The organism is Micromonospora noduli (assembly GCF_003264365.1).
In the GTDB taxonomy this organism is placed as follows: Bacteria; Actinomycetota; Actinomycetes; order Mycobacteriales; family Micromonosporaceae; genus Micromonospora; species Micromonospora noduli.
Map to the genome: position 1 here is coordinate 57,672 of NZ_PYAK01000023.1, position 43,898 is coordinate 101,569.

At 72.3% G+C, this 43,898-nt stretch carries 40 protein-coding genes (1 of these 40 only partly in view); 14 read left to right on the plus strand and 26 right to left on the minus strand.

The window, feature by feature from the left end:
- Positions 1 to 427 carry the 3' end of a DUF4034 domain-containing protein gene (locus tag GUI43_RS18660; protein WP_112590025.1) on the plus strand. It extends 533 nt beyond the left edge of the window, so only the last 427 of its 960 coding nucleotides appear in the window; its start codon lies off the left edge, out of view; the stop codon is at positions 425 to 427.
- 203 nt (positions 428 to 630) lie between these two features.
- Here the strand turns inward: GUI43_RS18660 and GUI43_RS18665 are convergent, their stop codons facing one another.
- From GUI43_RS18665 to GUI43_RS18705, 9 genes are all read right to left on the minus strand, one after another.
- Entirely contained in the window at positions 631 to 1,809 is a 1,179-nt protein-coding gene (locus GUI43_RS18665; protein ID WP_112699376.1) for a purine-cytosine permease family protein, read from the minus strand.
- Entirely contained in the window at positions 1,802 to 2,605 is an 804-nt protein-coding gene (locus tag GUI43_RS18670; RefSeq protein ID WP_112699377.1) for a sugar phosphate isomerase/epimerase family protein, read from the minus strand. Before GUI43_RS18670 ends, GUI43_RS18665 begins: the two co-directional genes overlap by 8 nt.
- Positions 2,602 to 3,753, minus strand: coding sequence for a dihydrodipicolinate synthase family protein (locus GUI43_RS18675; protein ID WP_112699378.1), 1,152 nt, complete (start codon positions 3,751 to 3,753; stop codon positions 2,602 to 2,604). Before GUI43_RS18675 ends, GUI43_RS18670 begins: the two co-directional genes overlap by 4 nt.
- Positions 3,750 to 4,901: a Gfo/Idh/MocA family protein gene (locus GUI43_RS18680; protein ID WP_112699379.1), complete on the minus strand. Its 1,152-nt coding sequence runs from the start codon at positions 4,899 to 4,901 to the stop codon at positions 3,750 to 3,752. Before GUI43_RS18680 ends, GUI43_RS18675 begins: the two co-directional genes overlap by 4 nt.
- A gap of 38 nt (positions 4,902 to 4,939) precedes the next feature.
- Complete coding sequence (locus GUI43_RS18685) at positions 4,940 to 5,695, minus strand: ABC transporter ATP-binding protein (RefSeq protein ID WP_373861114.1); 756 nt, start codon at positions 5,693 to 5,695, stop codon at positions 4,940 to 4,942.
- Positions 5,696 to 5,738: 43 nt separating this feature from the next.
- A complete protein-coding gene (locus GUI43_RS18690) occupies positions 5,739 to 6,743 on the minus strand; it encodes an ABC transporter substrate-binding protein (RefSeq protein WP_112699405.1) in 1,005 nt (334 codons plus the stop codon).
- A gap of 23 nt (positions 6,744 to 6,766) precedes the next feature.
- Positions 6,767 to 7,738: an ABC transporter permease gene (locus GUI43_RS18695; protein ID WP_211326723.1), complete on the minus strand. Its 972-nt coding sequence runs from the start codon at positions 7,736 to 7,738 to the stop codon at positions 6,767 to 6,769.
- Between the two features lie 167 nt (positions 7,739 to 7,905).
- A complete protein-coding gene (locus GUI43_RS18700) occupies positions 7,906 to 8,622 on the minus strand; it encodes a cupin domain-containing protein (RefSeq protein WP_112602450.1) in 717 nt (238 codons plus the stop codon).
- Positions 8,615 to 8,959 (minus strand): cupin domain-containing protein, encoded by a 345-nt coding sequence (locus tag GUI43_RS18705; protein ID WP_112602449.1) that lies wholly within the window; start codon positions 8,957 to 8,959, stop codon positions 8,615 to 8,617. Before GUI43_RS18705 ends, GUI43_RS18700 begins: the two co-directional genes overlap by 8 nt.
- Before the next feature lie 93 nt (positions 8,960 to 9,052).
- Between GUI43_RS18705 and GUI43_RS18710 the strand changes: the two genes are divergently transcribed.
- Together GUI43_RS18710 and GUI43_RS18715 are read left to right on the plus strand one after the other, a co-directional pair.
- On the plus strand, positions 9,053 to 10,126 hold the full coding sequence (locus tag GUI43_RS18710; RefSeq protein WP_112699380.1) for a LacI family DNA-binding transcriptional regulator: 1,074 nt from the start codon (positions 9,053 to 9,055) through the stop codon (positions 10,124 to 10,126).
- A complete protein-coding gene (locus GUI43_RS18715; protein WP_112699381.1) occupies positions 10,123 to 11,142 on the plus strand; it encodes a phosphotransferase family protein in 1,020 nt (339 codons plus the stop codon). The genes GUI43_RS18710 and GUI43_RS18715 overlap by 4 nt, the downstream gene beginning before the upstream one ends.
- Before the next feature lie 52 nt (positions 11,143 to 11,194).
- Here GUI43_RS18715 and GUI43_RS18720 read toward each other — a convergent pair whose 3' ends face one another.
- Positions 11,195 to 11,857 carry a fasciclin domain-containing protein gene (locus tag GUI43_RS18720; RefSeq protein WP_112602446.1) on the minus strand — a complete coding sequence of 221 codons (663 nt, stop codon included), beginning with the start codon at positions 11,855 to 11,857 and terminating at the stop codon, positions 11,195 to 11,197.
- A gap of 134 nt (positions 11,858 to 11,991) precedes the next feature.
- Between GUI43_RS18720 and GUI43_RS18725 the strand changes: the two genes are divergently transcribed.
- Positions 11,992 to 12,477, plus strand: coding sequence for a GNAT family N-acetyltransferase (locus GUI43_RS18725; RefSeq protein WP_112699382.1), 486 nt, complete (start codon positions 11,992 to 11,994; stop codon positions 12,475 to 12,477).
- A 243-nt stretch (positions 12,478 to 12,720) separates the two neighbouring features.
- Here GUI43_RS18725 and GUI43_RS18735 read toward each other — a convergent pair whose 3' ends face one another.
- Positions 12,721 to 14,001 (minus strand): MFS transporter, encoded by a 1,281-nt coding sequence (locus GUI43_RS18735; RefSeq protein ID WP_112699383.1) that lies wholly within the window; start codon positions 13,999 to 14,001, stop codon positions 12,721 to 12,723.
- A gap of 125 nt (positions 14,002 to 14,126) precedes the next feature.
- Between GUI43_RS18735 and GUI43_RS18740 the strand changes: the two genes are divergently transcribed.
- Together GUI43_RS18740 and GUI43_RS18745 are read left to right on the plus strand one after the other, a co-directional pair.
- Positions 14,127 to 15,329, plus strand: coding sequence for an NAD(P)/FAD-dependent oxidoreductase (locus GUI43_RS18740; protein WP_112699384.1), 1,203 nt, complete (start codon positions 14,127 to 14,129; stop codon positions 15,327 to 15,329).
- Complete coding sequence (locus tag GUI43_RS18745; protein WP_211326724.1) at positions 15,326 to 16,243, plus strand: RNA polymerase sigma-70 factor; 918 nt, start codon at positions 15,326 to 15,328, stop codon at positions 16,241 to 16,243. The genes GUI43_RS18740 and GUI43_RS18745 overlap by 4 nt, the downstream gene beginning before the upstream one ends.
- A gap of 16 nt (positions 16,244 to 16,259) precedes the next feature.
- Here the strand turns inward: GUI43_RS18745 and GUI43_RS18750 are convergent, their stop codons facing one another.
- Positions 16,260 to 17,165 (minus strand): LysR family transcriptional regulator, encoded by a 906-nt coding sequence (locus GUI43_RS18750; protein ID WP_112699408.1) that lies wholly within the window; start codon positions 17,163 to 17,165, stop codon positions 16,260 to 16,262.
- A gap of 152 nt (positions 17,166 to 17,317) precedes the next feature.
- Between GUI43_RS18750 and GUI43_RS18755 the strand changes: the two genes are divergently transcribed.
- On the plus strand, positions 17,318 to 18,256 hold the full coding sequence (locus tag GUI43_RS18755; RefSeq protein WP_112699385.1) for an SDR family NAD(P)-dependent oxidoreductase: 939 nt from the start codon (positions 17,318 to 17,320) through the stop codon (positions 18,254 to 18,256).
- A gap of 56 nt (positions 18,257 to 18,312) precedes the next feature.
- On the opposite strand, the gene GUI43_RS18760 is transcribed toward GUI43_RS18755, so the two are convergent.
- Positions 18,313 to 18,873, minus strand: coding sequence for an NADPH-dependent FMN reductase (locus GUI43_RS18760; RefSeq protein WP_112699386.1), 561 nt, complete (start codon positions 18,871 to 18,873; stop codon positions 18,313 to 18,315).
- A 138-nt stretch (positions 18,874 to 19,011) separates the two neighbouring features.
- On the opposite strand from GUI43_RS18760, the gene GUI43_RS18765 reads away from it, so the two are divergent.
- The gene (locus GUI43_RS18765) at positions 19,012 to 19,485 is read left to right on the plus strand and encodes a MarR family winged helix-turn-helix transcriptional regulator (protein ID WP_112699387.1); all 474 of its coding nucleotides are present in this window, start codon (positions 19,012 to 19,014) and stop codon (positions 19,483 to 19,485) included.
- Positions 19,486 to 19,523: 38 nt separating this feature from the next.
- Here GUI43_RS18765 and GUI43_RS18770 read toward each other — a convergent pair whose 3' ends face one another.
- The 7 genes from GUI43_RS18770 to GUI43_RS18800 form a co-directional block, all read right to left on the minus strand.
- Complete coding sequence (locus GUI43_RS18770; RefSeq protein WP_112699388.1) at positions 19,524 to 20,024, minus strand: anthrone oxygenase family protein; 501 nt, start codon at positions 20,022 to 20,024, stop codon at positions 19,524 to 19,526.
- Between the two features lie 48 nt (positions 20,025 to 20,072).
- Positions 20,073 to 21,878: an IucA/IucC family protein gene (locus tag GUI43_RS18775; protein ID WP_112699409.1), complete on the minus strand. Its 1,806-nt coding sequence runs from the start codon at positions 21,876 to 21,878 to the stop codon at positions 20,073 to 20,075.
- A gap of 38 nt (positions 21,879 to 21,916) precedes the next feature.
- A complete protein-coding gene (locus tag GUI43_RS18780) occupies positions 21,917 to 22,525 on the minus strand; it encodes a GNAT family N-acetyltransferase (RefSeq protein WP_112699389.1) in 609 nt (202 codons plus the stop codon).
- Positions 22,522 to 23,799, minus strand: a complete 1,278-nt coding sequence (locus GUI43_RS18785) for a lysine N(6)-hydroxylase/L-ornithine N(5)-oxygenase family protein (protein ID WP_112590275.1) — start codon at positions 23,797 to 23,799, stop codon at positions 22,522 to 22,524. Before GUI43_RS18785 ends, GUI43_RS18780 begins: the two co-directional genes overlap by 4 nt.
- A gap of 62 nt (positions 23,800 to 23,861) precedes the next feature.
- Positions 23,862 to 25,400, minus strand: a complete 1,539-nt coding sequence (locus GUI43_RS18790; protein WP_112699390.1) for a pyridoxal phosphate-dependent decarboxylase family protein — start codon at positions 25,398 to 25,400, stop codon at positions 23,862 to 23,864.
- 98 nt (positions 25,401 to 25,498) lie between these two features.
- Positions 25,499 to 26,359, minus strand: coding sequence for a siderophore-interacting protein (locus tag GUI43_RS18795; RefSeq protein ID WP_112602437.1), 861 nt, complete (start codon positions 26,357 to 26,359; stop codon positions 25,499 to 25,501).
- A 4-nt stretch (positions 26,360 to 26,363) separates the two neighbouring features.
- Complete coding sequence (locus tag GUI43_RS18800; protein WP_112602436.1) at positions 26,364 to 27,395, minus strand: ABC transporter substrate-binding protein; 1,032 nt, start codon at positions 27,393 to 27,395, stop codon at positions 26,364 to 26,366.
- Positions 27,396 to 27,468: 73 nt separating this feature from the next.
- On the opposite strand from GUI43_RS18800, the gene GUI43_RS18805 reads away from it, so the two are divergent.
- From GUI43_RS18805 to GUI43_RS18820, 4 genes are read left to right on the plus strand one after another with little or no spacing between them, the layout of a single operon-like run.
- Positions 27,469 to 28,581: a FecCD family ABC transporter permease gene (locus tag GUI43_RS18805; protein ID WP_373861113.1), complete on the plus strand. Its 1,113-nt coding sequence runs from the start codon at positions 27,469 to 27,471 to the stop codon at positions 28,579 to 28,581.
- Positions 28,578 to 29,606, plus strand: coding sequence for a FecCD family ABC transporter permease (locus GUI43_RS18810; protein ID WP_112699391.1), 1,029 nt, complete (start codon positions 28,578 to 28,580; stop codon positions 29,604 to 29,606). Before GUI43_RS18805 ends, GUI43_RS18810 begins: the two co-directional genes overlap by 4 nt.
- Before the next feature lie 29 nt (positions 29,607 to 29,635).
- Positions 29,636 to 30,460, plus strand: a complete 825-nt coding sequence (locus GUI43_RS18815; RefSeq protein WP_112699392.1) for an ABC transporter ATP-binding protein — start codon at positions 29,636 to 29,638, stop codon at positions 30,458 to 30,460.
- Entirely contained in the window at positions 30,457 to 32,514 is a 2,058-nt protein-coding gene (locus tag GUI43_RS18820) for a penicillin acylase family protein (protein WP_112699393.1), read from the plus strand. Before GUI43_RS18815 ends, GUI43_RS18820 begins: the two co-directional genes overlap by 4 nt.
- A gap of 60 nt (positions 32,515 to 32,574) precedes the next feature.
- On the opposite strand, the gene GUI43_RS18825 is transcribed toward GUI43_RS18820, so the two are convergent.
- The 4 genes from GUI43_RS18825 to GUI43_RS18840 all read right to left on the minus strand — a co-directional run bounded on the left by GUI43_RS18825 (position 32,575) and on the right by GUI43_RS18840 (position 39,218).
- The gene (locus GUI43_RS18825; RefSeq protein WP_112699394.1) at positions 32,575 to 36,285 is read right to left on the minus strand and encodes a S8 family serine peptidase; all 3,711 of its coding nucleotides are present in this window, start codon (positions 36,283 to 36,285) and stop codon (positions 32,575 to 32,577) included.
- Positions 36,286 to 36,558: 273 nt separating this feature from the next.
- Positions 36,559 to 37,167, minus strand: coding sequence for a bifunctional 4-hydroxy-2-oxoglutarate aldolase/2-dehydro-3-deoxy-phosphogluconate aldolase (locus GUI43_RS18830; RefSeq protein ID WP_112589962.1), 609 nt, complete (start codon positions 37,165 to 37,167; stop codon positions 36,559 to 36,561).
- Between the two features lie 67 nt (positions 37,168 to 37,234).
- On the minus strand, positions 37,235 to 38,260 hold the full coding sequence (locus GUI43_RS18835) for a sugar kinase (RefSeq protein ID WP_112699395.1): 1,026 nt from the start codon (positions 38,258 to 38,260) through the stop codon (positions 37,235 to 37,237).
- A gap of 94 nt (positions 38,261 to 38,354) precedes the next feature.
- Positions 38,355 to 39,218, minus strand: a complete 864-nt coding sequence (locus GUI43_RS18840; protein ID WP_112699396.1) for a S1 family peptidase — start codon at positions 39,216 to 39,218, stop codon at positions 38,355 to 38,357.
- 172 nt (positions 39,219 to 39,390) lie between these two features.
- On the opposite strand from GUI43_RS18840, the gene GUI43_RS18845 reads away from it, so the two are divergent.
- Together GUI43_RS18845 and GUI43_RS18850 are read left to right on the plus strand one after the other, a co-directional pair.
- A complete protein-coding gene (locus GUI43_RS18845; RefSeq protein ID WP_112699397.1) occupies positions 39,391 to 40,572 on the plus strand; it encodes a low temperature requirement protein A in 1,182 nt (393 codons plus the stop codon).
- A gap of 121 nt (positions 40,573 to 40,693) precedes the next feature.
- A complete protein-coding gene (locus GUI43_RS18850; RefSeq protein WP_112699398.1) occupies positions 40,694 to 41,878 on the plus strand; it encodes a low temperature requirement protein A in 1,185 nt (394 codons plus the stop codon).
- Positions 41,879 to 41,888: 10 nt separating this feature from the next.
- Here the strand turns inward: GUI43_RS18850 and GUI43_RS18855 are convergent, their stop codons facing one another.
- Together GUI43_RS18855 and GUI43_RS18860 are read right to left on the minus strand one after the other, a co-directional pair.
- Positions 41,889 to 42,461 carry a nucleosidase gene (locus GUI43_RS18855; protein ID WP_112589950.1) on the minus strand — a complete coding sequence of 191 codons (573 nt, stop codon included), beginning with the start codon at positions 42,459 to 42,461 and terminating at the stop codon, positions 41,889 to 41,891.
- A 37-nt stretch (positions 42,462 to 42,498) separates the two neighbouring features.
- Positions 42,499 to 43,898: outer membrane protein assembly factor BamB family protein (locus GUI43_RS18860; RefSeq protein WP_146765927.1), on the minus strand; the 1,400-nt coding region annotated here is incomplete at its 5' end.

Consider the following 43,898-nt stretch of genomic DNA (forward strand, 5'->3'; position numbering starts at 1 on the left):
TCTGTGTAAGAAGTGGTCCGGCAGCCACGAGGAGATGTTCGACTTCGCACGGAGCGCCGCCGCGGCGGCCGGGCCCAACAGCCTCCTGCACGAACTGGTGGCCGTTGCCCACTTCGAGAGGTGGGAGGCCACCGACGTAGAAGAGGGCAACGCGTACTTCAACTCGGACGAGGTCCGCGCCGAGCTTCTCACCGCCGCCGAAAACTCGATCTTCCACCCGGATTACATTCCCGCCGGTCCCGGCTGGGCGCCACGGCTGGCGATCTTCGCGCTGACCTTCGAACTGGCCGAGGAGTTCGACGCGGCCGCGCACGTGTTCGCGTTGCTCGACGGGATGGTCACCGAGTGGCCGTGGTCGGTCCTCGGCGACCCGGTCGAGAAGTTCACCGTCTCCCGGGACTGGGTGGCCACCAACCGGAGCGCCTAGACGAGTAAGCCTCACTCTGGGGCTTACGGCTGTCCTGATCGCCTACGACCTCCAGCATGCGCGTTGGCTGGCCCCGGCATGTCGATGTGCTGTTGAGCCCCATACCTCAGAGTCATATTCATACCTCTGAGGTATACCGCTCAATACCGCATCCGCCCCGACGGACGCGACCGACGGTCATCGCCGCCCGCGCGTCAGCCAGGTCAGGACTTACTCGTCCAGGTCGCGTCGCCGAGGCGCCGCCAGAGCACAGTGCACGCCGCGGCCAGGGCCAGCCCGAGCAGCGGGGCGACACCCACTCCGGCGAGCGTGCAGGCCACCGCGAGCAGCGCCGGCGGCATCCAGCACCAGGCGGGCACGGTACGCGGGACACGACCGCGCCGACGGGCCGCCGCTTCCACGGCCATCGGCACCACCAGCACCGGCAACGCGGCGGCCAGCAGGGTCAGCCAGGGCAGCACCAGCCGGTCGAACCGCGCCACCGCCAGCATCCCGCCGAGCACCGCGACGAGCAGCATCGCCGCCCGCGCCGGCAGGCGGGGAGCCAGGCCACGCAGCGCCAGGGAACCGGAGTACGTGGTGGTCAGCGCCGCCGCGAACACCGCCACCGCGACGAACAGATTCGCGTACGCGGCCAGCCCCGAGCCGGCGGCGAGCAGCGCGACGACGTCGGCCGAGCCGGTCCGCAACCACAGGCCGGCCCCGGCGAGCACCCCGAGCAGTGCCGGCCCGATCAGCAGCCCCACGCACCAGGCCAGGTCCCGCCTTCGGGAAAGGCCCACGCTGAAGTCCGGTGCGCGCAGCGCGAACACGGCCGCGTACCCGATCAGCGCGGCGGCGTCGGCGAGCCCGCCGCCGGCGAGGCGGACCGGCGCACCGGGTGGTGGAAGCGCCGTCAGGCACCAGCCGACCAGCACCACCGCGCTGAGCGTGGTGACCACCGCGACCCGGTTGCCGAGCCGGGCCGGCGCCCAGGACACGGCGAGGACCGCCACCTCCAGCAGCACCGGCCCGGCCCAGCCCGGCAGGTGGGTCAGCGCGGCCAGCGAGGCGCCGCCGAGCCCGACGTTGAACCCGTTCCAACCGACCATCGACACGGCCAGCACCGCCGCCAGCAGCAGCCGCGAGGTGTCCCCCAGGTACGCGGGCAGCACCGCGGTCAACGTCCCGCCGTCGCCGAGCGGTCGGCGCAGCCCGATCCGGCCCTGCCCCCAGAGCAGGGCCGCCATCAGCACCCCGCCGACCAGCAGCCCGGCCACCGGCACCGCGCCGCCGTGTCGGGCGGCCATCGCCGCGCCGAGCACCAGCGTGGCGGGTGCGGTGCCGATCCCCAACCAGGCGCCGACCGCCGCCGGCCACCGCCGTTCGGGGACGTCAGGCAACGTGGCGCAGGTAGCCGGCGATCGCCGCGTCGAGCACCTCCGCGCCCGGACGCGCCCACACCTCGGCGGAGAAGACCTCCACCTCGATCGGCCCGACGTAGCCGGCCGCGTCCACCGCCTCGCGCAGCCGACGCAGCTCGATGCAGCCGTCACCGGGCAACGCCCGGCCGAGCAGCACCCCCTCCGGCAGCGGGGTCACCCAGTCGCAGACCTGGAACGCGGCGATCCGGGCGGCGGCCCGCGCGATCTGCGCGTACACCGTGTCGTCCCACCAGACGTGGTAGGCGTCCACGACCACGCCGACCACCGCCGGGTCGAACCGCTCGGCGATGTCCAGCGCCTGGCCGAGGGTGGCGATCACGCACCGGTCGGCGGCGAACATCGGGTGCAGCGGCTCGATGGCCAGCCGTACCCCGGCGGCCTCGGCGTGCGGGGCCAGCTCGCCGATGGCGTCGGCGACCCGACGTCGCGCGCCGTCGACGTCCCGGCTGCCGGCCGGCAGCCCACCGGAGACCAGCACCAGCTCCGGGGCGCCGAGGGCGGCGGCCTCCTCGATGGCCCGCAGGTTCTCGGCGCGCCAGCCGTCGGCGGAGAAGAACCCGCCCCGGCACAGCGACGTGACGGCGAGGCCGGCGTCGCGAACCAGTTTCGCCGAGCGGGCCAACCCGTACTCGGCCACCGGCTCCCGCCACAGGCCGATGCCCGGCACACCGGCCGCCACGCAACCGGCCACCACCTCGGGCAGCGGCCAGCGCTGGGCGGTCGCCTGGTTGAACGAGAACCGCGCGAGGCTCACTGCTCCACCCCCGCGACGGTGAAGAAGGCCCGGGCGCGGGCTGCGGCCAGGTCGGCGTCGGGCAGCAGCCCGGCCGCATCGGCCAGGGTGAGCAGCGTGGCCAGGTGCGCCGGAGACCGGCCGGACTGCGCGCCGGCGACCATCGTGAAATGGTCCTGGTGCCCGGCCAACCAGGCCAGGAACACGATCCCCGTCTTGTAGTGCCAGGTCGGCACCGCGAACAGGTGCCGGGCCAGCGGCACTGTGGGCCCGAAGATCTCGTCGTACGCCGTCAGGTCCCCCCGGTCCAGGGCGGCCAGCGCGGCGGCGGCGGCCGGCGCGATGGCCGCGAACACCCCGAGCAGCGCGTCGGAGTGACCCACCTCGTCACCGCGGATCAGCTCTGGGTAGTGGAAGTCGTCACCGGTGTAGAGGCGTACCCCGGCCGGCAGGCGGCGACGCAACGCGACCTCCCGGTCGGCGTCCAACAGCGACACCTTGATGCCGTCCACTTTGGACAGGTGCGCCTTGATCAGCTCGATCACCGTGTCGGCGGCCAGGTCCAGGTCCACAGCACCCCAGTAGCCGGTCAACGCCGGGTCGAACATCGGACCCAACCAGTGCAGCACCACCGGTTCGTCGGCGGCGCTCAGCAGCTCGTCGTACACCCGCAGGTAGTCCTCAGGGCCGCGCGCGGCGGCGGCCAGGTGCCGGCTGCACATCAGCACCGGCCGGGCACCGGCGGCGCGGACGTCGTCGAGCTGCTCGGCGTACGCGGCGGTGACCGCCGCCAGGGTGGCCGGGCCGACCGGCAGCTGGTCGGTGCCGACCCCGGCGACGATCCGCCCGTCGACCGCGCGGGCCTCGGCGGCGCTGCGCCGGATCAGCTCACGGGTGGCCGGATAGTCGAGCCCCATCCCCCGCTGGGCGGTGTCCATCGCCTCGGCGACCCCCAGCCCGTACGACCAGAGATGCCGCCGGAAGGCGAGGGTGGTATCCCAGTCCACTGCGGCCGGGGCACCCGGCACGTTCTCCGCGCCCGGGTCGGCGACCACGTGCGCGGCGGCGTACGCGATCCGGCTGGTCGCCGGCGCGTCCGGTCGGGCGAAGCCGCCACCCCCGGTGAGCCGATGCCGTCGCCCGCCCGGCAGCACCACCTCGGCGGTCATGAGCGCAGCTCCGGCACCTCGATGCGACCGCCCTCGCGGGCCGAGCGCAGCCCCAGTTCGGCGAGCTGCACGCCGCGCGCGCCGGCCAGGAAGTCCCACCGGAACGGCTCACCGGCCACCACGTGCCGCAGGTACGCCTCCCACTGCACCTTGAAGCCGTTGTCGAACTCCTCGTTGTCGGGCACCTCGGCCCACTGGGCGCGGAAGTCCTCGGTGGCCGGCAGGTCCGGGTTCCACACCGGCTTCGGGGTGACCGCCCGGTGCTGCACCCGGCAGTTGCGCAGACCGGCGATCGCGCTGCCCTCCGTGCCGTCGACCTGGAACTCCACCAGCTCGTCGCGGTACACCCGCACGGCCCAGGAGGAGTTGATCTGCGCGATCACCCCGCTGTCGAGTTCGAAGGTGGCGTACGCGGCGTCGTCGGCGGTGGCGGCATACGGGTGACCGGCCTCGTCGACCCGTTCGGGCACGTGGGTGGCTGTCACACAGGAGACGGCAGTGACCCGGCCGAACAGCTCCTCCAGCACGTAGTGCCAGTGCGGGAACATGTCGACCACGATGCCGCCGCCGTCCTCGGTGCGGTAGTTCCACGACGGCCGCTGAGCGGGCTGCCAGTCGCCCTCGAAGACCCAGTACCCGAACTCGCCGCGCACCGAGAGGATCCGGCCGAAGAAGCCACCGTCGATGAGGCGCTTGAGCTTGCGCAGACCGGGCAGGAAGAGCTTGTCCTGCACGACACCGGTGCGTACGCCGGCCGCGTCCGCCGCCCGGGCCAGGTCGAGGGCCGCCGCGGTGTCCTCGGCCAGCGGCTTCTCCGTGTAGATGTGCTTGCCGGCCTCGATGGCCTGCCGGATCGCCTTCTCCCGTTGCTGGGTGACCTGCGCGTCGAAGTAGATCTCGACGTCGTCGCGGGCCAGCGCCGAGGTCAGGTCGGTGGTCCAGTCGGTCAGCCCGTGCCGCTCGGCGAGCTCCCGGAGCTTCGTCTCGTTACGCCCGACCAGGACCGGTTCCGGCCAGATGGTCGTGCCGTCGGCAAGCGCCACACCACCGGATTCGCGGATGGCCAGCAGCGACCGGACGAGATGCTGCCGGTAGCCCATCCGTCCGGTCACGCCGTTGACGATGATGCCGATCGACCTGCGGGTCATGGTGTTCCTTCCGTCGTGCTGGTCGTGCCGATCCGCGCTCAGTGGTTGGCGGCCGCGCTGCCGAGCAACCCACGCAGGTCGGTGGCGAGCCGGTCGAAGCGGGGATCCGACATCACCTGCGCGTAGTCGCGGTGCGCCGGTAGCTCGACCGAAAAGGTGCGGATGATCCGGCCGGGCCGGGGACTCATCACCACGACCCGGGTGCCGAGGAAGACCGCCTCGGCGATGGAGTGGGTGACCAGCACCACAGTGGTCCCGGTCTCCCGCCAGATCCGGTGCAGTTCGGCGTTCATCTGCTCCCGGGTCAGCGCGTCCAGGGCGCCGAACGGTTCGTCCATGAGCAGCACCGGCGGGGAGTGCAGCAGCGCGCGGCAGAGCGCCACCCGCTGCTGCATGCCGCCGGACAGCTCGTGTGGCAAAGCCTTCTCGAAGCCGGTCAGGCCGGTCATCTCGATCAGCTCGTCGGCGCGGCGGGCCGCCTGCGCCCGGTCCATGCCGCGCATCTCGGCCTGGAGCAGGATGTTGGCTCGGGCACCGCGCCACTCCAGCAACGCGGCCTTCTGAAAGACGAAGCCGATCTCCTTCTGCGGGCCGCGCACCGGGCGCTCCAGCAGCGACACGTCACCGCTGGTCGGCTTGACCAACCCCGCGACGATCTTCAGAAGGGTGGACTTGCCGCAGCCGGACGGGCCGACGATCGTGACGAACTCGCCCGGCTCGATGTCCAGCGACACGTCGTCCAACGCGGTGGTCTGCGACCGTCGGGTGGTGAACCGGACGGTCAGCCCGGACATCCCGATGGCGGTGCCGGTGGCTGCCGGCGCGGCGGTCACCGGGTCACCCCTGCGCCGCGTACGAGGAGTCCCAGTACGCGCTGGGCGCTCCCGGGTTTTTCAGCTCGGCGTAGCGGGACATCAGGTCGATGGTCTCGGTCCACTGGGCCTCGGTGTTCACCCCGGGCGGGCCGTCCGCGCCGATCAGCGGCATGTTGAGCGTGAGCTGCTTGGTGAGCACCTCGGGCGCCGGCTCGTTCTCGGCCAGAGCCGTCATCGCGCTCACCGCACCGGCCGGGTCCCGGGCGGCGTCGGCCCAGGACTTCTGGGTGGCCCGAACGAACTTGCGGACCAGCTCTGGGTCCTTCTGCAGGGTCTGGGTGTTGGCGATCAGGCCGGTGCCGAGCAGGTTCATCCCGTAGTCGGCGAAGAGCAGCACGTCGACCTTCTTGCCGGTCTTGCTCTCGATGGTGGGCGCCTGGTCGTGGAAGAAGCCCATGATGGCGTCGACCTTGCCCTCGGCCAGGGCGGCGATCTTGCCGGCGGCGTCGACGTTGACCACCTTGACGTCGTCCTTCTTGAGGCCGTTCTTCTCCAGCCAGGCCGGGAAGGTCGCGTAGAGGGCGTCGCCGGGGGTGCCGCCGACGGTCTTGCCCTTGAGGTCGGCCGGTGTCTTGATGTTCTCCTCGGTGAAGAACTCCACCGAGGAGGGTCCCTTCTCCAGGTACGCGCCGAGGCTGCGCACCGGCATGCCGCTGGCGACCGACTTCAGCAGCACCGGGCTGTCCGCCCAGCCGAAGTCGGTCTGCTTCTGGGCGACCTGCTTGACGGTGTTGCCCGAGCCGTTGCCGGGCAGGATCTTCAGGTCGATGCCCTCGGCGGAGTAGTAACCCTTCTGCAGGCCGTAGTAGAAGGGCGCGTGCTCGCCGTAGGGCACCCAGTTGAGGGTGAGGGTGACCTGCTTGCTGCCGTCGGCGTTGGTGCTGCCGGCGGGATCGTCCCCACCGCAGCCGGTGGCGGCGAGGAGCAGGGCGGCGGTGGCCAGGATGGTGGTGGCGGTGCGTTTCATCGGTGCCTCCGTGATGGGGTCGGTCAGGAGGTGGTGAGGGACACGCCGGCCCGGCGGCTGGCGTGCCACGGAATGAGCAGTGCCTCGGCGATCTCGACCAGGACGAACAGGACGATGCCGATGGCCGACATCAGGATCAGGTCGGCGAACAGCAGCGCGGAGTCGAGGTTGCCGTTGGCCAGCAACAGGACGTAGCCGAGCCCTTCGCTGGCGCCGACGAACTCACCGACCACGGCACCGACCACGGCGAGGGTGACGGCCACCTTCAGGCCGGCCATCAGGTGCGGCAACGCGTTCGGGAAGCGGATCTTGCGGAAGGTGCGCCACGGCCCGGCGCCCATCGTGGCGGCGAGGTCGAGCAGCTCCGGGTCGGTGGAGCGCAGCCCGGCCACGCCGGAGATGACCACCGGGAAGAACGCGATGAGCACCGCCAGGATGATCTTCGGGGTGAGGCCGAGGCCGAACCAGACCACCAGCAGCGGCGCGATGGCGATCTTCGGAATGACCTGTGCGAACAGGACGATCGGGTAGAGCGCCTTGTCCAGGGTGCGGGAGTATGCGATGGCGACCGCGGTGACCAGACCCAACGCGGCGGCCAGCACGAAGCCGAGCACCGTCTCGTAGAGGGTGACCAGTGTGTGCCGGGCCAGCTCGGACCACTGCGTGGTCATCGTCTCCCACACCTGGCCGGGGGTGGGCACCAGGTAGTTCGGGACGTACTCGCGGGCTGCGACGAACCACCAGGCGGCGAAGAAGACCGCGAGCACCAGCGCCGGACGCCAGAGCGAGTCGGCGAAGGTCAGCGCCCGGCGACCGAGCGTGGGACGTGGTGGACGGCCGCCACCGGGCGGCTGTTTCGCCACAGTGGACGAAGCCGTGCCGTCGAGGCCGTCCGCCGCATCGACACTGCCAGGCCCGGCAGCGGCTGCTCTCGCACCGCTGGCCTGGTCGGCGGCGGCCTGCCGGCCCGCCGTGTCCAAAGAGTTCTCGGTCACGCGGAACCTCCTCGGGGCCCGGTACGGCACCCATGGACCGGGCCGTCGGCGGATCAGGCAAACGCTTTCCTGGAGCGTAGGCGGCACCCTCACGCCGGGCAAGGCCTTTCCTCGATCTGTTTCCGCCGATGCCTCGCAGCAGCCCGGCACCTGTCCCGAAGGGACGGTCAGCCGGCCGCCGGGTAGGTGTCGAGGAGGCCGCACATACCCAACCGGCCCCGCTCGACCGGCTCGTTCACCGCGTACACCCCGGCGTCGCCCAGGTGGCCGGGATCCCCCCACTCCAGGGCGTCGAGCTGCGCGGCGGTGTCGGCGGCGGCGCGGCCCGCGCCGGCCTCCCACCGCTGCCGCCACCGCGTCAGCAGCGGCTGGCGCAGGGCGACCGCGGCGGCGTGGAACGCGGCCAGCGCCGCCGGACCGCCGGACCGCAGGGCCTGGAAGCCGGTCACCGCCAGATCCCGACGGCGGTACGCGGCGTGCACGTCCGCACCCGGCGCTCCCCCGTCGGGCAACGCCGCCGCCGCGTCGTACGCGGCCGGGTCGGCCAGCACCTCGGGTGGGAAGGTCAGCACCGCGTCGCCGGCCTCGGGCAGGCCGCTGTTCTGCATCAGCACCACGATGCTCAGCCCGCCGGTGTTGACCAGGCGGTGCACGGTGCCCGGCTCGAACCAGACCACCACCCCCGGGCGCAGCGGCGTCTCCCGGTAGCCAGCCGTGGTCAGGGTCTGCACCGCGCCCTCGCCGTCGGTCACCACGTACCCCTCGGTGCAGCACAGGTGCACGTGCGGGGTGCCCCCGACCAGGCCGTCCGGGGCCACTGTGTCGTAGACGCGCAGCCGGGACACCCCGACCCCACCGGGCAGCGGTGCCGGCCGATCACGCATCGAAGTACTCGTCGGTGTCGTCGGCGGCCGGCAAAGACACCAGCAGCACGGTGAGATCGCCGATGGCCCGGTGCCGGCAGCCCGGCTTGATCAGGAACGCGGACATCGGCCGGGCCGGGTGACGGACACCGTCCAGCTCGATCTCGCCCTCACCGGCGAGCACGACGTAGTACTCGGTGGCGATCCGGTGGTGGTGGGTCACCGCGTCCTGCACCTGGAGCAGATGCACGCTGGCCTGGCCCTCGCTCTCGGCGATGAAACCCCGGCGGGTGGTCCCACACGAGCAGTGCCGGACGGGAAGGTCGTCAAGTTGAAGTACCGCGAAGCGATCGGACACGGCCGGGCCTCCCTGCGGGAAAGGGCTTTCTCTGCGGTACGGTGACGCTAGCCGGCACGACGAAACGCCGTCAACAGATCGAGGGGGCGGGCCATGGCGACCCTGTCCGATGTGGCCCGCCGAGCGGGCGTCTCGCCCGCCACCGCCTCCCGCGTCATCAACGGCAGCAGCAAGCCGGTCACCGACGAGCTGCGCGAACGGGTGCTCGCCGCCGTCGCCGAGTTGCAGTACGTGCCGAACGCGCACGCCCAACTGCTGGCCCGCTCGCACCGCAGCGCGGTCGGCGTGATCGTGCACGACGTCTCCGACCCGTACTTCGCCGAGATCACCCGGGGGCTGCAACGGGTCGCCACCGACCAGGGCCGACTGCTGATGATCTGCAACAGCTACCGGGACCCGGACCGCGAGTTGGAGTACGTGGAGCTGCTGCGCGGCCACCAGGTGGCCGCGCTGATCCTGGCCGGCTCGGGCTACCACGACGAGGCGTTCACCCGGCAACTCAACGAGAAGCTCGCCGCGTACGAGGCCACCGGCGGGCGGGTGGCGGTGATCGGGCGGCACGAGCACTCCGGCGACGCGGTGATGCCGGACAACCGGACCGGCGGCTACCTCGCCGGGCGGGAGCTCTGCGGTCTGGGGCACCGGGCGATCGGCGTGGTCGCCGGCCCGCGCATCCTGACCACCACCACCGACCGGCTCGCCGGGCTCCGGCAGGCCCTCACCGAGCAGGGCCGCGAGCTGCCCGAACGGCGCATCCGGTACGCGGAGTTCGACCGCGACGGCGGGGCCGAGGCCACCGCCCGACTGCTCGACGCCGACCCGGAGCTGACCGCGATCGTGGCGCTCAACGACTCGATGGCCATCGGCGCGCTCGCCACCCTGCGCGCGCGTGGGTTGGCCGTGCCGCAGCAGATCTCGGTGCTGGGTTTCGACGACATGCCGATCGCCCGGGACGTGACCCCGGCGTTGACCACCGTGCGGCTGCCCCTGGTCGACATGGGTGTGCGGGCGATGTCCCTGGTGCTCGGCGTCGGGGCCCCGACGCCCCGGGTCGAGGTGCTCCCCGCCGAGCTGGTCCGCCGCGACACCGCCGGTCCCGTCCCACTGTCCACCCGCGCCACAGCGGGTTCCGCGCCACGCGCACGGCGAGGTGACAGCACGTCGTGACCGGTGTCAGCCCGACCCAGCGGCCCCTCACGCGCGCCGATGTGGCGTACCTGGTCGGTGCGTCGTTCGGGCCACACACCCGGGTCCGGGACGCCGGTCCACTGGCCGGTGGAGGGTACGCGACGGTCTGGTGGGTGCTGCTCGACGACGACCGTCGGGTGGTGCTGAAGCTGGCGCCGCCGGCCGGAACGCCGCTGCTGCGCTACGAGCGCGGGCTCTGCGCTGCCGAGGAGCGGTACTTTCGGCTCGTCGCGCAGCGGGCGCCGCAGGTGCCCGTCCCCCCGGTGCTCTGGCGCGGCGCCGACCCGGCGTACGGCGAGTGGTTGGTCACCACGCTGCTGCCCGGCCGGTCGTTGGCCGACCTGGCCGAGGCCGGTGTCGTGGTCGAGGACGGCCCGGCGCGCCACGACCTCGGGGTGGCTCTCGCCGCGTTGCACCGGGTGACCGGTGAGAGGTTCGGGTACGACGACGAACGGGCCGGCGGGCCGACCTGGCGGGCAGCGTTCACGGCGATGCTCGACGCGCTCCTGGCCGACGCGGTCGACTGGGACGTCCGGCTGCCGGTGACCCCGGACCGCCTGCACGCACTGGTGGGGCGGCACGGCGACGTGCTCGACGAGGTGCGCCGGCCGGCGCTGCTGCACTTCGACTGCTGGGACGGCAACGTGCTGGCGGCGCCCGACGGGGACGGCCGGTTGCGGCTGCGCGGCCTGGTGGACGGCGAGCGGTTCCTCTACGGCGACCCACTGCTGGACCTGGTTTCACCGCTGCTCTTCCGACGCGTCGAGGACGAGCCGGAGCACCCTCTGCTGCGCGGTTACCAGGCCAGCGCAGTCGAACCGTTGGTGCTGGACGCTTCGGCACGCCGCCGGCTCGGTCTCTACCGGTTGCACCTGTACCTGCTGATGACTGTGGAGATGCCCAGCCGCGGGATGACAGCGCGCAGCCATCCCGGGCGGTCGGCCCGGCTGGCGGCCCTGCTCGACGAGGAACTGGCTGCGCTCGCCTCGGGCTGACCGCCCGGCGCGGGTGGCATCCGGCGCGTGGTCGGACGCCACCCGCCCGCGGTCAGGGTAGGTCGATCGGGCGCAGCACCCGGTCCACGGCGTGCGCGATCTGCCGGTTGCCCTTGTTGACGTCGTAGGAGACGACCCGCGCGTCACGGTCGTCGGTGTCGGCGTCGACCAGCCGCACCTGGCGGAAGAAGTACAGGTAGGTGCGCACGTCGACCTCGACGGTCGAGCCGAGCGCGGTGGTCAGGTCCGTGCCGTCGGCCCGGACCGCCGTCTTGCGGTCGATGGTGGCCCCCGGGACCACGTGGTAGAGCAGCACCGACTCGACGGTGTCGATGCCCAGCCCGGCAACGGCGGTGAAGGCGGCGCTCTCACTCGGCAGCTTCCGGGCCTGCGTGATCTCGCGGACCAACTGCTGGAAGGCGGCGTCGGTGGGGATGAACGCGGTCAGCGCCACGGTGCCGTCGGTGAGCACCTTGACCGGAGAGTTCGGCTTGGCCTCCAGCACGGCCAGCACGGCCGCCGTCAGCACGTCGAAATCACGCGAGTTGCGATCGAAGCCGCTGCTGTCCCGGGTGAGCACCTGGGCGAGTGACGTTGTGCCGAGCGGCTTGGGCTTGCTGGTGGCCTGAGCGGCCGGTACGGCGACCGCGGTGGTGGCCAGCGCGGTGGCCACGGCACCCACCGCCATCCGGGCGGCGATTCGTGCGATCTTCATCAGCGGGCCTTTCGTCGAAGCGACCGGATCCGTGACGTCTCGTCACGATCCATGCTTCGCACCGGGTGGGCCGCGCAGATGCACCAGCGGATAACGGATTGTCCGATGCTCCTGCCCCGGCCTAACCTCCCCGGGTGCTGATTCGGGAGTTCGTCGACCGGGACTGGCCGCAGGTGTGGCCGATCATCGAGGAGGTGATCCGGGCACAGGAGACGTTCCCCTACGACCCGGCGATGACCGTCGAGCAGTCGTACGGCATGTGGGTCGAGGCGGCGCCGGCGCGGACCGTCGTGGCGGTCGACGGCGAGCGGGTGCTCGGCACCGCCAAGATGGGCGCCAACCGGCCCGGGCCGGGCGCGCACGTGTCCACCGCCAGCTTCATGGTCGCCGCCGACGCGCGGGGGCGGGGCGTGGGCACCGCGCTGTGCCGTGACGCCCTGACCTGGGCCCGCCGGCAGGGGTACGCCGGCATGCAGTTCAACGCCGTGGCGGAGAGCAACAGTTCGGCGATACGGCTGTACCTGCGGGAGGGCTTCGAGGTGGTCGGCACCGTGCCGGGCGCGTTCCGTCACCCCATCCTCGGCCGGGTCGGCCTGCACGTGATGTACCAGGAGTTCTGACCGCGCCCGCTCCGCTCGCTCAGGAGGCCACAGTGGTGGTCGGCGCCTTTGGAGCTGATGTCACAAACGAATCGGCCGCTGGCCGGGCCGTCGGGTCTTCCCCACCGCCGGGAGCGGCCCCACCGCCTGAATCGTTTACGACATCAGCTCCATAGCGTCTCCACCAACGGTGCCGCCGTCTCCACCAACGGTGCCGCCATCTCAACCAACGGTGCCGCCATCTCCACCAACGGTGCCGCCATCTCAACCAGCGGTGCCGCCGGCCGGGGCCGGGTGCAGTCCGGGCTGCCCGACGGCCGGCTCCGCTCCGGCACGGCGGATCGGGGTGAAGAGGCCGCCGACCGCGACCAGCAGGCACCCGGCGCCGGCCGCGAGCGTGACCGCCGGAGCACCGTAGCGGCCGGCGGCCCAGGTCAGCACCACAGCGCCGGCCGGACCGAGGGCGTAGTGCGTGCTCCAGAACGCCGACGTGACCCGGCCCAGCAGGTGATCGGGGGTGATCTCCTGGCGCAGGGACATCGAACAGATCCCGCCGACGCTGAGACAGCACAGGTACACCGCCGTCAGTGTGGTGACCGCCGGCACTGTGGTGGCGAGGCCGACCCCCGCCACGGCGAAACCGCAGATCGCGTGCGCGCCGATCCAGGTGGGGCCGAAGCCGCGACGGCGGCGCAGCGGCGCCACCAGCAGCGCGCCGGCGACAGTGCCCAGCGCCGCCAAGCCGAGCACCGTGCCGACAGTGCCCTCCGAGCCGCCGAGGTCGTGCGTGACGTGGTAGATCAGCACGTCGACGAAGCCGTAGGTGAGGAAGATGAAGACCGACAACAGGACGGTCAGCGCGCGCAGCACGGGCTGTCGCCACAGGAACCGCGCCCCGGCCAGGAACTCAGCCAGCGGACGTTGCCGGGCCACCCCCTCGTCCACCCGGACGGGGCGCAGTCGGATCAGCCACAGGCCGGCCGCCGAGAGCGCGAAGCTCGCCGCGTTGACGGCGATGGCGGTGGCCGGGCCGAAGCGGGCCGCCACCACACCGGCGAGCAGCGGCCCGAGCACGGCCGCCGCCGCGTACGTCGCCTGCAACCGGCCGTTGGCCTCGGTGATCCGGTCGGAGTCGACGAGGTTGCGGACCGCGGTCACCGCAGCGACCTGGAACAGCATGCCGGCCGCCTCGCAGATCGGCAGCACGACGAAGAGCAGCCAGACCTGCGGGCCGGCGAGCCACGCCAGTGGCACCAGGGCGTAGAGCACCAGCCGGGTCAGGTCCGCCACGATCATCAAGGTGCGGCGGTCGTACCGGTCGACCAGCACCCCACCGAAGATCCCGGCGACGACGGACGCCGCGCCCGCGACGGCGGTGAGCAGGCCCATCTGCGCCACCGACCCGGTCGCCTGGAGCACCAGCAGCGGCACCGCCAGGTAGGCGAACGAGTCGCCGGCCGCCGAGAGCGACTGGGCGACCCAGTACGTGCCGAAGGTCCGGTCCCGCCAGAGCGGAGCCCGACCAGCGGCGGCGGATCGGCTCATCGCGCCAAGGGTAGTGAACGCGCCCCTCCGACGCTGGCCGTGGCGGGCGTCACATCGCTGCCATGTCACGAACCGACGAGCGGCACGCATCTCGTGGTCGTCAGTCCGATCAGAGAGGCGGAACAATGAGCACAGCGCATCGACAGGTCCCGGCGGGCACACACCGCGTACTGATCCTCGGCGCGGGCTACGCGGGCATGGCCGCGGCGACCCAACTGGCGGCCCGGACCAGGCGGGCCGACGTGCAGGTGACAGTGGTCAACGCGCAGGAGCGGTTCACCGAGCGTCTCCGGCTGCACATGACGGCGACCGGTCAGCGGCTCGCCGACCTGGACATCAGCGAGCTGCTGGCGGGAACGGGTGCGCAGTTCGTGCGCGGCTGGGTGACGGCGGTGGACGCCCACGCGAAGACCGTCCGCGTCGACGACAGCCGGGTGCTGCGCTACGACACCCTGGTCTACGCGTTGGGCAGCGTGACGGACACGGCGGCGGTCCCGGGCGTCGAGGAGCACGCGTACAGCCTGGACGGTCCGAGTGGCGCGACCACGCTGGCGGACCGGCTGGCACGGCTCGGCGCCGGCACTGTCGTCGTGGTCGGCAGCGGGTTGACCGGGATCGAGGCGGCCGCGGAGATCGCGGAACGGCACCCGGAGGTCGGTGTCACGCTGGTGGGCCAGCAGGACCCGGGAGCGAGCATGAACCCGAAGGCCCGGGCGTACCTGCGGGGCGCGCTGACCCGCCTCGGCGTCCAGATGGTCACCGGAGCGGCGGTCACCAGGGTCCGGCCCGACGCTGTCGAACTGGCCGGTGCGGAGACCGTGGCGGCCGACATCGTCCTCTGGACGGGTGGTACCCGGGTGGCGCCGCTGGCCGCCGCCGCCGGGTTGACCGTCGACGAACGCGGTCGCGTCGTCACCGACTCCGCGTTGCGGTCGGTGTCGCACCCCGAGGTGTACGCGATCGGCGATGCGGCAGCGATCCGGCAGGGTTACGGGGTGCTGCACGGCACCTGCCAGAGCGGGATGCCGACCGGCGTGCACGCGGCGGTGTCGATCGCCCGCGCGCTGCGGGGCAGGCAACCCAGGCCGTTCCGGTTCGGTTATTACCACACGCCGGTGAGCCTGGGTCGGAACGACGCGGTCGTGCAGTTCACCCGCCCGGACGACAGCCCTCGCCGCGGGTGTCTGACCGGGCGGATGGCGGTCTGGTACAAGGAGACCGTGAGCGCTTCGCCCTGGCCGACCTACCGTCGCATGTCGCGGTTGCCCTCCTCCGGTGCGTTCTGGCCGCGTGGTGGCCGTTTCACCCGCCTGCGGGACGCGCGGTGACGCACCCGCCGGACGCTGACGAGCAGGTGTTCCACAGTCATCGCAACCTGCTGTTCTCGGTGGCCTATCGGATCCTCGGCAGCGCGGCCGATGCCGAGGACGCGGTGCAGGACGCCTGGATCAGCTGGTCCTCGGCGGACCGCTCCCAGGTCGCCGACCCGAAGGCGTACCTCGCCCGCATCGTGTCGAACCTCGCGTTGCAGCGTCTGCGCTCGGCCCGGCACCACCGCGAGACCTATCCGGGGCCGTGGTTGCCCGAACCCGTCCTGACCGAAGGGGACGCCGCCGACACCGTCACCGACGCCGAGTCGGTGTCGATGGCGATGCTGGTGGTGCTGGAGACGCTCAGCCCGCTCGAACGCGCCGTGTTCGTCCTGCGGGAGGTCTTCGACTTCAGCCACGCGGAGATCGCGGCGGCGGTGGAGCGCTCCGAGGCGGCGGTCCGCCAGATCGCCCACCGGGCTCGCGAGCACGTTCGGGGCCAGCGGCAACGTTTCACGGCGGACCGGTCGCAGCAGCGCGGGGTCACCGAGCGATTCCTCGCCGCCGCGACCGGTGGCGACATCAACACCCTGCTGGAGCTGCTGTCGCCGGACGTCACGTTGTGGACCGACGGTGGCGGTAAGGTCCGCCAGGCCCTGCGTCCCATCAGGGGCGCGGGAACGGTCGCCGCGTGGTTCGCGGCCATCGGCACCGTCACCTACCAGGGCGTCGCGCCGCACGACATGCGCGCCGCTCTGGTCGAGATCAACGGGGGCCCGGGTCTGGTGTTCAGCGGTGCGGGTCGGGTGGTCGCCACCGTCTCCTTCGACATCGACGCCGGCGGTCGCATCACCGCCATCCACAACGTCGCCAACCCCGACAAGCTTCGCGCCGTCGCCGACGGCACCACCCACCACCTCGCGACGCGGTGAGCCGGCCGGCTCACCGTCAGCCGGTGCTGGTGAGGTCGGTGGTCGCCGCGAGTTCCGTGACCACGTCCAGGAAGCGGTGCAGCGCGGGCGCGGTGTTGCCCGCCAACCACACCATCTCGGTGTACGCGTAGGCGCCGGTCAGCGGAACGAACACCACGCCGGTGCGGCGAAGACTCGCCGCCGAGCAGGCGAGCCGGGTGACGCCGAGCCCGGCGGCGACCAGGCCGAGGAGGCTCTGCACGCCGGCCTCCTCCTGAACGACGGTCGGTACGAAGCCCGCTTCCCGGAACTGGTCCTCGTAGGCGCGGTGCCAGGGTTCCCAGGAGCTGCGCGGGGTCATGACCCACGGTTCGTCCGCCAGGTCGGCGAGGGTCAACTCGTCGCGCCCGGCGAGCGGGTGGCCCTCGGGCAGCACCGCGCAGACCGGTTCGGTCGTCAGTCTCCTGGACTCCAGGCCGGGCACGAGCGGGGTCCGGGTGAAGGCGACGTCGAACCGCCCGTCGAGGACGCCCTGCACCAGCGTCGCGATGCTGGTGGACTCGGTGGCCAGGTGCAGGTCGGGGAGGTGCTGGCGGGCTGCCCGGACCACCGGGGGCAGCAGATGGTTGGCGACGGTGGTCAGGAAGGCGAGCCGGAGGGTGCCGACGTCACCCCGCAGGGCCCGTTCCACTACGGCGACGGCCTGCTCGGCGCGGTCGGTGACGGCGCGCGCCTCGGGCACGAACAGGGCACCGATGTCGGTGAGGGTGGTGCCGCGGCTGTCACGGTCGAACAGTTTCGCCCCGAGGGCGCGTTCCAGGGCGGTGATCTGCTGCGACAGCGACTGCTGGGCGATCATCAGGCGGGCGGCGGCACGGGTGAAGCTCAGCTCCTCCGCGAGGACCAGGAAGTACCGCAGTTGTCGCAGCTCAGGCGTGGCCACAGGAACAGACTGTAGCCACGCCAGGAAGAGCGTGTTGGCCGTCCGCACAGACCTCCGCGCACGATCGGTGTGAAGGGCGGCGCCGGCACACCGTACGCCGGTACGGCGAGCCGGCACGGCCACGTGAGGACACCCACCGAAGGAAGACGTTCATGTCGGAAACACGCGTCAGCACGCCGTTCAACGCCCAATCCACCGCCGCCGACGTCGTGGCCGGTGTCGACCTGACCGGGCGTCGCGCGATCGTCACCGGTGCCTCGTCGGGCATCGGAGTGGAGACCGCCCGGGCGCTCGCCATGGCGGGCGCCGAGGTGACGCTTGCGGTACGGGACGTGCGGGCCGGAGAACGGACCGCGCGGGAGATCGGCGCCGGGACCGGGAACCGGCTGCTCCGGGTCGCGCCGTTGGACCTGTCCGACCAGCGGTCGGTCGCCGCGTTCGTGGCCGCCTGGGACGGGCCCCTGCACATCCTGGTCAACAACGCCGGAGTGTCGGCGACCCCCGAGATGCGCACGGCGGAGGGTTGGGAGTTGCAGTTGGCCACCAACCACCTCGGCCACTTCGCACTCGCCAACGGGCTGCACCGGGCGCTCGCCGAGGCCGGTGGGGCCCGCGTCGTTTCGCTGAGTTCCATCGCCCACGTTTCGGCCCCGATGGTCTTCGAGGACGTCAACTTCCGGGCACGCCCCTATGACCGTCTGCTTGCCTACGGCGAGTCGAAGACCGCCACCGCGCTGTTCGCCGTCGAGGCGAACCGGCGTTGGGCCGGCGACGGCATCACTGTCAACGTGGCCAACCCGGGCGCGGTCGTCACCAACCTGGGACGGCACCTCACCGAGGAGGACTACGCGCAGCTTCCGGCGTTCGACTTCAAGACCCCGCAGCAGGGGGCCGCGACCTCCGTGCTGCTCGCCGCGGGGCCGCAGCTGGAGGGCATCGGCGGCCGGTACTTCGAGGACTGCCAGCAGGCGGTGCGTCACGACCCGGCGGACCCGCTGCGCGGCGTCGCCGACCACGCGATCGACCCCACGGCGGCGGCGCGACTGTGGCAGCTGTCGCTGGACCTGTTCGCCGGCGCAGAGCGTGCCTGAACGCCCGGAAACGGCCGTGGGATCCCCCACGGCCGTTTCCGAAAGGCGCGGAACGCTCAGCCCTTGCGCAGCGGAGCGAGCGCCGCGCTCCAGGCGACCACCTGGTCGAGCGTGGCGGTCAGCGAGTCCTGGTGGAACTGGTTGGGCTTGAAGACGCTGAAGTTCTCGAAGTCGGTGAAGAGCGACAGCGCGACCTGCGAGCGCACGTCGGCCATCTGGAGCTCACCGGAGATCAGACGCAGGTGCTCCACGGCGCGCGTCCCGCCGACCGAGCCGTAGCTGACGAAGCCGACGGCCTTGTTGTTCCACTCGGCGTAGAGGAAGTCGATCGCGTTCTTCAGAGCGCCCGAGGTCGAGTGGTTGTACTCGGGGGTGACGATGATGAACCCGTCGAACGACGCGATCGTCTCGGCCCACCGCTTGGTGTGCGGCTGGGTGTACTGGCCCATCGAGGGCGGGTACGCCTCGTCGAGGTGCGGCAGCTGGTAGTCGAGCAGGTCGATCAGCTCGTACTCCGCGTCGGAGCGCTGCTTGGCGATGTCGAGCACCCAGCGGGCGACGGCCTCGCCGTTACGCCCCGGGCGGGTGCTTCCGAGGATGATCCCGATCCTGGTCATGTGTGGCGCCTTTCAGAGGTCCTTGCCTGACGACGGGGAACGCTAACCGACGCTTGATCGGTCAAGCAAATATCTGGCCTATGGGCGTGGTCACACGGAGGGTGAGCATTTGCTCAGTCAAACAAGTATGATAGGAGGATGCCCAATCCCTCCGCAGCGAGTCCGCAGCCCCTCACTCCAGACGAGGAATCCCTGGTCCGCGCCCTGGGACAGGTGATGCACGTCCTGCCCCGCGCGATCGACGCGGACATGGTCGGTGACCGTCAGCTACCGCTCACCGAGTACACCGCGCTGATGAACCTCTCCGAGACACCGGACCGGCGGATGCGCATGAACGAGCTCGCCGCGCTCTGCCACCTCTCCCTCAGCGGCATGACCCGCACGATCATCCGGCTGGAGACGCAGGGCCTGGTCCGACGGGAACGGTGCGAGGAGGACGCGCGCGGCTGGAACGCCGTCCTCACCGACGCGGGCTACGCCCGCCTGCAGGAATCCTGGCCCAGTCACCTGGCCGCCGTACGCCGCCGGTTCCTCCAGCACTTCGAGGGCTTCGACCTCGCCCAGCTGGCCCGCGCGTTCCAGCAGGCCGGCACGGCCGACCCGACCGACTGAGCCGACGCCGGCCCGGTCGGTCGCCCTCCCATCCGGCCTCAGCCGAGCAGCCGGCCTTCGACCACCAGCGCCCACGCCAGCAACCCGAAGGCACCGGTCGACGCGACGGCGCGGACCACGTTGCCGCGTACCCAGGTGACCTCGAAGCGCGCTCGCAACGCCGCGAGGTCGGTGGCGTCGTCGACGTCGCCGGCGCGGGCCAGCACGTTGTTGAGCGGCACGTTGACCACGGCGGTGACGCCGAGCACCACCAGGTACAACACCAGCCCGGCGACGATCCACGGCAGCACCGCCCGACGCTCGGCCCCCAGGTGCAGCGCCGCCGCCACCAGCGTGAACAGCAGCGCGCCGCCGAAGCACACCGCGAACCAACCGTTGAGGATCGACTCGTTGATCCGCCGCATGGCGAGCACCAACGTCCGGTCGTCGGTGCGGGCCAGACCCGGCATGACCGCGTACGCGAAGGCGGCGAACAGCCCGGCGGTCAGGCCGGTGGTCACTGTGGCGGCGAACAGGCTCGCGGTACTCAGAACTCCCATCCGCCTATTGCACCCGTTGGCGTGCCCGCTGACCAAACGCGATAGCGGTCACCGGGCCGGAGCGTGGGCGGCGAGCGGGTTGGTGAGGGTGCCGACGAACTGGAGCGCCGCCGACGGGTCGGCCAGGTCGATCATCTGCTGGTTGTTGCGCAGTTGCAGCCGGTTGAGGCAGGACAGCGTGAACTCCGGGGCGAACAGGTCGTAGTGGCGGACCCGCTCGGCCAGGTGCGGCACCCGGTCGAAGTAGTCGGCGGCGCAGACCGCGACAGTGCGCCAGAAGTCGTCCTCGGCGAGCACGCCGGCCTCGACCAGGACCGCGTTGAGGTGCCGCAGGAAGCAGTCCACCACGTCGGTGAAAATGGTCAGCAGCTTGGTGTCGTCGGGCACCTCGACGCGGATCCGCTCCACCGCCGCCGGCAGCTCGACAGTGTCGCTCATCACCGCGATCTCTTCGGCGATGTCCTTGAAGATCACCCGCTGGACGGTGTCCTGCTCGTCGAGGACCAGGATGACGTTCTCGCCGTGCGGCATGAAGGCCAGGTCGTGGGCGTAGAAGCTGTGCAGCAGCGGGGTCAGGTAGGCGTCCAGGTAGCGACGCAGCCACACCTCGGGCGCCAGGCCGGACCGGGCGATCAGCGCCGCCGCCAGTGAATCGCCCTCGTCGTCGACGTGCAGCAGCGCGGCCATGGTGGACAGTCGCTCCCCCGACGCGAGGTCGGGCACCGGGCTCTCCCGCCACAGGGCGGCCAACATCTTGCGGTACGGGGAGGTGCGCTCGGTCGCCGCCTCGTACCGCCGGTGCCGGTAACCCACAGCGGCCCGCTCCCGGATGACGGTCAGACCGGTGCCGGTCAGCACCTCGTCGGTGGCGATCAGGTCGGCCAGCCAGTCGTTGATCGCCGGGGTGGCCTCCATGTAGGCGGCCGACAGCCCTCGCATGAAGCCCATGTTCAGCACCGACAGCGCGGTCTTGACGTAGTGCCGGCCCGGCTCGCTGACGTTGAAGAAGGTGCGGATGGACTGCTGGGCGAGGTACACGTCCGGCCCGGGGCCGAGGTGCACCAGCCGCCGCTCGGCCAGCTCCCCGGCGAAGGTGACCGCCAGCTTGTTCCACCACTGCCACGGGTGTGCCGGGATCAGGTGGTAGTCGGCGAGGTCCAGCCCGAGATCGGCCATCGTGGCCGCGAACCGGGCCCGCGTCTCGGCGTCCAACTCGCTCTCGATGAGCGTGTCGTAGTCGAGGTCGGCGGCGCTGCTGAACGTCGAGTGGTCCCGGTGTGCGGCCAGCCACTCCAGCCGCACCGGCGCTGCGGCCTCCGGGGCGTACCGGTGGTACTCGTCGACGCCGAACCCGAGCCGGCCGTTGTTCGCCACGAAGCAGGGGTGGCCCTCGGTCATCGAGGTCTCGATGGTCTGGAAATCCGCCTCGGCCAGCTCGGCGGCGCTCGGCGCCGCCTGGGTCAGCTTGTACGCCGTACCGGCCAGCGTCGAGGTGATCTCCTCCAGATAGACCGGGAGCACCCGCGCGGAGAGCCCGAGGGTGTCGCGCAGTTCGACGATGAGGTCCACCGCGTCCGGGGCCAGGGCGCTGCCGTCGCGGTGTCGGGTGATGCTGTCCGCGTCGATCTGCCAGTGCGCCAGGGCGAGCACCCGCGCCGCGAACCGGTAGGTGACAGTGCCGTCGTCGCTGCGGACCTCGTACCACTGCCGGTCGTCGGGGCCGGCCACGGCCTCCGGGGTGAGCAGCCGCTCGTGGGTGAACTCGGCGAGGGCCTTGCGGACCAGCAGCCGGTTGGCCCGGGCCCAGCGCTGCGGGGTGAGGTGCCCGACCGGGTCGCCGGGGGCGTTGTGCACCGTGGCGACGGGCGGGTGGGTGGGTACGGCGGTGGTGGTCACGCCGGGGCTCCTTCGGTTCGGGTGACAGCGGCGCGGTCGGCGGCGCTGCGGTCGGCGGCAGCCTGGAACTGGGCTCGGGTGCAGACGCCGAGCAGCGCGTCCTTCTCGGGCTTGGCGATCGGGCCGACGACGGTGAAGCCGACGGCGGCGTTCAGCGCGTGCACTGCGGTGTTGCGCACGTCCGGTTCGACCACCACCCGACGGGTCGTCGGGTCGTCGAAGAGCCACGCCATGACGGTGCCGATCACCGCCCGGGTGAAGCCGTGCACTGGCGCGTCGACCGGCGCGCAGAGGAAGTGCATGCCCACGTCACCGGGCTGGTGGTCGTACAGGCCGACCAGCTCGACGTGGGCCGGGTCGTAGCGCTCCGCCAGGAAGGCGGGACTCCCCCGCCACAGGCCGAGGTACGCGTCGTGGTGCGGGTGCTCGGCGATGCGCCGGTACTCCTCGGTGACCTGGGCCAGGTCGGCGTCCTGCATCATCCAGAACGCCGCCTTCGGGTGGGTCACCCAGGCGTGCAGCAGCGCCGCGTCGGCGTCCGGATCGAGCGGCCGCAGCGCGAACTCACCGAGCCCCTCGTCGACCCGGGTGAAGACGCTCGTCACGACGACACCCCGAACTCCTGGAAGGTGATGCTCTTCTCGATCGGGTAGTGCTCCCGGCCGAGCAGCTCGCGGATGATCCAGGAGTTGCGGTAGGCGCCCATGCCGAGGTCCGGTGAGGTGATGCTGTGCGTGTGGGTGCCCGCGTTCTGCAGGAAGATGCCCCGCCCACTGTGGTCGATGCTGTAGTTGCGGGCCACGTCGAAGCGGCCGTGCGCGTCCCAGCGGATCCGGTCTGACACCGGCGTGAGGAACTCCGGCACCCGGTAGTGGTAGCCGGTGGCCAGCACCAGCCCCTCGGTACGCAGCACGAAGTCGCGCTCCTGCTCCACCTGGCGCAACCCCAGCGTGTACTGCCCGTCCTGGTGCTCGGCGCTGACCAGCTCGGTGTTGGTGAGCAGGCGGGTGTTCACCGGCCCGTCCACGCTGTGCGCGTAGAGCAGGTCGAAGATGTCGTTGATCAGGTCGGCGTTGATCCCCTTGAACAGGCCCTTCTGCTCGGACTCCAGCCGGTAGCGGGTCGCCTCGGGCAGCGCGTGGAAGTAGTCCACGTAGTCCGGTGAGGTCATCTCCAGCGTCAGCTTGGTGTATTCGAGGGGGAAGAACCGCGGCGACCGGGTCACCCAGTTGAGCTGGTAGCCGTACCGGTCGATGTCGCCGAGCAGGTCGTGGTAGATCTCGGCGGCGCTCTGCCCGCTGCCCACCACCGTGATGCTGCGCTTGGTGCGCAGCGCCGTGCGGTGCTCCAGGTAGTGGGAGTTGTGCACGGCGTCGCCGGGCAACCCGGCCACGGCCGGGGGCAGGTGCGGCGGGGTACCGGTGCCGAGCACCAGGTGCCGGGCCCGGTACTGCACGGTCTCCCCCGTGCCGGTGCTGGCCCGCACCACGTACCGCTCGTCGGCGCTGTCGTACTCCACAGTGGTCACGCTCTGACCGAAGCGCAGGTTCGGCAGTTTCGCCGCCGCCCACCGGCAGTACGCGTCGTACTCACTGCGCAGCGGGTAAAAGCTCTCCCGGATGTAGAACGGGTAGAGCCGGCCGATCTCCTTGAGGTAGTTGAGGAAGGAGTACGGCGACGTCGGGTCGGCGAGGCTGACCAGGTCGGCGATGAACGGGGTCTGCAACCGGGCTGACTCCAGCAGCATGCCGGGGTGCCAGGCGAGGCTCGGCCGGGCCTCCAGGAACACCCCGTCGAGCTCGTCGATCGGCGCGGTGAGGCAGGCCAGGCCCAGGTTGTACGGGCCCAACCCGATGGCGATGAAGTCGTGGGTGGACATCGGGGTCTCCAGGCGCGGGTTCGTGGTCACCGGCGTCAGCCGACGGGGCAGGTTCATCGGCGTCAGCCGACGGGGCAGGTCAGGTCGGCGTCGACGTGGTCGTGCACGTACTGGCCGGCGTGGGTGGCGATCAGGTCGAGCACGTACCCGACGTCGTCGACTGTGGTTTCCGGGTTGAGCAGTGTGAACTTCAGGAAGTGCCGGCCGTCCACCCGGGTCCCGGCGACCACTGCGAGACCGGACGCCGCGAGGGCCTCCCGGGCGTGCAGGTTGGCGGCGTCGGCCAACTCCCGGCCGGGGCCGGTGGGCAGGTAGCGGAACACCACGGTGCTCAGCTCCGAGCGCGTCACCACCTCGAAGCGCGGGTCCTCGCTGACCAGTTGCCAGGCGTCGGCGGCGCGGTCGACGACCTCGTCGAAGAGCCCGCCGAGCGCGTCCGGGCCCATCACCCGCAGGGTGAGCCAGAGCTTCAGCGCGTCGAAACGGCGGGTGGTCTGCAAGCTCTTGTCGACCTGGTTGGGGATGCGCTGCTCCACCATCCGGGCCGGGTTGAGGTAGTCGGCGTGGTAGGTGACGTGCCGCAGCGTCCGCCGGTCGCGGACCAGCAGCGCGCTGGAGCTGACCGGCTGGAAGAACGACTTGTGGAAGTCCACGGTCACCGAGTCGGCCCGCTCGATGCCGTCGAGCAGGTGCCGGCGCGTCGGCGAGACGAGCAGACCGCAGCCGTACGCGGCGTCCACGTGCAGCCACACGCCGGCTGCCGCGCAGATCCCGGCCAGGTCCGTGAGCGGGTCGATAGAGCCGAAGTCGGTGGTACCGGCGGTGCCGACGACGGCCATCACCACCAGCCCGGCCTGCCGGCACCGGGCGATCTCCTCGCGGACGGCGGCCGGCCGGATCCGTCGCCGGGCGTCAGTGGGTACCGCGATCACCGCGTCCGGGGCGAGGCCGAGCAGTTTGGCCGACTTCTGCACGCTGAAGTGACCGGCGGCGGAGGTGAGCACGCGCAGCCGGGGCAGCAGTTCGGCGCGCGCCGCCGGGCCGATGGCGTCGGCGCACGCCTCCTCCCGGGCCAGCAGCAGCGCCTGGAGATTGGACTGGCTGCCGCCGCTGGTGAAGATGCCGTCGGCGCGGTGACCGAGGCCGATCCGCTCGGCCGTCCAGTCGACCAGCCGGCGCTCGATGAGGGTGGCCCCGGCGCTCTGGTCCCAGGTGTCCAGCGAGGAGTTCACGGCGGTGAGCACCGCCTCACCGAGCAGTGCTGGGATGGCCACCGGGCAGTTGAGGTGGGCCAGGTAGCGGGGGTGGTGGAACCAGACGGCGTCGCGCAGGTAGACGTTCTCCAGCTCGTCGAGGGCGGCGCCGGCGTCGCCCAGCGGACGGTCCAGGTCCACCCGGTCGACCAGGGGGGCCAGCTCGGCCGGCGTGATCCCGGTGCCGGGACGGTCCACGGCGGCCACTCGGCGGGCTACCCGGTCGACGCCGTCGGCGATCGTCCGGCGGTACTGCTCGACCGAGCCACCGTGCAGCAGCTGGGCCCGCGCGGCGGTTGACGCCGGTGGCGGTGTGGTGGTCTCGACGGGGTACGTCGGCACGGTCACGGAATGTCCTTCCACGTTCTCGACGAGGGGCAGCCGGAACCCTCCCCGGCGCGGCGGTGCGCCTCGGGGCAGTGCTGCCGATCGGTTGGGGTCGTCAGTCAGGCGGTGACGCCGGCCAGCGCCTCGGCACGCAGGTCCTCTTCGGACAGTCCGCGTCGCCAGTAGCCGGCGAAGGTCACCCTCCGGCGGTCGAAGCCGCGCTCGTCGACGAGGTGCCGGCGCAGCGCCCGCACCACGCCGGACTCACCGGCGATCCAGGCGTACGGGGTGCCGCCGGTGGGGAGCCGGGCGGCGCGCACGGAGCTGACCAGCAGGTCACTCCCGGGCGGTGTGCTGCCCCGCACGATCCACCTGATCTCGACGTCGGCAGCGGTGGGCAGGTCGGTGATGTCCGCGGCGTCGGGCACCTCGATCCAGGCGCGCACCCGGGTGCCGGCGGGCAGCCAGGCCAGGATGCCCTCGACGGCCGGCAGCGCGGTCTCGTCGGCGGCGAGCAGCACGAGGTCCGTGCCGTCCGGCGGGCGGAAGCAGACGCTGCGGTTGTCGGGCACCGCCGGGCCGAGCAGCAGCACCCGGTCGCCGGGGCCGGCCAGGGCCGCCCAGCGGGAGGCGGGGCCGGTGTCGCCGTGGCTGACGAAGTCGATGTCGACAGCGGTCTCGGCCGGGCGGTGCTCCCGGATGGTGTACGAGCGCAGCACCGCGCGGACGTCCGCCGGCAGTGCCCGCCAGCCGCCGAACCAGTCCTCGCCCTGCTCGACCGGGACCACCGGGGCGTGCTGCCCGGGGTGCGGCAGGAACAGCGAGACGCTCTGGTCCCGGCCGCCGCCGGCGAAGTCGGCCAGCTCCGCGCCACCGAAGGTGACCCGGATCAGCGAGGCGCCGACCCGACGGGCCCGGACGACGTGCGCGGCGTAGAAGCGGTACTGCGAGGCGATCGGTGCGGTGGCGCTCGTACTCATGGCGTCAGCTGACCTTCTTCGCGTTCCGGATGGCGGTGGCGAGGTTCTCCAGCAGCGGCGCTGAGCCGGCGTACGAGAAACGGGGTACCGCGTCCCACGGGCTCACCTGGTTGGCAGTGACCGCCGGCAGTTGCTGCCAGGTCGGCTTGGCGGTGAGGTCCTTGGCCTGCAAGGCGGTGCTGCGGTTGTCCAGCAGGATCAGGTCGGCCGGGAACTTGCCTGCGCTCTCCCAGCTCAGCGCCTCGAAGTAGTCGCCGGCTTCGAGCTTGGTGGGGACCACGATGTCGACGCCCAACTCGGCGAAGTACATCAGGTCGGTGCTGACCTTCGGGTTGGAGACGTAGAAGAGGTCGGGGCTGCCGGAGCAGGCCATCACCTTGATCCCGGGGTTGGCCTTGACTGCCTGCCGGACCGCCTCGGCGGCGGCGTCGAAGCGGGCCTTTCCGTCGGTGACCTTCTTCGCGGACAGGTCCGCGCCGAGCGACTCGGCCAGCGCCGCGTACCGCTCGATGGGCTTGGTCATCGGCACCCGGGCGGTGGTGATCGCCACACTGGGCGCCAGCGGGAGGATCTTGGCCTTGCTCTCGTCCGGCACGTACCAGAGCGCGTCCGGGTCGTACATGTGGGTGACCAGCAGTTCGGGGCGTAGCGCCGCGTACTTCTCCAGGCTGAACTCGCCCCACACGTTGCCGAGGATCTCGACGCCCTCGACGTTCAGGTCGCCGGCCTGCGGCTCGGCCGTGCCGTCGGCACGCCTGGTCTCACCGAACACGCCCACGAGCTGTTTGTCGAGACCGAAATCGATCAGGGCCGCCGCGACACCGGTGAAGGCCACCACGCGGGTCGGACGCGCCGGGGCCTCAACCTTCGTGCCGCGGTCGTCGGTGAACGACCAGGGGCCACTTCCGTTTCCGGCGGCGGGTTTCGCGGCGTCGTCCTTGCCACAGGCGGCGAGCAGGGTGGCCAGCGTGGCAGCGCCACCGGCGGCCAGCAGGCCACGGCGGGAGAGGCGGCGGGCGGACAGGGCATCGGGCATGGTGTTGTCTTTCGATCAAGGGTTGGCCGGACTCGACCAGGGCAGCGGGGTTAGGTTAGCCTAACCTCGGTCATTGTCAACAGCGGTTCGCCGTGTCGCCACCACCCCGGAGCCCACACTGGACGCCACACCCACCGTCACCCGACCGGCACCGCCCGTGCCGGCCAGGGAAACGGCCGCACCCCCGAGCCGGCGTGGCCGTCGGGCGGCCCGCGCCGCCGGCCTGGTCACCGCCGTGGCACTGCTCGCGGTGATCGTGGTGCTCAGCATCGCGGTCGGCGCGAAGGCCATGCCGCTCGCCGACGTCTGGTCCGGGTTGCTGCACCGCGACGCCACCGAGTACGCCGTGGTGCATCGGATGCGCCTGCCCCGCACCCTGCTCGGGCTGCTCGCCGGCACCGCCCTCGGTGTGGCGGGCGCGGTCATGCAGGCCCTCACCCGCAACCCACTCGCCGACCCCGGGCTACTCGGCATCAACGCCGGCGCGTCCGCGGCCGTCGCCACCGCCGCCGCGTTCCTGGGCGTCACCGCCGTCGGCGGGTACGTCTGGTTCGCGCTGCTCGGCGCGGCGGCGGTGACCGCGCTCGTCTACACCGTCGGCGGCGGACGCGGCGCCACCCCGGCCCGACTCGCGCTGGCCGGGGCGGCGCTCAACGCCACCCTCTACTCCTACGTGAGCGCGGTGATGCTGCTGGACACCGCGTCGCTGGAGCGGCTGCGTTTCTGGACGGTCGGCTCACTGGCCAGCGCGGACTCCACGACCGTCACCCGGGTGCTGCCGTTCATCCTCATCGGGCTGCTGGTCGCGCTCGGCGCCGCCCGTCCGCTGAACGCGCTGGCGCTCGGCGATGACGCGGCGCGAGCCCTCGGCGCGCGACCCGCGCTGATCCGCGCCGCCGTGATCGTCGCCGTCACCCTGCTCTGCGGCGCGGCGACCGCCGCGTGCGGACCGATCGTCTTCGTCGGGCTGCTGGTGCCGCACCTGGTCCGCGCCCTGACCGGCCCGGACCTGCGCTGGCTGCTGCCGTACTGCGCGGTGCTCGCACCGGCGTTGCTGCTCGGCGCCGACGTGCTCGGCCGGGTGCTGGGCCGCCCCGGAGAACTCCAGGTCGGCATGGTGACCGCCGTGCTGGGCGGCCCGCTCTTCCTGTGGCTGGTCACCCGCCGACCGGTGGCGCAACCGTGACAGTTCTGCGTACTTCATGGGGGTTGTCGCTGCGGTTCCGGCCCCGCGCGTTGGGCGTCGGGGCCGGCGCGGCGGTGCTCGCCGCCGGGTTCGGTCTGGTGGCCCTGGGCAGTGGTGACTACCCGATGGGGCCGGCGGACGTGCTACGCACGCTGACCGGCGGTGGCACCGTGGCGGAGCAGTTCATCGTGCTCGAGCTGCGCCTGCCCCGGCTGGTCACCGCCCTGTTGGTCGGTGCGGCCCTGGCCCTCGCCGGCACGGTGTTCCAGTCGCTGGTCCGCAACCCGTTGGGCAGCCCGGACATCCTGGGCTTCACCCAGGGCGCGTCGACCGGGGCGCTGGTGGTGGTCGTCCTCGGTGGCAGCAGCCTGGCGTTGGCCGGCGCGGCGGTCGTCGGTGGCCTCGGCACCGGCCTGGTGATCTACGCGCTCGCCTGGCGGCGCGGAGTGCACGGCTACCGGCTCATCCTGGTCGGCATCGGGGTGGCCGCGATCCTGACCGGCGTCAACGGCTACCTGCTGACCCGGGCGCCCCTGATGGAAGCCGCCCGCGCGGTCCTCTGGCTCACCGGCAGCCTGGACGGGCGAGGCTGGGCCAACGCCGGGCCGCTGCTCGCCATGCTGGTCGTGTTGGCGCCGCTGGTGCTCGTCGGCTGCGCCCCGGCGCTGCGGATGATGGAGCTGGGCGACGACGCGGCCAGCGCCCTGGGCGTGCCGGTGCGCCGGCTGCGCCTTCTGCTGCTCGCTGCCGCCGTGCTGCTGGTCTCGTTCGCGGCGGCCGCAGCCGGGCCGGTGTCCTTCGTGGCGCTCGTCGCCCCGCACGTGGCGAAACGACTGACCCGGGCCCCGGGCCCGAACCTGCTGCCGTCGATGGCCGTCGGCGCGGCGCTGCTGGTCGGGGCCGACCTGGTGGCGCAGCGCGCGTTCGCCGGGCACCAACTCCCGGTCGGCGTGGTGACCGGCGTGATCGGCGGCGGCTACCTGGTCTGGCTGCTGGCGATGGAACGTCGGGCGGGCCGGCTGTGAACACCAGTGACGCCCTCGAAGGAGCACCCATGCGACCCGGCGAATCCCGACTCGGCGGCACCGCGCTGACCCTCGCCTACGACCAGCGCACCATCGCCGAGAACCTGACCGTGGCGGTGCCCGACAGGTCCTTCACGGTGATCATCGGCCCGAACGCGTGCGGCAAGTCGACGCTGCTGCGCGCCCTGTCCCGGATGCTTCGCCCCAGCGCCGGTGCGGTGCTGCTGGACGGACGGGACATTCACGATCTGCCGGCCCGCACTGTGGCCCGTACGCTCGGCCTGCTGCCGCAGTCGTCGATCGCACCGGACGGCATCAGCGTCGCCGAGCTGGTCGCCCGGGGTCGCTACCCCCACCAGGGGCTGCTGCGGCAGTGGTCCCGCGAGGACGAACGGGTGGTCGAGGAGTCGATGGCCGCGACCGGGGTCGACGACCTCGCCGACCGGGCGGTGGACGAGTTGTCCGGCGGGCAGCGGCAGCGGGTCTGGATCGCCATGGCGCTGGCCCAGCAGACGCCCCTGCTGCTGCTCGACGAGCCGACCACGTACCTCGACATCGCCCACCAGATCGAGATCCTGGACCTCTGCGCCCGGCTGCACGAGGAGCAGGGCCGCACCCTTGTCGCCGTTCTGCACGACCTGAACCACGCGGCCCGCTACGCCACCCACCTGATCGCCATGCGCGACGGGCGCGTGGTGGCCGCCGGGGAGCCGGCGTCGGTGGTCACCGCCGACCTGGTGGGGGAGGTGTTCGGGCTGCCCTGCCGGGTGATCGACGACCCGGAGACGGGCACCCCGCTGGTCGTCCCCGCGGCCCGACGCCGTGCCACCACAGTGGCCCCGGAGCCGGCGTGAGCGAGCACAGCGGCCGGCGCTTCCGCGACCCGTGGGGGGTGCCGCACCTGCGGGCCGACGACCCGCTCGCGCTGGCGGCAGCGCAGGGCCGGGTGACCGCGTACGACCGGGCCTGGCAGATCGAGGTCGAACGGCACCGCGCCCAGGGCACCAGCGCGGCGTTCCTCGGCCCCGACGCGCTCGGCTGGGACCGGTTCGTCCGGCAGGTCCGGCTCGACGACACCGCACGCCGCTGCCACGCGGCACTGGACCCGGCGACCTCCGAGTGGGTGGGCGCCTACGTGCACGGCGTCAACGCCGCTCTCGCCGCCGGGGCGGCCCGGTCACCGGAGTTCGCCGCCACCGGGCTGCGCCCGGGTCGGTGGGAGCCGTGGACGCCGCTCGCGGTCTGGCTGGGCCACCACATTCTGTTCGCCGGGTTCCCCGGCAAGCTCTGGCGCGAGCACGTGGCGCAGCGGCTCGGGCCGGACGCGGTCGACCTGTTCGCCACCGACGGTCCGGCAGTGGCCGGCAGCAACGGGTGGCTGCTCGCCGCCGAGCGCACCGGCACCGGGGCCGCGCTGCTCGCCGGCGATCCGCACCGGTTCATCGAGGATCCCGGCGTCTACCAGCAGATCCGGCTGGCCTGCCCGGAGTACGACGTGGTCGGGTTGGCGGTGCCGGGTGTGCCGGGCATCGCGCACTTCGGGCACGCCGGTCCGGTGGCCTGGGCGATCACCAACGCGATGGCCGACTACCAGGACGTGTACGCGGAGCGGCTGCGCCGCGACGGCCCCCGGGTGCAGGCGCTCGGCCCGGACGGCTGGCGACCGGCGCACCGCCACGTCGAGACGATCGAGGTGGCCGGGGCCGAGCCGGTCGAGGTCGAGGTGGTGGAGACCGATCGTGGTCCGGTGATCGCCGGTGGGCCGGACGACGAGAATGCCGTCAGCCTGCGCTACCCGCCCCGGGTCCGGGGCGACCTCGGTTTCGCGACGCTGCCGGAGCTGCTGCGCGCCCGCACCGTTGCCGACGTGGACCACGCGCTGCGGCACTGGGTGGAGCCGGTCAACGTGGTGCAGGCGGCGGACACCGCCGGAGGGCTGTTGCACCGGGTCGCCGGTGCGGTGCCGGTGCGGCACCCGGGAAACGGCCGGCGGGTGGTCCCCGGATGGGACGCCGCGTACGCCTGGCAGGGCTGGCACGCGCCGATGCCCCGCGCCGAGGTGGTCGGTCGGTCGGTGATGGCCAACGAGCGCGGGCTGGCGGCGCCACTCGGGGTGGAGTTCGCCGCAGGGCACCGGGCGCATCGCATCGCCGAGCTGCTCGACGCCCGTTCGGCCTGGACGGCCGACGAGATGGCCTCGGTGCACACCGACACGTACCTGGGCGCCGCCGGGCCGCTGCTGGAGGTCCTCGCCGAGTCGACGGACCTCGGTCCGGCCGCCGCCGCGCTGCGTGAACGACTGCTGCGCTGGGATCGTCGGATGGCCGCCGACAGCACTGACGCGGCGGCCCACGCCCTCCTGCGGGCGGCTGTCGTACGCCGGATCGCCGCCCACCCGGCGTTGGCCGAGCTGGCCGAGCTGCCCGCGTACCCCGAGGTGTTCGCGCCCTGGCTGGCGCTGACGCCGCGCGTCGGTCACGCGCTGGAGCACCTGCTCGGTGCGACCCCGCTGCCCGGTGTGGACATCCCCGCGCTGGTACGCGCGGCGGCCGAGGAGGTCGGCGACGCGGCGGCCGGGCAGGTGCCCTGGGGGGACCTGCACCGGCTGGCGCCGTGGCGGGCCCTGCCCGGCCCGGACACCGGGCCCGGCCCCCGGCTCGACGGTGACCACGACTGTGTGTTGGCCACCTCCAGCGTGCCCGGGGTCACCCACTGGTGCTTCCGGGGGCCGGCGGCGCGCTTCGTCTGGGACCTGGCCCGCCGCTCGGACAGCCGCTGGGTGGTCCCCCTGGGCGCCTGCGGGGTGCCCGGCGACCCGCACCACGACGACCAGAGCGCCGCCTGGCTGGCCGGCGACCTGCTGCCGGTCATCACGGACTGGGATCAGCTCGCCGAGGAACTGCACTGACGGCACCGGCCGCCGCTCGGGTGTGTCGCGCACCCCGAGCGGCGGCCGGCCGCAGTGCTGTCAGCGCAGGCCGAACGCCCGGCTGATGCTCTGGCTCACTGTGTTGCCGGCGGTGTCGCGTGCCGTGGTGCGCAGGCTCACGAAGCCGGCCTTCGCCGGTGCGGCCAGCGAGGTACGCCAGCCGTCGCCGTGCCGGGTCAGCCGCTGCTTCTGCCAGGTCGCCCCGTCGTCGTAGGACACCTCGACGGTCACCGCCCCGATCGTGCCGGTGACATCGGGCAGGTGGGAGGCGACAACGGTCAGCGGTGCCCGCCGCGACGCCGTGCCGGCGGAGTCGATGTCCACCTGGTAGTCAAGCTGGATCATCGGCAGGACCTCGGCCGACTCCTCCCCGGTGACCGCCGAGTGGAAGCCCCACTCGGTGCGGGTCTGCCGGGAGTACGGGTTGGTCCAGGCGGCCCGGTCGTTCTCCACCACCAGCCGGTACGGCAGTCGCTGGGACGCCAGCCCGGAGACCTGGAGGTACTCGGCGTTACCCCAGTTCAGCTCCTTGTCACCCTGGTAGAGGGTGGTCCGGTTGACCATGTCGTAGTTCGCGTACGCCTCACCGATGTGACCGCCCCCGTCGCCCCACCCGGGCGCGGGCAGGTAGACGGTGTCCAGGTACCGGACCGGCACGTAGCTGCCGCCCATCCGGGGTCGCTGGATCGGCCCGAACCAGGTGACGGCGCTCGGCTTGCCGGCCGGGTACGTGGTCACCGCCATCAGGTGTTGACCAGTCTCGCCGGCGATGAACGCGTCGTCGATCCACCGCTGGTCGGCGCTCACCCAGTCGGTGCGTCGGCCCTGCGCCGGGGCCGGCTCCTGGTTGCTCGACGCCCAGCCGCGCCAGACGTCGGTGCGGAACTCCAGCGCCTTGCCCTGCCGGTAGTTGCGGAACTCCACGTCGACCCGGGCCAACTGCCGCTTCGTGGGCCGGTAGGTGGGGTCGGCCGGCACCGTGCCGGTCCAGTGGTGCGCCACGTCGTACAGGTAGCTGGTCTCCGGGTGCGACTCGACGGTGAGCCGCACCGCGCCCCGCTCCAGCGCTGCGATGAGCTGCCCGCCCTCGTCGGCGCCGAGGGTCGCCACTGTCACCGGGGCCGGGCTCTCCGGGCTCCACGCCGCCTCGTCCCACGGCTGGAGCCGGCCGACGCCGTCGTTCACGACGAGCAGCAGCTTCGCCCCGGCCGCCGCGGCGGCCTGCGCCTGGGTGGCGATGTCCACACTGTCACTGCGGCGCACCACCACGGCCCGGTCCCGGACCGGACGCTTGGCCAGCCCCGCCGCCGACGCGTCGGCGACGTAGACCGCGTCCAACTGGCTACGACCGGCCGGCAGCGCCGGGGTCGCCCGCTTCACCAACAGATCGTCGTACGAGCGACCGCCCGCCGAAACGGTCAGGGCCGGCTGCTCCAGCCGCCACCGGGCACCGAACTCGAACTCGCCGTCGGTCACCGGACGGCTCGTCGGCAACGCCCACATGCTGTCGTACGAGTCGTCGGGCAGCACCTGACTCTCGGTGAGACCGTTCTTCGTGGACCGGTGGATGTCCATCCGCAGCGCGCTCGCGGTGGCCTCCTGCGGCACCCGGGCCTGCACCTGTCGGGCGGCGCGCGCGTCCAGGGTGACGGTGCGGTCGCGGTCCAGGTTCACGTCGGTGAAGCTGAGCATCGCCATGCCCTTGGAGTGCGGCCCGTGCGCGCCGCGCACGTCCGCGGAGATCCAGCCGTTCCAGCTTCCCACCGGCAGCCGCAGCGTGGCGGTGCCGCTCTCGGGCAGGTCCACGGCGGTGAAGAGGGTGTCGGCGGTGAGGATGACCTTGCCGACGAGCGGCTTGCCGTCGCGGTCCTTGGCGACCAGCGTCAGGTTCTGCCGCTGGCCCTCCTTGCCGGCGCCGATCAGGGTGCGCCCGCGCACCGCACCGGTGTCGTCGGTGGCGACGATCATGCCGCTGACCTGCTTCTCCACCGGCAGCTTGTCGTACGCGGCGGTCACCGTCACGGTGGCGGTGCCGCCTGCGGGCACTGTGACCCGGTCGGCGGAGAGCGCGAACAGTCCGGCCGGCGCGGTGGCCGCGTCGAGGGCCAGCCTCAGGTCGACCGGCGCGCTGCCGAGGTTGGTGTAGGTGACCGTACGGTCAACTGTCGTGCCCGGCTGCTGCGGCCACGCCTGGTAGCCGGAGTAGGCGCTCGGGGTGGCGAAGACGGTGGCGTGCGCGGCGGCGACCGCGTCGACCCGGCCGGCACCCGCCTGGTACGGGGTGTACTCGGGGGTGGCCTTGACCGTGCTGACCAGCGCTTCCTTGATCCGCTGACCGGTCCAGTCCGGGTGCGCGGCGGCGACCAGCGCGGCCGTGCCGGCCACGTGCGGGGTGGCCATCGACGTGCCGCTCATCAGCGTGTAGTCGCCGGAGCCCCGCACGAGGTGCGAGCGGGCCGCCAGGATGTCCACGCCGGGGGCGGTGATCTCGGGCTTGAGCCCGCCGTCGCCGGCGCGTGGCCCCTGGCTGGAGAAGTCGGCGAGGTGGTCGGTGTTGTCGACGGCGCCGACGGTGAGCGCGGAGTTGGCGGCGCCCGGGCTGCCGATGCTGGCCGGGCCGCTGTTGCCGGCGGCGATCACGAAGAGGGCACCGGTCTCGGCGCTGAGTCGCTCAACCGCCTGGCTCATCGGGTCGCTGCCGTCGGTGGCCTCACCGCCCAGGCTCATGCTGACCACCCGGGCCTTCTGCTCGCGGGCCGCCCACTCCATGCCGGCGATGATCCATGAGTTCTGTCCGCTGCCCTCACTGTTGAGCACCTTGCCGATGTGCAGGCGGGCACCCGGGGCGACACCCCGCTCGGCGCCACCGGACGCGGCGCCGGTCCCGGCGATCGTCGAGGCGACGTGCGTGCCGTGGCCCTTGTAGTCGAGGATGTCGGGCTCCTCGGGCACGAAGCTGCTGGACTCGGCGATCTGGCCGACGAGGTCCGGGTGTTCGGCGTCGGCACCCGAGTCGAGCACCGCGACGTCGACACCGGCGGCGGTGTTGCCCTCGGCCCACAGCTTCGGCGCGCCGATCTGCGCGGTGGACTCGGCCAGGTCCGCGTGCACCCGACCGTCCAACCAGACCTTGGCGATGCCGTTGGCCAGGGTCGGGGCGTCACCCGTACGCCGGGTCGAACCGGCGGTCAGCGCGGTCCAGAACCGGTCGGCGGTGGCGCGCTGGCGGGTCAGCGCCGCGCCCTGCACGCTGTCCAACGGTCGGACCAGTTCGGCGCCGTCGACGGTGGGGCGGGTGCGGTTGCGGGCCGCCGCGTCGGTCATCGTGACGATCAGCGGAAGCGCGTCGGTGTGCGCGTCGTCGTAGCCGTCGGCGATGAGGTCGGTGACGTTGAACAGTTGCCGGTCCAGCACACCACTGGTCACGTAGGACAGCGCGGCGTCCGGGTAGACGTAGGTGTCGCCGTCGCGCACTGTGCGGTGGAAGCTCGGGGTGCTGCCGTCCGGCCGGCGCACTGTCGACACCGTGCTGCCGTCCGCCGCGGTGGTGACGGTGACCGTGTCACCGGTGATCAGGGTGACGGTGGACGCGCGTCCGGCGGCGGCCGGGGGTTGACCCGCGGGGCGGTCGGGGTTGTTCGGCGGGGCGGCGGCCGCTCCCGCGCCGGGTGGGGTGAACCCGGCCGCCAGGGTGAGGGCGGCGCCGAGGGCGATCAGCCCGGATCGGCGGCGCCGGTGAGACAGAGCCACGATGACCTCTTTGTGTCGAGAAGTGGTACGCACCACAGCATCGACGCAGAGCCCACCCCAACCGCGCACCGCGCCCCGACGCACTTACGCCATGGCGCAACCCCGCCACCCTCCCCCGCTCTCCCCCCGACCGCGCACTCACCCCGACCGCGCGTCCCGCCTCGATCCCCGTCGATCTTGCACTTGCTGTCGCGACCAAAGGCGCGAATCGGGGCGCATCGACAACCGCAAGTGCAGGATCGGCGAGAGGGGCGGACGGGGAGGGCGGGAGGGTTAGGGGGTGGGGCGGGTCAGGGTGGCGAGGGCGTCCAGTTGGGTGGGGTCGGAGAGGGCGGAGCCGACGGCCACCACGCGTACGCCTGCTTGCAGGAACGCGCCGGCGTTGCTCGCGTCGAGGCCGCCGGTGGCGACGAAGCGCAACTGCGGCAGCGGGCCGGCGACGGCCTTGAACCAGGCCGGGCCGAGGGAGACAGCGGGGAACGCCTTGAGCCAGGTGAGGCCGTGCCGCAGTGCCTGCTGGGCCTCGGTCGGGGTGGCCACACCGGGCAGGTGCGGCAGGCCACGCGCGGCGGCGGCGTCGGCGACCGCGAGGTCCAGGCCGGGCGCGACGGTGAACCGGGCGCCGGCGTCGGCCGCCGCGGCGACCTGTTCGACGTCGAGCACGGTGCCGGCGCCGACGATCCGGTCGCGCTCGGCGCCCGCCTCGACGGCGGCCCGCAGCGCCGGCACCGCGTCGGCGGTGGCCACCGGAACCTCCACCACGTCGATGCCGAGATCCCAGGCACGCTCGGCGAGCCGAACGGTCTCGGCGACCGGCAGGCCGCGCAGGATCGCCATCACCCGGGCGCCGCCGAAGATGTGGTCGAAGTCCGGTGTGGTCATGGTGCACTCCATCCGAGGTCGCGGTGGGACTGTTGCTGCTGGTCGGGTCGCAACCCGCCGGCCCGACTCAGGTCGTCGCCCCCGGGTCGGTCAGGTCGAGCGGCGACCAGGCGTCGTCGGGGGCGTCGATGAGTTTCTCGAACCAGGCCCACGGCGGGACCGGGGCGTTGTCGCCGCTGCTGGTCAACGCCTGCGCCGCGACGAGGTGACCGAGGCGCAACCGCCGCACCGGGTCGAGGCCGCGTAGCAACCCGGCCAGGTAGCCGGCGGCGAAGGCGTCTCCGGCGCCGACCGGCTCCACCACCGTCACCCGGGGCGCGGGCACGAAGACCGGTTCGGCGTCGAGGACCAGTGCGGTGGCGCCCACCGAGCCATCCTTGACCACCACCGTCTCCGGATCGGGCAACAGCTCGCGTACGGCCGTCGGGTCGGTGGTGCCCCAGAGGGTTTCCGCCTCGTCCTGCCCGACGAAGACGAGGTCGCAGCGGTTGGCGAGGTCGCGCAGCACCGGCGCAGCCTGCTCGGCGGACCACAGCCGGGCCCGGTGGTTGACGTCGAAACTGACCAACGCCTGCGCCAGCGGTCGGTCGGTCACCGCGTGCTCGACCAGCGCCCGGCAGGACGCGGACAGCGCCGGGGTGATCCCGGACAGGTGCAACACCCGGGCACCGGCCAGCGCCGGGTCGGCCAGCGTGGCGGGGTCCATCCGGGCGGCCGCCGATCCGGCCCGGTAGTAGTGCACGGCGGTCCCCTCCGGGCCCGGATCCTTGACGTACAGGCCGGTGGGGGCGGCCGGGTCCACGCACACCTGGTCGACGCGGACGCCGGCGGCGGCGACGTGCCGGACGACGGCCCGGCCGAAGGGGTCGTCGCCGACCCGGCTCACCCAGGTCGTCAGGTGTCCCAGGCGGGCCAGGTAACCGGCCACGTTGGACTCCGCCCCACCGACCGACACGGCGACCCGCTCGGCGCGCTCCAACGGCTCACCCGGGGCGGGGCAGAGCACCACCATCGTCTCCCCCACCGCGGCCACCTCGATCGACGGAAGGCCGGCCGGGACACTCGCCTGGTCAGGTCGGGGGGCGGTCGGCATCTGGCACACGTCCTCGCGGCGGGGGTGCTGGGCGTCGCCGAGCCTAGGTGTCCCGCGCGGGACGGGCAACCTGTCGCGCGTCACACCTCGACGCTCAGGGCAACGTCAACCCGTACGCGGCCAGCACCTCCGCGATCGGCTGGTAGTAGGTGGTGCCGCCGGCGGTGCAGTTGCCGGTGCCGCCGGAGAGGATGCCGAGGATGGTGCCGGTGGCGGCCACGTAGAGCGGTCCGCCGCTGTCCCCCGGCTCGGCGCAGATGTTGGTGCGGATCAGGCCGTAGATCACGCCGGTGGCGTAGTTGACGGTCTGGTTGAGACCGGTGACGGTGCCGCAGCGCACGCCGGTGGTGCTGCCGCTGCGGCACACCGACTGGCCGATGTACGCGTTGCCGGGGCCGTTGATGGTGAGCAGGCCGGGGTGGGTGTAGACCGCGCTCGGGTGGGCGATCCGACCGGTGTAGCGGATCAGCCCGTAGTCGTTGGTGGGGTAGCTGGTGGCGGTGCGGGTGCCGAGCACTGTGGTCCGGGCGCTGTCGGTGTACCAGGTGGCAGCGGCGGTGGTGCAGTGCCCGGCGGTGATCACGTAGTAGGTGCTGCCGCTGCGCGCGTTCGCGCCGAGCGAGCAGCGCGCGCCACCGCCGCCGTAGATGCCCTGCCCGCCGGCGATCAGGGGGCGCAGCGTTCCGGGTTCGCGGCGCAGCAGCGCGCCGGCCCGGTCGGTCACCGTCCGTAGTGCGGCCAGTTCGCTGGGGACCACTGTGTCGTCGACGGTGAGGGTCATCCGGCCGGTGGCGGGGTCGAGACCCCAGGCGGTGCCCGCGGTACGTACCCCGGTCAGCGTGGCCGCCGCGTCGGCGGCGGGGACGGTGGCCCGGTCGGGGACGGCGGCCTGCGCCGCACCGGGAGCGACGAGCAGCAGGGTGGTCAGGACGAGGGCGGCCAGCGGGGAGCGGCGCATCCGAACCTCCGAAGAGATCGAGATTAATGGATGCGATAAAGCATCACCCGGCGTCCCGAGCCGTGGCAACCTCCGGCCGCCCCCTTCCCCGACCGGCGGGAATCGCCGATCCGGGGACGGCCCACGTCGGGGCCGCCGATAATTCCTCGGGAGACGCGGCGGGAGGCCAGGCATGACCACCAAAGGGAATGCGGCGCTGGTACGCCGGCTGGACCAGTCGACCCGGGCGACACTGCTGGAGTTGCTCTTCGACGTGGTCTTCGTGGCCGCCCTCGCACTGACATCGAAACTGCTGTCCGAAGAGCTCTCCTGGTCCGGCGGCGCCAAGCTGCTGCTGATGCTGACCGCCGTCTGGTGGACGTGGTCGGTCACCACGACCACGACCGAGTTCTACGATCCGCAGCAACGCCCGATTCAGGCCATCCTGATGATCACCATGGTCGGGTCGGTGGGGATGGCGGCATCGCTGCCGATGGTCAGCATCGGGCACCTGATGGTCTTCGTGATCTCGTACGTCGGCACGCACGTGAGTCGCTGCATCATCCTGGTCACCGCCCTGCACCTGCAGGGGCACCGGACAATCAGGGAGCGGGCCACCCGGTTTCTCTTCTGGTTCACGGTGTCCGGCGTCTTCTGGGTCACCGGCGCGTTGTCAGAGACTCCGAACTGGGGGCTCTGGACGATCGCCATAACGATCGACCTGGTCGCCGCGGCGGCCCGCTACCCCACGCCCCGGCTGGGCCGGATACCGCTCCCCCAGTACGGACGGACCACCGAGCACCTGGGCGAGCGGTACCAACAGTTCATCATCCTGGCCCTCGGCGACATCATCCTGTTGCCGACCCTGCAGGTCAGCCGGGGCCACCTCGACCACCTCCGGCTCGCCTCCCTGCTCTGCGCCTTTGCCACCATGCTGCTGCTCTGGCAGATCTACGTCTTCCGCGCCGGCGAGTTGTTGGTGGCGGCCGGGTCCAAGGGGAGCCGGGCAACGCGGCTGGCCCCGTTCACCCATCTGGTCATGCTGGCCGGCGTGGCCAGCACCGCCGCCGCCTTCGACCTGATCGTCACCAGGCCGACCGGAACGACGCCGGTGCCGTGGCTCGTGTTGATCATCACTGGCCCGACGCTGTTCGTGCTCGGCCGCGTCCTCTTCACCATGGCGGTGTCGTGGGTCGTGCCGTGGCGGCGAATTGCCTGGCAGCTCTTGCCGCTGCTGGTGCTGCCGTGGGCCGGCGGTTGGCCGCCGGTGCTGGTAGCCACGATCGTGGCGCTCGGGTTGGCCGGTCATATCCTGTTTCCCGGAGCGGCCCGGGAGACCACGCCGGGCCTGCGGCTGCGGCAACCCGACGACTGACCCGCGCTCGCCGTGGCAACCTCCGGCCGCCGCGCTTCCCCGACCAGCGGGAATCGCCGATCCGGGGACGGGCCGCGCCGGCACCGCCGATAATCCTCGGAGACACGGCGGGAGGTCGCGCATGACCACCGGAGGCACCGCGGCACTGGTACGCCGGCCGGACGGTTCGACGCGGGCCACACTGCTGGAGTTGCTCTTCGACGTGGTCTTCGTGGCCTCGCTCGCGCTGACCTCGACCCTGCTCGCGGAAGTCCACAACTGGTCCGGCGCCGCGATGGTCCTGCTGATGCTGACGGCGATCTGGTGGACCTGGTCGGTCACCTCCACCACCACCGAGTTCTACGACCCGCAGCAGCGCCCCATCCAGACCATCCTGATGGTCGCCATGGTCGGTTCGGTGGGGATGGCGGCGTCGTTGCCGATGGTCTCCGACGGGCACGCGATGGTTTTCGCGATCTCCTACGTCGGCACGCACGTGATCCGCGGCATCATCCTGGTCACGACGTTGTACCGGAAGCGACATCGGGCGGCCATGGTCCGGGCCACCCGGTTCTTCTTCTGGTTCGTGGTGTCCGGCGTCTTCTGGATCACCGGCGCGGTGTCCGGCACTGTGAACTGGGCCCTCTGGACCATCGCCATCACGATCGACCTGCTTTCCGCCGCGGCCCGCTACCCCACGCCCTGGCTGGGCCGGGTGCCCTTCGACCAGTACGAGCGGACCACCGCGCATCTGGGCGAGCGGTATCAGCAGTTCGTCATCCTGGCCCTCGGCGACATCATCCTGGTGCCTACGCTGCAGGTCAGCCGGGGCCCGCTGGCCGGGCTCCGGGTCGCCGCGCTGTTCTGCGCGTTCGCCATCATGCTGCTGCTCTGGCAGGTCTACGTCTTTCGGGCCGGCGAGCTGCTGGAGGCTGGGGCCGGGCCGAAGTCGGGCCGGCCGGCGCGGGTGGCTCCGTACACCCACCTGGTGATGCTGGTCGGGGTGGTCGCCACGGCGGCCTCGTTCGACAGGGTCGTCAGCCGGCCGACCGGCACCACGCCGGTGGGGTGGCTGTTACTGATCCTGGGCGGGCCCACGCTGTTCGTGATCGGCCGCGCCCTGTTCACCCTGCTGGTGTCCATGCTCGTGCCGTGGCGGCGAATGCTCTGCCTCCCCCTGCCGCTGCTCACGCTGCCGTGGGCCGGCCGCTGGCCGCCGCTGCTGGTCACCACGGTCGTGGCGCTCACGCTGGCGGCGCACATCCTGGTTCCCGGAGCGGCCCGGGAGACCACGCCGGGCCTGCGACTGCGGCAACCCGACGACTGACCCGCCACGCTCAGGCGAAGTGTCGAGCGGCCCACTCGGCGAGGTCCCGGGCGCACGCGTCCACCGACTCCTGCCAGGTCCGGGCCGCACCCTCCCCCGCCTCGTCGCTGACCTGCTTGACCAGCCGGCACGGCACGCCGGCCTGCGCCGCGGCCCAGGCCACCGCGTACCCCTCCATGTCGACCAGGTCGGCGCGCTGCGCCAACCGGTCCCGCTCCGCGTCGTCGGCCACGAAGGTGTCACCGGTGGCCAGCACCGCGCCCTCGGCGGCCAGCGACAGCGGCGCCCCGTAGGTCTCGCCGGTGAGCGTGCGCAGCAGCTCGGTGTCCAGGTCGTGCTGGAGCACGGTGGCGACCTCGTGAATGCCGGCCCACCCGGGACGCAACGCGCCCGCCGTACCCAGGTTGAGCAGCAGGGCGGGGCGCGGCCCGGCGGCCAGCACCGCCGCCACCGCGCTGGCGGCGTTCACCTTGCCCATACCGGTGAGCAGGACCGGCAGCTCAGGCGGCAGGTAGCGGGCCTCCTCCCCCACGGCAAGAACCACCAACGGACGATCGGCGCGGACCGTACCTCGAAGATTCACCGGAGCATCGTACGAGCCGTCCGGTGGACCGTTGACGTCAGTCGTCGGTGAAGCGGTACAGCACGAAGTCCTTGTCCGCGCCACAGGCGATCACGTGGGTGTTCCACGAGCAGGACGAGCTGCGCACGTCCTTCAGCTCACCCAACTCGTCGACCTCCCCGGACTCGGCCCACACCCCGGCCAGCACCCGGTTGTCCGCGACCACGCTGGGCGCCTTGGCGAAGACCAGCAGGTTGCCCGCATCGAGGCGGACCGCCACTCCGCCCCGGTCCCTCAGCACCGGCTTGCCGGCGGCGTCGAAGACGGTGACGGTCGGCTCCGGGAACTCCCGCTGGGCGAGCACCTGCTCACCCAACGGAACCAGACCGGTCACGCCCGGCGCCGACCAGCTGATCATGCGCTCACCCTCGGTGGCCGCCACCACCTCGGTGCGCGCGACGTCATTGTTCGGCACCTGCAACAGGCAGGCCCGCCGCTCACCGCAGGCGATGAGCTCCTTCGGGCGGTACTCGTCGTTCCCGGACCGGTGCAGCACCACCGGCTCGGCGTCGGAACCCAGGTCGTACGCGAGCAGCTGGTAGCCACCCTCGTTGGCGGCCACGTACAGGCGGTCCTCGTGGGCGACCACCAGGTCGTCGAGGTCGGCGACGCTGCCCCACTGGCGCAGCACCGCGCCGGATGCCATGTCGATCAGCCGCACCGAGCGGTCCGCACCCACCTGGACGAGTCGCCGCCCCTTGCTCGTCCACGGGTTGCGGGGCGTGCCGTCGAGGAAGGCGGGCCCGCCCGCCGCCGCGTCGGTGCCGACCGGCCGGACCACGGTACGGCCACCGGGGTACTGGCCGCGGGGGTTGGGCTGCCTCCACTTCGCCGATCCGTCGGTCAGGCGCAGGCCGACCAGTTCGTCAGCGGCCCTGTCCACCAGCACCGCCGTGTCGTCGGCGAAGTAGACGTCGTCGTCACCACGCAGAACGCGCTGCCAGCGCTGCTCGCCCTTACGGCCGTCGAGGACGGCCAGCGGTCGGGGGGTGCTGTCGCCCGGTGCGTCGGCGAGGACCGCGACCCCACCGGGGATGGCGATGATCGCCTTCCAGTCGTCGGCCCGCACGTCTGTCGGCTTGCGCCACAGCGTGTCGCCGGTGCTGGCGTTGACTGCCACCACCTCGACCCGGTCGTCCGGCAGCGGGAACGCGAGGTAGGCCCGGTCGTCGAGCACCGCCGTCCACATGTCGACCGGCCGTTCGGCACCGGCCGACGGCCGGGACAGCTCGCGCAGCGAGTCGAACTTCAGATCCGGGTAGCGGTCCCGGGTCAGGTAGAGCGTCGCCGCGGTGGCCACCCCGACCAGGGCCAGCACCGCGCCGAGCACCACCCAGCGCGCCCGCCGCCAGCGGGTCGCGCCGCCCGGCGGGGTCGGGGTGCCGCCGGCCAGGCCCG

Bases quoted from the DNA above. Each gene is read 5' to 3' on its own strand.
- GUI43_RS18675 (WP_112699378.1), bottom strand. From the start codon at position 3,753: ATGACCGCCGAGGTGGTGCTGCCGGGCGGGCGACGGCATCGGCTCACC.
- GUI43_RS18680 (WP_112699379.1), bottom strand. From the start codon at position 4,901: ATGACCCGCAGGTCGATCGGCATCATCGTCAACGGCGTGACCGGACGG.
- GUI43_RS18685 (WP_373861114.1), bottom strand. From the start codon at position 5,695: ATGTCCGGGCTGACCGTCCGGTTCACCACCCGACGGTCGCAGACCACC.
- GUI43_RS18690 (WP_112699405.1), bottom strand. From the start codon at position 6,743: ATGAAACGCACCGCCACCACCATCCTGGCCACCGCCGCCCTGCTCCTC.
- GUI43_RS18700 (WP_112602450.1), bottom strand. From the start codon at position 8,622: ATGCGTGATCGGCCGGCACCGCTGCCCGGTGGGGTCGGGGTGTCCCGG.
- GUI43_RS18710 (WP_112699380.1), top strand. From the start codon at position 9,053: ATGGCGACCCTGTCCGATGTGGCCCGCCGAGCGGGCGTCTCGCCCGCC.
- GUI43_RS18720 (WP_112602446.1), bottom strand. From the start codon at position 11,857: ATGAAGATCGCACGAATCGCCGCCCGGATGGCGGTGGGTGCCGTGGCC.
- GUI43_RS18735 (WP_112699383.1), bottom strand. From the start codon at position 14,001: ATGAGCCGATCCGCCGCCGCTGGTCGGGCTCCGCTCTGGCGGGACCGG.
- GUI43_RS18740 (WP_112699384.1), top strand. From the start codon at position 14,127: ATGAGCACAGCGCATCGACAGGTCCCGGCGGGCACACACCGCGTACTG.
- GUI43_RS18755 (WP_112699385.1), top strand. From the start codon at position 17,318: ATGTCGGAAACACGCGTCAGCACGCCGTTCAACGCCCAATCCACCGCC.
- GUI43_RS18760 (WP_112699386.1), bottom strand. From the start codon at position 18,873: ATGACCAGGATCGGGATCATCCTCGGAAGCACCCGCCCGGGGCGTAAC.
- GUI43_RS18765 (WP_112699387.1), top strand. From the start codon at position 19,012: ATGCCCAATCCCTCCGCAGCGAGTCCGCAGCCCCTCACTCCAGACGAG.
- GUI43_RS18770 (WP_112699388.1), bottom strand. From the start codon at position 20,024: ATGGGAGTTCTGAGTACCGCGAGCCTGTTCGCCGCCACAGTGACCACC.
- GUI43_RS18785 (WP_112590275.1), bottom strand. From the start codon at position 23,799: ATGTCCACCCACGACTTCATCGCCATCGGGTTGGGCCCGTACAACCTG.
- GUI43_RS18795 (WP_112602437.1), bottom strand. From the start codon at position 26,359: ATGAGTACGAGCGCCACCGCACCGATCGCCTCGCAGTACCGCTTCTAC.
- GUI43_RS18800 (WP_112602436.1), bottom strand. From the start codon at position 27,395: ATGCCCGATGCCCTGTCCGCCCGCCGCCTCTCCCGCCGTGGCCTGCTG.
- GUI43_RS18815 (WP_112699392.1), top strand. From the start codon at position 29,636: ATGCGACCCGGCGAATCCCGACTCGGCGGCACCGCGCTGACCCTCGCC.
- GUI43_RS18830 (WP_112589962.1), bottom strand. From the start codon at position 37,167: ATGACCACACCGGACTTCGACCACATCTTCGGCGGCGCCCGGGTGATG.
- GUI43_RS18835 (WP_112699395.1), bottom strand. From the start codon at position 38,260: ATGCCGACCGCCCCCCGACCTGACCAGGCGAGTGTCCCGGCCGGCCTT.
- GUI43_RS18840 (WP_112699396.1), bottom strand. From the start codon at position 39,218: ATGCGCCGCTCCCCGCTGGCCGCCCTCGTCCTGACCACCCTGCTGCTC.
- GUI43_RS18845 (WP_112699397.1), top strand. From the start codon at position 39,391: ATGACCACCAAAGGGAATGCGGCGCTGGTACGCCGGCTGGACCAGTCG.
- GUI43_RS18850 (WP_112699398.1), top strand. From the start codon at position 40,694: ATGACCACCGGAGGCACCGCGGCACTGGTACGCCGGCCGGACGGTTCG.